Genomic DNA, 53,383 nt, shown 5'->3' with positions numbered 1-53,383 from the left:
GGCGGCACCGACTACCTCACCTTCTCCATCAGCCTGCCCACCAGCGCCGACAACACCTTCCAGAACAAGACCAGCACCCTGAGCCTGGTCTTCACCGGCACCCAGCGCGCCGCCACCAACCGCTGACGCCCGCAGGCCTCGACGAGATCACCGGAGATCCCGCCATGACCGCCGTCCTCCCCGCCCCGCGGGCAGCGCAGCCCCTGCTCCTGCCCGCGGGCGGAGCGGTCCACCCCGCTCCGGCCCGCCGCCGGCGGCGCCCCGTCCGCGCGGCGCTGCGCTTCACCGCCCGCTGGTCGCTGCGGATGGCGGTGAGCACCGCCGTCCTGGCCGTCCTCGGCCTCGCCGTCGGCCCGCACGTCCTGGACTACCGGACGGCGATCATGGCCACCGACAGCATGGCCCCGAGCATCGACCGCGGAGACGTCGTCGTCAGCACGCCCATCGCCCTGGCCGACGTCCGCGAGGGCATGGTCATCACCTACCGGATCCCCGTCGGCGACCGCCGCGTCGTCACCCACCGGGTCGTGGAGGTCGAGCGCGGCCCCGGCGGCACCGTGACGGTGCGGACGCAGGGCGACGCCAACCGGATGCCCGATCCGTGGACCGCCCAGCTCCGCGGCGACACCGCCTACGCGATGCAGGCCGTCGTCCCCGGCGTCGGCGACCTGGCCGGCGTCCTGAACAGCCCGCCGGTGCGCACCCTGCTCGTGCAGATGGCGCCGGTGTTCCTCTCGGTGGTCTTGCTGATCGCCATCTGGCGGCCCACCCGCCACCTCGACGCCGAGGACGCCCCGGCCGCGACCCGCGCCGGCTGACCGACCCTCCCCGACCCCGTGCTCCGGCGGCTCCCGGCCTCCGGAGCACGGCGCTGTCTCCCCCCGCGCGCGGCCGCGGGGAACGCGCGCCGATCTTGCGGATCCCTTGCGGATCGCGGGCGGAGGGCCTGCGGTTGGCGGCTCAGAGTCGTCTGTGTCGCCGGGACACCCCGCCCCGGCCCCGCCCAAGGAGACACGGACATGAGCAAGGTCGCCCCCCGCAAGGCCCGCACCGCCCGCAAGGTCATCGGTTCCCTCGGCGTCCTCGGCGCCGCCGCCGCCGTCGCCGGCCTCGGCACCTTCGGCACCTTCACCGACAGCACCACCCCGATCAGCACCGCCGTCACCTCCGGCACCGTCAACATCGACCTGGCCACCGCCGGCGCCGCCATCCCCGCCACCACGGGCAACTTCATCCCCGGCGACTCCATGACCCGCGCGGTCACCCTGACCAACAGCGGCAGCTCCGCGCTCTCCTCGGTCACCCTCGGCGTCACCGCCACCACCTCGAGCGTGCTGAACACCGACACCGTCAACGGCCTGCAGCTGAACGTGAAGTCCTGCACCGTCCCGTGGACCCAGGGCGGCACCGCCCAGGCCCCCACCTACACCTGCTCGGGCACCACCGCCGACCTCGGCTCCGGCCCCGTCGTCTCCAACCGCGTGCTCAACGGCCTCAACAGCCTCACCGCCGGCGGCACCGACTACCTCACCTTCTCCATCAGCCTGCCCACCAGCGCCGACAACACCTTCCAGAACAAGACCAGCACCCTGAGCCTGGTCTTCACCGGCACCCAGCGCGCCGCCACCAACCGCTGACCCGTCCGGTCCCCCCGCCGACGCCCTCTCTGGAGACCCTGATGACCGCCATGCTCGCCAGCCGCCCGGCCGCAGCGCTCGCGCTGCGCCCGGCTGCGGAGGCCGCGGCCCCGGCCGCGGCCCCGGCCGCCGGCCGGACCGGCCTCCTCCGCGCCGCGCTCCGCGTCACCGTCCGCTGGGCCACCCGGCTGCTCGTCGCGGTGGCGGTCCTGGCCTTCCTCGGCCTGGCCGTCGGCCCGCACGTCTTCGGCTACCGGACGGCGACGATGCTCACCGCGAGCATGGCCCCGGGGATCGAGCCGGGCGACGTCGTGGTCACCACGCCGCTGGCCGTCGAGGACGTCCGCGAGGGCATGGTCATCAGCTACCACATCCCGATCGACGACCACCGCGTCGTCACCCACCGGGTCGTCTCGGTGGAGCACGGCGCCGACGGCAGCGTGGCGGTCCAGACCGCCGGCGACGCCAACGACGCGATCGACCCCTGGACCGCCGTCCTGAGCGGCGACACCGCCTACCAGGTGCGCGCTGTCGTCCCGGGCATCGGCAACGTGATCACCGCCCTGCGCGACCCGCTGGTCAGCAAGGCCCTCGTCTACGGCGCCCCGGCCCTGCTCGCCGCCTGGCTGCTGCTGACGATCTGGCGGCCGGTCGAGGACGAGGACGACGCCGACGCCGACGCCGACGCCACCGACGACGACGCGGACGCGGAGGCCTCGCGATGACCGGCGCCCGCCGCGCGCTGGTCGTCGACGCCGACGCCGGCCACCGGAGCCGCCTGGCCGAGCTCCTGCAGCTCGGCGGCTGGGAGGTGCACGAGGCGGGCGACGTCCGCGAGGCCCTGGCGCTGGCCCGGCGGCTGGAGCTGGACCTGGTGGTGACCGACCTGCCCGAGCACTCCGGGGACGGCCCGGCGCTGCTGCGCCGCCTCCGCCTCGTGGGCTCCCGGGCCCGGCTGCTCGCCGTCGCCGGCAGCACCGGTCCGGAGGAGCGCGCCGCCGCGCTCGCCGCCGGGGCCATCGCCTGCCTGCCCAAGCCCGTCGGCGCCGACGTCCTCCTGCTGTTCCTGCTGGACCGGGTCACCGCCCCGGCGGCGACCACCGGCGGCACGCCCGACCCCGAGGTGGGCGCCGACGTGATGGACCGGCTGCAGGACCTCTACGCCGGCGCCCTGGCCGACCGGGTGACCGCCATCGCGGCAGGCGCCCGGGCAGGGGACGTGGCGGCACTCGCCCAGGCCTCCACCACCCTGGCCGGGACCAGCGCCCAGCTGGGCCACCAGGCCGTCGCGGACGTCTGCCAGGCGATCGCCCGCGACGCCCGCCGCGGCGTCCTCGCCCACCACCTGGTGCGCGAGCTCCGCTCGGTCGCCGGCGCCTGAGCCGGCGCTCCACGCCCTTGCGCTGATCTTGCGGTTGCCGTGCGGATCCCCTGCGCTGCGGGCGGCAGAGTCGTCCCTGTCGCCAGTGGTCCGCCCCCCGGGGCACCGGCGGCAGGAGGAGAACAGATGCCCCCCGAGCACCGCCCCGACGTCCCCCGCCGAACCGAGGAGGAGATCGCGAGATGAACCGCACCCGCCGCGCCTTGCTGGTCCTCGGCACCTCGGTCGTCGCGGTCGTCGCCGCCGCTCTGCCGGCACAGGCCCAGTTCAGCGCCAGCCGAGCACTGCCCGCGACGAGCGTCACCAGCCTGACCGTCGCGCCGCCGACCCAGGTCCGGGTCGACACCTCGTGCATCACCACGACGACCACGATCAAGCGCACGTACGAGCGGAACCCCTACACCGGAGCGACGTGGCAGGTGGCCTACTCGCAGTCGTCGAGCACGGCGTCGAGCAGGACCAACGTGGAGAGCGACACGACGACGACCGCCTCCGGTCCGGGGGTCAACCAGTACACGACGACGCAGACGATCAAGGACACCGAGATGTTCGCGACCCTGCGGTGGTCGCCCAGCACCACCACCCGCGGCGTCAGCGGCTACCGCATGACCGCCTTCCTCAACAACGGCTGGTCGGTCGACATGGGCGACGCCGCCGCCACCGACACCTCGATGACCGGCCAGTACGACGCCAGCGTGGTCAACTACGCCGCCCAGCTGTCGATGGTCACCCTGACCTCCTACGGGTGGACGGCCACCTCGGCGCTCAGCAACCCCGTCCGCTGCTGACCCGGACGCTGCTGACCGGGACGCTGCTGACCGGGAACGCGGAGGGGCCCGGACCTGGGATCAGGTCCGGGCCCCTCCGCGTTCCCGGCTCCGCCGGCCGGCGGCCGCTCAGGCGACGAGTCGGTACCCGACCCCGCGCACGGTCTTGATCTCCGGCGAGCTCAGCCCCGCCGCCTGCAGCTTGCGGCGCAGGTTGGACATGTGCGCCTCGACCAGGCGGACGCTGCCCTCCCAGTCGGTCTGCCAGACCTCGCGCAGCAGCGTCTCGCGCTGCAGCACCCGGCCCGGCCGGGAGACGAGGGCGGCGAGCAGGTCGAACTCGGTGCGGGTCAGGTCGACGACCGAGCCGTCCACGCGCACCTCGCGGCTGTCCTCGTCCAGCTCCAGCTCGGCGAGCCGGCGGACGGTGTCCTCGACGGGCGCGGCCGGGGCCGCCGCGACGCGCGGACGGCGCAGCATGACCTGCACGCGGGCCACGAGCTCGCGGGGCGAGAAGGGCTTGGCCATGTAGCCGTCGGCGCCGACGGCCAGGCCGATGAGCAGGTCGACCTCCTCGGCACGCGCGGTGAGCATGAGCACGTAGCACTCGCTCTCCGCGCGGATCTGCCGGCAGACCTCGGTGCCGTCGGCATCGGGCAGCCCCAGGTCCAGGACGACGACGTCGGGCACCGACCGCCGGATCTCGGCCAGCGCCTCGGCACCGGACCCGACCGCCCGGACGTCCAGCCCGGCCCGGCCGAGCACGGTCACGACGAGCTCGCGGATCTCCTCGGTGTCCTCGACGACCAGCACGGAGTTACCCGACACGACTCTTCCTCCCGTCCCCGTGGACGAACGCCCGGCGACGGCGGTCCCGTCACCTGACCGGGTGATCGGCCCCGCGGGGACGGGGCTTGACCGGGGGCGGGCGGCCCTCCCCCCGGAGGGTGAGTCGCGGGGCTCAGACGACCCGGCGGGTGCCCGGCGGCAGGACTCCGCCGGCCAGGAGCGCCGCGGTGGCGTCCTGCAGCGCGGTCAGCGCCGCCCGCTGCGCGTTGGGCCCGGTGGAGACGCGGGCGACGCCGAGCTCCTGCAGCTCCCGGACCGGCGGCGTGGCCCCGGGGACGGCGAGCAGGCTCAGCCGCCCCGGGCCGAGGCCGTCGACCAGCGCCGCGATCTCCTCCCGGTCCACCACCCCGGGCACGAAGACGACGGGGGCGCCCGCGGCCAGGAAGGCGCGGCCGCGGCGGAGCGCCTCGTCGAGCAGCGCACCCCGGTCGGCGTCGGGCGCGGCGAGCAGGAAGACGTCGGTGCGGGCGTTGAGCACCAGGTCGATGCCGGCGTCGCGGCCGGCCCGGAGCGCGGCCTCGACGGCGGCCACCGCCTCGTCGAGCGGGCGCATGCCGTCCTCGAGGTTGGCGCCGACGACGCCGGCCGCGATCGCCCGGCGGGTGGTCTCCCCGGGATCGCCGTAGCCGGCCTCGAGGTCGGCGCTGACCGGCAGGTCGACGGCCGCGGCGATCCGCCCGACGACGTCCAGGTGCAGGTCCAGCGGGATCCGCTCGCCGTCCTCGTAGCCGGCGGCCGCGGCGATGGCGTGGCTGGCGGTGGCCAGAGCGCCGGTGCCCGGCGTGCCGGCCACCACCCGCGCGCTCGCGACGTCCCACACGTTGGCCAGCACCAGCACCTCGGGGGCGGTGTGCAGGTCGAGCAGGGTCCGGGCGCGGTCGGCGAGAGCGGGCATGCCGGCCAACCTACGGTCCGCCGGACGGGGAAACGGGTTCACCCCGCGGAGGCAGGCCGCGCGGTACGACTCAAGACCGGGGTGCTGCCCGTCGATCTCCGGTAGTGCCCGACGAGGGGCGCCACCGGGGCCCGAAGCCCCGCCCAGCAGGAGGACCGCGATGATCGGTCTCACCCGTCGCACGGGGGAACGCTGCTCCGTGCACCCCGACGACATCCAGCGGGTCGAGGCCTGCCCCGACACCGTCGTCTTCCTGCTCGACGGCACCCACTACTGCGTCCGGGAGACCGTCGACCAGGTCATCCGGCGGATCCGCGACGCCCGCGCCGGCGACCTCGCCACCTGCTACGCCCTGGACCGCGGTGAGGACGTCACGCCGCACGCGCAGGTGGTCGCCGAGCTCTACTCCGGCGGGGAGACCCACTCGTTCCCGGTGAGCTGGCGCCACTGACCTGCGTTTGACGGGTGACATCGAACGGTGTCACATGGAGCCGTGGGTGCTCCCGACACCGCGGTCGACGCGGTCCTGGCGATGGACGGCCTCAGCCTCATCGCGACGGCCGGCTTCTTCGTGCCCGCCGCGGTCCTCGTCGCCGTGGTGACCGGCGCGGTCGTCCGCGACCGCCGGCTGCGCGCCCGGGAGAACGCCGAGCTCGACGGCGCGCACGAGCGGCTGGACTGAGCCGCGCTCAGCCCTCGTCGGCGGCGGCTGGGGGTGGGACGGCGAGGCCGGCCTCCAGGGCCGCCTGCACCCGCGCGGCCATCTCGGTGCGGAAGCTGGCCAGCACCGCCTGCGCCGCGGCCGGCTGCAGCCGGGCGACCAGCTCCCGGATCCGGTCGAGCTGCTCCGGCGGGGCGCCGGCCTCCAGGAACCGCTCCCAGCCGGACTCGAGGAACATCGAGACGTAGATGTCGGCGATCGCGCGCACGTGCTCGGCCACCCGGGCCTGCGCGGCGATCAGCGCCGAGGGCGGCACCCCGATCTCCACGACCTGCAGCCCGGCGGTCAGCAGCGAGGGGTCCAGCACGCGCAGCAGGCCGTCGTCCAGCCGCTCCACCAGCCCGAGCGCGACCAGCTCGTCGACGACCTGCGGATCCGGGGCCACCCCGGCGCGGGCGGCCAGCGCCTCCGCCGAGAGCACCTCGGACTCCGGGGGCAGCCAGGGCGAGAGCAGCGCGCGGTGCAGCGCCAGCGTGGCCGAGCTGCCGGCCTCCGGCGCGTGCGTGAGCGTGCGCTCGATCATCCCCAGCGAGTAGCCCTCGGCGAGCATCTCCCGGACCAGGAGCAGGCGGGCGACGTGCTGGCGGCCGTAGTAGCCGGTGCGGCCGACCAGGCGCGGGGGCGGGAGCAGCCCGCGGGCGGCGTAGGCCCGCACGTTGCGCACGGTCATCCCGACGCGTGCGGCGAGCTCGTCGACCGTCAGCTCACGGTCGACGTCGTCCTCCGGGGCGCCCGGTGCCGCGACGGTCAGCTCGCCCACTCCCTCTCCCACTCGAGGACAACGGTACCGCTGCGTCCGATGTACCAGTTGGCGATGTCACGTAGATGGGTGTTCCATGACGGGCGTGTCGTCGTCTCTGGGATCCGTGCTCGCCGCCGACAGCCGTCCCGCCGGAGGGGCCGCCCTCGGGGAGGTGCTCCTGGCCACGGCCATCGGCTTCGGCCTGACCGCCGTCCTCCTCGGGCTGGTGTATCTGCACCGCACCCGGCGCACCACCGTGCTCACCCGCGTCGGCACGCGGCTGGGCAACGCCACCGGCGTGCCGCCGTGGGTGGCCCTGCCGACGATCCTCACCACGATCTCGCTGCTGGTCGCGCTGCTGGGCATGCTCTGGGACATCGCCCTGCACATCGGCGTCGGCCGCGACGAGGGGCCGCTGGCCAACCCCGCGCACTACCTGATCCTCTTCGGGCTGTTCGGCGTCTTCGCCGGCGGCGTGCTCGCCTGCGCCATGCCGCTGGACGAGGAGCCCGGCCCCGCGTCGGTGCGGTTCGTCAAGGGCTGGCACGTGCCGGTCGGCGGCATCCTGCTGGGCGCGGCCGGCTTCTACGCGCTGCTCGGCTTCCCCCTGGACGACGTCTGGCACCGGATCTTCGGCCAGGACGTCACGCTCTGGGGCCCCACCCACCTGATGCTCATCGGCGGCGCCGGCCTGTCGATCATCGGCCTGCTGGTGCTGGAGATGGAGGGCCACGGCGGCGCCTCCACCGACGACGGCGCGCGCAAGGTCGGCCGCATCGGCCGGTTCCTCCGCCAGGGCTCGGCGATGGGCGGCCTGCTGCTGGGCCTGTCGGTGTTCCAGGGCGAGTACGACTTCGACGTCCCGCAGTTCCGGCTGGTGCTCGAGCCGCTGATGATCGCCGGTGCCGCCGGCGTCGCCCTCGTCGCCGCCCGGATGTGGATGGGCAAGGGCGGCGCGCTCATGGCCACCGCCTTCTTCCTCGTCGTCCGCGGCGTCATCGCGCTGGTCGTGGGCCCCGTGCTCGGCGAGATCTCCCCGTCGTTCCCGCTGTACCTGGGCTCGGCGATCGTGGTCGAGGTGCTCGCCCTGGCGTGGCCGCTGGCCCGCCGTCCCCTGGCCTTCGGCGCCGTCGCCGGCCTGCTCGTCGGCACCGTTGGGACGGCGACGGAGTGGCTGTGGACCCAGGGCACCCAGACCCTGTCGTGGAACCGCGACATCCTCGTCGAGGGCGCGCTCATGGGGCTGGTCGGCGGGATCGCCGGCGGCCTGATCGGCGCACTGCTCGCGCTCGGCCTGCGCCGGCGGCTGCCGCGCCGGGCCGTCGCCCGCGGCGTGCTGGTGGCCTGCCTGCTGGCCATCGCCGGCGGCGTCGCCAACGGCCTGGTGGCCACCGTGCCCGACGACCTCGAGGCGACGCTGAGCATCACCGACGCCACGACCGATCCGCGCACCATCGACGTGACCGTGCAGCTGACCCCGACCGACGCCGTCGACGACCCGGCGTGGGTGCAGATCACCTCCTGGCAGGGGCAGGGCCTGGTGGTCACCGAGCTCGAGCGGATCGGCGAGGGGCGCTACCGCACCACCGAGCCGGTGCCGGCGCACGGCACGTGGAAGACGCTGCTGCGCATCCACGACGGCCGGGTGCTGACCGCCGTGCCGATCTACCTGCCGGAGGACCCGGCCATCCCGGCCGAGGAGATCGCCGCCGACGACGGCGTCACCCGCCAGGCCATCCCCGAGATCGAGATCCTGCAGCGCGAGCGCAAGGACGCCGAGGGCTGGCTGTGGACCGCCTCGAACCTCGTGGTGCTCGCCTGCACGATCGGCATCATCGCCGTGATCTCCTGGGGCGTGGGGCGGTACTCCCGGCGGGGCAGCGAGCGCGAGCGCTTCCCCGACGCCCCCGTCGAGGGCTCGGCGTCGACGCCCACCGGCGCCGGCCAGGCCTGACCCGATCCACCCGAACCGCTCCCGGAGGACGTCCGTGCCCATCCGCCGTGCCCGTGCCGCGCTCGCGCCCGCCGCGCTGGCCGCCCTCGTGGGGCTGGCCGGCTGCGCCGGCACCGCCCCCGCCGAGGCAGGGGGCGACGCGGGCGACACGTCCGCGTCGACCTCGGCGAGCTCTTCCGCCGAGGGCTCGGCACCGGCGACCAGCGCGCCGGCCGGCACCGCGCTGACCGTCGACGTCGCCGGCGGGACGGCCACCGGGGACACCGGCCGGGTGCCGGTGGCCCTCGGCGAGCAGGTGACGCTCACGGTGACCAGCGACGCCCCCGACGAGCTGCACCTGCACGGCTACGACCTGACGGCGGCCGTCGGCCCGGACGCCCCGGTCACGCTGACCTTTCGCGCGGACATCCCCGGCGTCTTCGAGTGCGAGCTGCACGAGGCGGGGACGGTGCTGCTGTCGCTCCAGGTCGGGTGATCGTCCTCGCGCACGGCGTCGGCTCGCGCACCGACCTGCCGATCCCGCTGGGCCTGGCGCTCTACGGCGCCGGCGCGGCGATCCTGATCAGCTTCGTCGTCCTGCTGCTGTTCTGGCGGCGGCCGAGGCTCGGCGACGAGCGCTCGGGCCGCCCGCTGCCCGCGGCGGTGCAGCGCGCCGCCGACAGCAGCGGCGTCCGCCGGGCGCTGCAGGCGGTCGCGCTGGCGGCGGCGGTGCTCGTGGTCGCCGCCGCCCTGGCCGGGCCGGAGGAGACCGCCCGCAACCTCGCCCCCTGGGCCGTCTACGTGACGTTCTGGGTGGGCCTGGTGCCGGCCAGCCTCCTGCTCGGGCCGTTCTGGCGGGTGGTCAACCCGCTGCGCCTGCTCACCCGGCTGCTGCGCCCGCTGGCCGGCCCGCCCCGCGGTGCCGGACGGCTGCCCGCGCTCGGCCTGTGGCCGGCCGCGGTCTCGCTCGCCGTCTTCGTCTGGCTGGAGCTGGTGCCCTCCGGCCGCGCCGACCCGGACGTCGTCGCCGGGTTCCTCGTCGGCTACGCCGTCGTGCACGTCGCGGCCGGGCTGTGGTTCGGCGAGGAGTGGTTCGCCGCCGGTGACGGCTTCGAGGTCTACAGCACTCTCCTCGGCCGGCTGTCCGCGGTCGGCCGGCGGGACGACGGCCGGGTGGTGCTGCGCGCGCCGTGGGACAACGCCATGACGACGCCGGCCGTCCCGGGGCTGGCCGCGATGGTCATGGTGCTGCTGGGCTCGACGGCGTTCGACGGGCTGTCGCGCACGGCGTGGTGGCAGGCCGGGCCGGGCGCGGCGGACGACGTCGTCTCCGGCACGGCCGGGCTGCTGGGCAGCATCGCGCTGGTCACGCTGCTGTACGTGGCCGGCACCCGGCTGTCGGGACGGATCAGCCGGCTCCCCCTGGGCCCGCAGCCCCGGCTGTTCGCCGCCACCGTCGTGCCGATCGCGCTGGGCTACACGATCGCCCACTACTTCAGCCTGTTCGTGCTCGACGGGCAGACCACCTGGATCCTGGCGAGCAACCCGTTCGGGCTGCCCGGGGTCGACCTTTTCGGCACCTACGGCAACGTCGTCGACCTGCGCGCGGTCTCCCCCGACGCGATCGCCTACGTGCAGGTGGGCGGGGTCGTCGCCGGGCACGTGCTGGGCGTGACCCTCGCCCACGAGCAGGCGCTGCGCATCGCCCCGCGGGCGCCCGCGTCCGACCAGCTGCCGCTGGTCCTGGTGATGGTGCTGTTCACCGTCGGCGGGCTGGGGCTGCTCTTCGGCTTCTGAGCGCCGGCCCCGGACTCGTGCGGCGGCCGTCGGCGGCCCGGCCTCAGAAGGAGACGGGCAGCTCCTCGACGCCGTAGACGAAGGAGAGCCGCCGCCAGGCGAGCTGGTCCTCAGGGACGGCGAGGGCCAGGTCCGGGAAGCGCTGGAACAGGCGCGGGAGGACGATGCGCAGCTCCAGACGGGCGAGCTCCGCGCCGACGCAGCGGTGCATGCCGTGGCCGAAGGCCAGGTGCCCGCCGCCCCCGGTGGACCGGGTGGGGTCGAAACGGTCCGGCTCCCGCCCGGCCCAGGCCGGGTCGCGATCGGCGCCGCTGAGGGAGACCGCGACGACGTCGTCCTTGCGGACCGGGCAGCCGAACAGCTCGTGGTCGACCTTGGCGAAGCGCGGGAACGCCACCTGGACGACCGTGAGGTAGCGCAGCAGCTCCTCCACCACGCGCTCCACGTCGGCGCGGGAGCCCTCCCGGACCAGCGCGGCGTGCGCGGGGTCGCGCAGCAGCACCGCGGTGCCCAGGGAGATGGTGCTGGCGGTGGTCTCGTAGCCGCCGGTCACGATGCCGTCGACCAGGCCGGCGAGCTCGTTGTCGGAGATGGCGTCGCCCTCGGCGGCGAGGATGCGGCCGATGAGGCCGGGGCCCGGCTCCCGGCGCTGGCGGGCCACCACGTCGAGCAGCATGGTCTTCTGCTCGGAGACCGCGCCGAGCGTCGCGGCGGTGCCGCCCGTGGCGTCGAAGCGCTGCGTGCCGAGCCGGAGGAACTCGTGGTGGTCGGCCTCGTCGAGCCCGAGCAGCTCGCAGATCACGTCCATGGGCACCCGGGCCGAGATGTGCGCGGCCAAGTCCGCCGGGGATCCCGCCGCGGCGAGGTCGTCGAGCCGCTGCGCGACGATCTCCTCGACCCGCGGTTCCAGTCCGGCGAGCCGGGCCTTGGTGAACTCCGGGGCGATGAGCTTGCGCAGCCGGGTGTGGTGGGGTGGGTCGGCCTGACCCAGCCCGCCGACGTCGGCGGCCGATCCCTCGCTGGAGTCGCGGAACAGGTGCCGCATGTCGTTGCTGTAGCTCTGACCGTCCGCGAGGACGGCACGGGCCTCCTCGTAGCCGGTGACGAGGTGGACGCCGAACCCGAAGGGCATGTCCAGCGTCTGCACGGGGCAGCGGGCGCGCACCTCGGCGAGCTCCGGCACGGGATCGGTGCCGTTGCGCAGCAGCGGCAGCCGCGCGGGCTCGGGCAGGAAGGTCAGCTCCGAGAGGTCCAGACCCTTGCGGCGGATCCGCCACTGCACCAGGCGGCCCAGCAGGGAGGCGACCAGGGCCCGGGGACCACCCCGGCGCCGCGGGGAGCCGGACGCCGCCGCGCGGGTGGCGTGCTCCGGCCGGGAAGGGGAGAGATCGGTCGCGGACATGATTCCTCGTCTTCGGCTTGCAGGAGCGCGTGGGGTGGGCGACCATCCGCCGTCCCCTCACGCCATGTCCTGCCTACCACCCGGGGCCGGAGGAGCGGGGAAGTCGGCGCCCCACTGTCCCCCTCCGGCTCCCGGGACGCTCCCGTCAGCCCCAGACCTCCTCGGCGGTCTCCACGATGAGCGCCAGCTTGGCGATCTGCTCGTCCCTGGTCAGCGCGTTGCCCTCCACGGTGGAGGAGAACCCGCACTGCCCCGACAGCGCCAGCTGCTCGAGCGGGACGAACCGCGCGGCCTCGTCGATCCGCCGCTTGAGGTCGTCCTTGCTCTCCAGTTGCGGCCGCTTCGTCGTCACCAGGCCCAGGACGACCCGCTTCCCCGGCGGCACGAAGCGCAGCGGCTCGAACCCGCCGGACCGGGCGTCGTCGTACTCCAGGAAGAAGCCGTCGACGTCGAGGCCGCCGAACAGCGCCTCGGCGACGAAGTCGTAGCCACCCTCGGCGACCCACGAGGAGCGGAAGTTCCCCCGGCACATGTGCGTGGTCACCGTCAGGCCCGCCGGCCGGTCGGCCAGCGCCGCGTTGATCTGGCGGATGTAGCGCTCGTGCAGGTGCTCGGCGTCGCGCCCCTGGGCGGCGAGCTCGGCGCGCTGGGCCGGGTCGTTGAGGTAGGCCAGGCTCGTGTCGTCGAACTGCAGGTAGGTGCAACCCTGCGCCGCGATGCCCTGGACCTGCTGGCGGTAGGCCGCCGACAGCGCGTCCCAGAACGAGTCCTCGTCGGGGTACACCGCCGGATCGATCGCCGCCGCCCCGCCGCGGTAGTGGACCATCGACGGCGAGGGGATCGTGAGCTTCGCCGTCTGCCCCTCCCCCACCACCGACTGCAGGAACGCGAAGTCGCGCCCGAAGATCGGCTCGCCGATCTCCAGCGGGCCGTCGACGTGCAGCCCGGCGGGCGTGAAGTCGAGCGTGCCGTCGGCGTTCTTGAAGTGGACGACGATGCTCTCGTCGACGACCTTGGTGATGCCGCCGATCGCGTAGATGAAGTCCATGTGCCACGACGCCCGGCGGAACTCGCCGTCGGTGGCCGTGCGCAGCCCGACGTCGGCCTGCATGCGCACGACCTCGCGGATCGCGTCGTCCTCGATGCCGCGCAGCTCGTCGTCGTCGATCGCCCCCTCGGCGCGCCTGGCCCTGGCGTCGAGCAGCTTCTGGGGGCGCAGCAGGCTGCCGACGTGGTCGGCGCGGAACGGCGGTCCGGAGATGTCGCTCATGCCACCAGCCTGGCGGACCCGGCTCCCCGGCGACACCCGTCCGGCCGCGGCACCCCGGGGTCGACGACCCGCCGCAGGTGCCGGACACGACCCGGGCCGCCCTCCCGGAGGAGGGCGGCCCGGTCATCGGGTGGAGCTCACAGAACTCGAACCGCAGGCTCCCGGGCGGCCCGATCGTCGTGTGCGCGGTCGCGGCAGCCCACCGCCGTGCCGCGCGCCCGGTGACCTGCCCGGCGGCGCCTCAGCCCCCCGGACGGAACACGGCACGGACGCAGCCGTCCTCCTTGTCCTTGAACATCCGGTAGCCCTTCGGCCCGTCGTCGAGCGGCAGCACGTGGGTGGCGAGGTGCTCGGTCCGCAGCTCGTCCCGGCTCATGCGTTCGAGGATCTCCGGGACGTAGCGGTGCCCGTGCTGCTGGGCACCGCGCAGGGTCAGCGCCTTGTTCATCACCGCGCCCAGGGGGAACTTGTCCACGAGGCCGGCGAAGACGCCGAGGGTGAACACCGTTCCGCCCTTGCGGCAGGCATAGATCGCCTCGCGCACCGCCGTGGGCCGGTCGGTCTGCAGCCGCATCTGCTGCTTGACCTGGTCGTAGAGGTACTGGGGGCCCGGGTGGTGGGCCTCCATGCCGACCGCCTCGATGCAGACGTCCGGTCCCCGGCCGCCGGTCATCTCGCGCAGCTCGGCGGGGACGTCGGCCTCCTCGTAGTCGAGCGTCTCGGCCCCGATGTGCGTGCGCACCTGCTCGAGCCGGTTGTCGTACCGGTCGATCACGACGACTCGCTCGGCGCCCATCAGCATGGCCGCGCGGGCCGCCATCTGCCCGACTCCCCCGGCACCCCACACCGCGACGACGTCCCCTGCCTGGACCCCGGCCTGGTCCGCCCCGGTCCAGCCGGTGGGTGCGGCGTCGGAGGCGAACAGCGCCCGCTCGTCGGAGACGCCGTCGGGGATGGCGAACGCCCCGTTGTCCGCGTAGGGCACCCGGATGTAGGGAGCGTGGCTGCCCGCCCAGCCGCCCATCGCGTGGGAGTACCCGAAGCAGCCCCCGATCGACTGGCCCCACAGCGCCTCGGTGATCCCCGGGTTGGGGTTGCCGTTGTCGCACAGCGACCACAGGCCCTGCCGGCAGTACCAGCACTGCCCGCAGCCGATGAACGACACCACCACCACGCGATCGCCCACCCGGTGCTTGGTGACCCCCGGCCCCACCTCGGCGACCGTGCCCATGAACTCGTGCCCGAGCACGTCGCCGGCGCGCATCGCGGGGATGTAGCCGCCCAGCAGGTGCAGGTCCGAGCCGCAGGTCACCGACAGGCCGACCTCGAGGATGATGTCGTGGTCGTTGAGGATCTTCGGCTCCGGGACGTCCTCCACGCCGACCTCGTTGACGCCCCGCCAGGTCACCGCCTTCACCGCACACCCGCCCTGGGCGCGACCTTGGTCCACGCCTCCAGGAGCACGCCGCCGGGGGTCGGCGTCCGCTTGCCGTGCGGTGCCGGGTCCACCGCGAGCACCTCACCGACCTCGATGAGCTGCTTGGCACGGCGCAGCGCGGACCGCAGGTCCGCCTGCGGATCGCTGCCGCTCAGCCGGCTGAGAGCGCCGCCGGAGGGCTGGTTGCGCAGTCGGGCCGCCAGTTCCGTCCCCTTGTCGCCGGCCGCCGGGCGGACGCGGACCTCGATCCGGTCGCCGTACTCGGCCAGCGGCACGGGCAGCCGCGCGGTGTCGATGTCGGTCGGCTCGCCCAGCACGGTCACCGCCAGCCACCCGGACGCCGGCCCGCCGACGCCGGCCGGTCGGGCGGCGGACGGGTCGATGGCCGACCGCACCTGGCGGACGACGGTCCCGCCGGCGCGGGCGGCGAGGGACGCGACGCTGCCGAAGGCGGAGGTCACGCCGGACCTCCCGCGGCGGCCGGCTGCGGTGCTCGCGCGAATTCCTGCACGATCCGCCCGCAGAAGGCCGGCAGGTCGTCGGGCGACCGGCTGGTGGTGATGTTGCCGTCGGTGACGACCTCCTCGTCGACCACCTCGGCCCCGGCGTTGCGCAGGTCCGTCCGGATGCTCGGGAACGAGGTCAGCCGCCGTCCTCGCGCGACGTCGGCCTCGACGAGGTTCCACGGCCCGTGGCAGATGCTCGCCACCGGCTTGCCGGACTCGACGAAGTTCCGCACGAACTCGACCGCCGCCGGCTGCATGCGCAGCTGGTCCGGATTCACCGTGCCGCCCGGGAGCAGCAGCGCGTCGTACTCGTCCACCGAGGCCGCGCCGACCAGCCGGTCGACGCCGAAGGTGCCGGCGTCCTCGAGGTCGTTGTTGCGTGCCTGGATCTCGCCGTCGTGGATCGACAGCACCTCGGTCCGCGCGCCCGCGTCGTCCAGGGCCCGGCGGGGCTGCTCGAGCTCGACGCGCTCCACCCCGTCGGCCGCCAGGATCGCGACCCGTCGTCCGTTCAGCTCGCCTGCCATGTCAGGCACCCGCCATCGCCGGGTGGAGGACGACCTTGGTCCAGCCCTCGTCCCGCTTGTCGAAGTGCTCGTAGGCCTCCGGCGCCCGGTCGAGGGGCAGCTCGTGGCTGACGATGAACGACGGCTCGGCCTTGCCCCCCGCGATGAGGTCGCGCAGCTGCCGGTTGTACTTCTTGACCGGCGCCTGGCCGGTGCCGAGGTGCTGGCCCTTGAACCAGAACATGCCGTAGTCGAAGGCCAGCTTGCCCTGCTTGGCCAGCTCGTCGTTGGCTCCCGGGTCCTGAGGCACGAAGACGCCGACGTTGCCTATCTTCCCGGTGAAGCGCACCGAGGCGACCAGCCGGTTCATCGTCAGGTTCGCCTGCTCCTGCCCGTCGGGCTCGTGCGCCTGGTAGCCGACGCACTCGCAGCCGTTGTCCGCGCCCAGGCCCATCGTCTGGTCGAGGACGGCCTGCACCGGGTCGACCTTCGAGTCGTCGATGGCGATCGCGCCGATCGACTCGGCGAGCCGCAGCCGGTCGGGGTGCCGGTCGACCACCATGACCTTGCCGGCCCCGCGGATGGTGGCGGAGAGGGCGGCCATGAGCCCGACCGGGCCGGCGCCGTAGATGACCGTCTGGTCGCCGGGCTTCACGCCGGCCATCTCCGTGGCGTGGTAGCCGGTCGGGAAGATGTCGGCGAGCATCACGTAGTCGGTCTGGCGCTCCTCGGCGTCCTCCCCCAGCCGCAGGCAGTTGAAGTCACCCCACGGGACCCGCAGCAGCTCCGCTTGACCACCGGCCCAGGGCCCCATGTCGGCGAAGCCGTACGCGGCGCCGGCCATCTTGGGCTCCGGCTGCGCGGTCAGGCAGTAGTTCGTGAGCTGCTGCTCGCAGTTCTTGCAGTGCCCGCAGGAGATGTTGAACGGCAGGACGACCCAGTCGCCCACCCGGACCTTGTCGACGCCGTCGCCGACCTCGACCACCTCACCGAGGTTCTCGTGCCCGAACCAGCGGCCGGTCTCGAAGTCGGTGCGGCCCTCGTACATGTGCAGGTCCGAGCCGCAGATGTTCGCCGACGTGACCCGCACCAGGACGTCGGTCGGCCGCTCGATCCGCGCGTCCGGGACGTCCTTGACGCTGACCTGGCGGGGTCCGTCGTACACGACTGCCTTCACGCTGCCTCCTCGTTCCGCTGGTCCCCGCCCCCACTGGAGTCGGGACCCCGATTCCAGTCCGCGCGCGGCGGCGTCGGGTATCGGCAGACATGCCCATACCGGTCGGGCCCTCGGGGTCGGGGGCGTCGTCCGTGAGCTCCGGCTCGCAGAGCTGCAGGCGGTGGACGGCGCCCCTCCCGGAACACCCCCGCCGGCTCCGGTTCCGAGCGGGGAGCAGGCCCCGTGCGGCCGGGCGCCGACGAGGGACTCGACTGACCGCGACGGCCCCGCAGTCGATCGACTGCGGGGCCGTCGCTCGTCCGGCGCGGGCGGCCCTCAGTGCACCGGCCGCTGCCCGTCGGAACCCACGTGCGCCAGCGACCTGGCCACACTCCGGGCTCCGGCGTAGACCGCTCCCGCCGCGGCCACCCACGGGCCACCGATGATGATCGGGTCCAGCACCTGGTGCTTGAGGTCCGTGCGGTGCTGCCCGATCCGGGACCGCAGGCCGTGGTGGGTGAACTCGGCCTCCACCCCGGTCTGGGTGATGGGGTTGTCCGGGCGCAGCGTCAGGAACGACTTCAGGTGGTGCTCCCAGGCGTCCACCCGGTCGCCCAGCATCAGCAACAGCCAGTGCGCCGCGCGGCCCTCGCCGTAGCGGTAGGCGTAGCGGCGGATGGCACCCGCGACCCCCGACAGCGGCTGCGCGGTGCCGAAGACCGGGGTGAGCATCGCGTGCTCGACCGAGCGCTCCCTCGGAGACGTCTCCGGCTGCCGCTCCGGGAACTCCCAGTGCGCGCCGGTGAAGTCCTCCTGGAACTGCAGCTTCGGTACCGACGGGCGGTCCTCGGGGTCGAGGTCGACGCCCCAGCCGGGGATGCGCTTCCTCAGCTCGTCGGGCGACTCGGCGATCGGGGGCTTGTGCGGCGTGTACGTCATCGGGGTCTCCTGTCGCTCACGCCGCGGTCGGGACCACGAGGGGCTTGATGCAGCCGTCGAGCTTGGCCGAGAACATGTGGTACCCCTCGGCGATGTGCTCGAGCGGTACCCGGTGGGTGGCCAGCTCGCTCGGCTTGAGGTAGCCGTTGCGCACGTGCTCGAACAGCCGGGGCCACTGCCGTTTCACCGGGCACTGGTTGGTGTGGATCGTCAGTCCCTTGTTCATCGCGTCGCCGAACTTGACGGCGCTGAACAGCGGGCCGTAGGCGCCCATCACCGAGATGGTCGCGCCCTTGCGGACGGAGTCGATCGCCCAGTTGAGCGCGACCGGGGAGCCGCCCTGCAGCTTGAGCTTGGAGGAGGTGACGTGCTGGATGAGGTTGCCGTCCGCCTCGGCGCCCACGCAGTCGATGGCGACGTCCGCGCCGAGGTGGTGGGTGGCCTTCTTCATCTCCAGGACGATGTCGCCGTACTCGGTGAAGTTGTAGGTCTCGGCATGGGCGAAGGTGCGCGCCTTCTCCAGCCGGTAGTCCAGGTGGTCGATGACGATGACCCGGCCGGCACCCATCAGCCAGGCCGACCTCGCCGCCACCAGTCCCACGGGCCCGGCGCCGAAGACGATGACCACGTCACCCTCGACGATGTCGCCGAGCTGCGCTCCGAAGTAACCGGTCGCCGTCATGTCGGTCAGCAGGACCGCGTCCTCGTCGGACATCCAGTCCGGGATCCTGGCCGGGCCGACGTCGGCGAACGGCACCCGCACGTACTCCGCCTGGCCGCCGTCGTAGCCGCCGGTGGTGTGCGAGTAGCCGTAGATGCCGCCGACGGCGGTGGCGTTCGGGTTCACGTTGTGGCAGTTGGAGTACAGGCCGCGGGCGCAGTACCAGCAGGTGCCGCAGAAGATGTTGAACGGCACCATGACCCGGTCGCCGACCTGCAGGTTCTGCACCGACGACCCGACCTCGTCGACCACCCCGATGATCTCGTGGCCGAAGGTGTGGCCGATCCGGGTGTCCGGCATGAGGCCGTGGTAGAGGTGCAGGTCGGAGCCGCAGATGGCGGCGAGGGTGACCCGGACGATGGCGTCGTTGGGGTGCTCGATCGCCGGCCGGTCCTTCTCCTCCACCCTGACCTTGTAGGGACCTCGGTACACCATCGCTCGCATCGGATCCCCTCCTGGGGCGCGGGCCCCGGAGCTCGTGAGGCCCCAGGGGGCGCCCAGCGGCCGGCGCTGCTCACCGGCCCCCCGACTCTGCGCCGGGGGTCGCGCACTCGTAATGGGCAGATCTACCGATACGAGCCAGGTGTGTCTCCTCGGCGGGCACGGGTACGCCGCCTCGCGCCGAGGAGCCGGCGGGAGGACTCCGCCGCGCCCGACGGAGCTCGCGCCGCCCGCGGAGTCGCCGTCAGCCGGCACCACCGAGCAGCAGGGGGACGACATGCCCGCCAGGCGCAGGCTCCAGGGCCAGAGGATCGCCGTGCTCGCGGCCGACGGCTTCGAGAAGGTCGAGTTGGTGGTCCCCTTGCGAGCCCTGAGAGGCGCCGGCGCCCGGGTCGACGTCGTGTCGCTGCGGCGCGGGCGCATCCGGGGGGTGAACCTGCACCTGCCGGCCAGCCGCGTCCGTGTCGACACGACGGTTGGCGAGGCCGACCCCGGCGACTACGACGGGCTGCTGCTGCCGGGTGGGTTCATCAACCCCGACCTCCTCCGCCAGTCCGCTCCGGCCCGGGAGTTCGTGCGCGCGTTCGCTGCGGATGACAAGCCCATCGCGAGCCTCTGTCATGGACCGTGGGTGCTCGCCTCGGCGGGCCTCCTCGACGGGCGGACCCTCACCTCCTGGCCGGGTATCCGCGACGACCTGGTGAACGCCGGCGCCACCTGGCTCGATCAGGGGCTCGTCCGGGACCGGAATCTCACCACGAGCAGAGGCCCCCAGGACATGGCCGCGTTCGTCGAGGGAATGCTCGACACCTTCGCGTCGAAAGGGCGGGCACCGGCGACGGCAGCGGTGCATCGTGACTCCGATCGGCAGCGCGAAGCACCCGTCGGCTGGGCCGTCTCCGCGCTGCGATGGGTACCGAGACCGCCGGCCACCGCCGCCGTGGCCATCGGCCTGGCCGCTGTCGCCCAACGTGCCCTGCGCGGTCCTGCTGCGCGGAGCGGGAGGTCCCGGGCGGCAGCTCGCACCGGGTGAGCCGCCGCCCTGGTGGCTCGTGCGGGCGCATGAGGTGACGTCGCACGTACATCTCCACGCAGGCATGTTCCCGGGTCACCGTGCTCGGCGTCGGATGCCCCCGGCCTCGACCACCTCTGCGCCCCCGTCCTGCTGAGCCCACCGGGCGGCCTGCGCGGCCTCACCCTCCTCGACCTCAGGGTCCTGGACCTTCTCATCGAGAGGGACCGGCATCCGGCTCCGTCCTGGATGCTGCACGTGGAAGCCGACACGGTGGCCGAGTCCTTCGGAGGAGGCCTGGTCGCCCTGCGGACGGACAGCCTCACTGTTGCCACGGTGCGGGCCCGCACCCGGGGCTGCATTCCGTCGAGGGCGATGACTCCGTTCGGAGTCGATCCGCCGCAGGGCTACGACGTCCGCCGGAGGAGCAGGACGGTCGCGAGCCAGACGGTGCTCACACGGGGAGCGGCGTCCCGGTGCTGCCGAGGGCGGGCTCGGGAGCCTCGATGGCGGTGCCGGGATCCCGCGCCGCTCGCATCAGGAAGTCGACCAGCTTGCCGACGGATCGCCCAGCGGGCGCCCGCCACACGAGCTCCAGCTCCCAGCGCAGGTCGGGGTCGAGGCGCCGTGTCTCGACCCCGCCGATCCTCATGCGGTCGGCGACCTCGACCATGCCGGCGGCGATGCCGGCACCGGCCGCGACCGCGCGCAGCACCGCCTCGGGGCAGTCGAGCAGGTCTGGTTCGACGACGACCTGTCCAGAGCCTGCACCGTCGGGGAGGAAGTGGTCCACCGTGCGGCCCCACACGCCGGCGAAAGGCTCCCGCGGCCACATCACCAGCACCTCGCCGGCGAGAGCAGCCACCGGCACCCTGGTCAGGTCGGCGGCCGGGTGACCCCGGGGTACGACCACCCCGAACAGCACCGGGCCCAGGACGACCCCGTCGAGATCGCGGTCGGCCGGTTCCCGGCCCCAGACGATCGCCGCGTCGGCACGGGCCTGCCGGACGGCCTCCAGCGCGTCGTCCCCCCGGCAGGAACTCACCGACACCTCGACCCCGTCGATGCCCATTCCCAGGCTCCTCAACGGGCCGCGCAGGATCACGTCGGCCATGTTGGCCACCCGAAGGGTCAGCCGCCGGCGGCCGGTCGCGGCGGCGCGCACGTCCGCGCGGGCCCGCTCCACCTCGGCGAGGACCACCCGGGCGCCCTCGACGAGCGCCTCCCCCGCGGACGTCAGCTCCACCCGCTGCGGCGTGCGCTCGAAGAGGGGCACCCGCAGTTCCCGCTCCAGCGCTCGGATCTGCTGCGACAGAGAAGGTGCGGCCATGTGCAGCCGCTTGGCCGCACGGCTGAAGCGCCCCTCCTCGGCCACCGCCAGGAAGTACCTGAGCTGGCGCAACTCCACGAACCACGCTACTGCTCCACGCGACTTGCGCGCGCAGCGGCAGATAGCCGGGACCTTCGACCACCGCGATTTCTCGTCACGGGGATTCCGACTGGAACGGTCGTCCTGCGGTACGTATGGGCACGGTCCGGCCTCGGAAGCGGCGAGAAGAGCCGTCCTGCTTCGCCGTCGCCGCGACCCGGGAGAGCAGATGGCCCACGCGCACGCGCCCCTCCTCGAACTCGCCGAGGTCGCTGCCTCCAGCGGCCCCCTCCCGGAACGCTCGCAGGGGATGCTCGAGGCGCTCCGCCGCCTCGTGCCCTTCGACGCCGCGTGGGTTGCCCTCGCCGACCCGATGCGCAGCAGCTACACCTCCGTGGGGAGCAGCGCCCTCGACGAGGACACCGTGCGGTACCTGAGCGGACCCCAGATGGCCCACGACATCGAGGTGACGGGGACCGACCACGCCCGCCCTCCACTGAGTCCGTCCGACCTGCCCTACCCGGCCGCCGACCTGCCGACGTGGGCCGAGTGCCTCGTGCCCGCCGGCGTCCACGAGGCCATGGCCGTCGCGCTGTTCGACCGGGGCCGGCGCCACATCGGGTTCCTCGCTCTCTACTACGGGAGCACCGAGCGGCAGTCCCCGATCGCACGGCGCCGGTTGCACCAGCTCACCCCCGTCCTGGCGCACGGGCTCGACCCGTTGCGCTCGCTGGCCGCTGCGGCCCGGCTGGTGCGCGGGGCGACGGCCGGTGCGGTGTTGTGCCGGGACCGCGGCTCCCTGTCGCTGCCCGGCCTGGACGGCGACGCGCTGCTGTCCGAGACGTCCCCCGTCGTCACCATCGCCCGGTCCTGCATCGAGGACGGCCAGGTCTTCACGTCCTTCCTCTGGCCGCGGGGCGGACGCCACGCCCCGGACGGGCACGTCAGGGTGACCGTCCTGGCCGGTACCGACGAGGCACCGGCGAGCGTGCTGGGAACGGTGGTCCTGTCGCCCGTGACCGACCTGCGCGGGCTGACCCCGCGCGAGCTGGAGGTGCTCGGGCTGCTGATCGACGGCTGCTCCAACCAGGAGATCGCCCGCGCGCTGGTGGTGGCTCCGCGGACGGTCGCGGCCCACCTGGAGCACATCCTCGCCAAGCTCGACGCGCCCACGAGGACGCTCGCCGCGGTGCGGGCCGAGCGCGAGGGCCTCTACGTGCCCACGGCCGGCTTGTCCTGCCGCACGTCCATGGGCCGTTCTGCCGATTGAGGCCACCCGTCGGCGTCGGTTCCATGAGCGGACGGGGCGCGCACGAGTTTCGGCGCCGGGCCGGTGCGGACGCGCTCATCCGTCACTCCAGGGGGAGGCCATGGTCGGGTACGAGCCGCCGGTCCAGGTGGCCCGGTCGCAGGCCCTGCCCGCATGAGCACGCTGCGGCTCCGGCACTTCGTCCGCACGAGCCTGTGGCTGCTGCCGATCGGCTGTCTGGTCCTCGGCCTCGGCCTCGCCGTCGCGACCCTCGCCGTGGACCGGGCGACGGAGTACCGGCTGGTCCCGCAGAGCCTGACCGGGACGCCCTCCGACGCCCAGACGATCCTGTCGTCATTCGCCACCGCCATGGTGTCGATGACCACCCTGGTCCTGACGGTCACTTTGGTGGCGGTCCAGCTGGCGATGGGCCAGTTCTCGCCCCGCATCGTGGGGGCGCTGCTCAACGACCGGTGGAGCCAGCTGGCGATCGGGCTCTTCGGCGCCAGCTTCCTGGTCGCCGTGCTCACCCTCCGCGAGATCCGCGGCTCCGACACGGGCACGGTCCCCGGGCTGTCGATGCTGCTGGCCTACGTCCTGATGCTGGCCAGCGTCGTCGTGCTCGTCCTGTTCGTGCACCACGCCGGTCAGGGGTTGCGGGTCGCCGGGCTGATCGACCTCGTGGGCGACCGGAGTCGCGCGTTCATCGTCCGCGAGCACGGGAACTCGCCGGTCACCACCGGCGGCAGGGACGAGATCGTCGCCACGCGCCCCGGCAACCTGGTCCGTGTCGACCGCCGCGCCCTGGTACTCGCGGCCCGGCAGGCGGACTGCGTGCTGGAGCTGGTCCCGGTCGTCGGGGACTTCGTCGTCGGCGGCGCGCCGCTGTTCCGGGTGCATCCGGGCACCCCGTCGACGGCGAGCCCGGACGGGGACGCAGCCGGTCGACTCCTGTCCGCCGAACTGACCCGCCATGTCCTGCTCGGCGGGGAGCGCGGGCACACCGACGACCTGGCCTACGGGTTCCGCAAGCTCGTCGACATCGCCGTGCGGTCGATCGCCCAGCCGTTCAACGACCCCACGACGACGGTCCAGGCACTCCACCGGCTCCACGACCTGCTGCGCCAGATCGCCGCCCGTCCCCTGCCCTGCGGTGAGCACCGCGACGACGACGGCGCGGTGCGCCTGCTCGAGCGGACCGTCAGCTGGGACGGCTACGTCCGGCTGGCCTTCGACGAGATCCGCCTGGCCGGCGCGTCGGAGCCGCAGGTGACCCGGAAGCTGTGCGCCGCCCTGGGCGATCTCAAGTCCGTGGCACCGACCGACCGGCAGGAGCCCCTGGACCGCCAACTCCGGCTGCTGGAGGCCGCCGTCCGACGGGCCCACGAGGACGAGGACGACGTCGTCGCAGCGCTCATCCCGGACACCGAGGGCATCGGCTCGGGGGCCGACGTCACGGTCGCGCCACCGGCCCGGTCGGCTGCCGGGTCGCACCGGACCGGATCGCACTGACGGGGATCGACCGCGGGGGCGCCTGACGCCTGGCCGTGTACCTGTCCCGCTGGAGGGTGTCCCGGAGCGGGGCACGAGGAGATGGGTCCCGCAACGGCCGAGCCCCTCCGGCGCATGGTGACCCGCGCCCCACCTAGGCCTGCTCGGCGCCCCAGCGTGCGAGCGCGACGATCGCCTCGCGCAAGGCCAGCCCGCGAGCGGTCAGCGCGTAGGCCCGGGTGTTGTGCCGGAGCGGCAGACGGGTCAGGACGCCGGCGGCTTCGAGCTCGCGCAGGCGGGTCGCGAGCATGTTCGTCGGCACTCCGAGGTCGCGCTGCAGATCGCCGTAGCGTTGCGGCCCGTCGAGCAGCCGCTCCACGATGAGCAGAGCCCACCGGGCTCCGACGACGTCGAGGGCCGCGGCGAGGTCGCTCACGCGGTCGGATCGGCGTCCGGCTTCATCCAGAACGGCGAGTAGTGGTAGCCGTCGAGGTCGTCGAACTGGCGCTGGTACATGAAGGGATAGTCGTCGGTGTCGCCGATCCGCCCGCCGGCGGCGCCGGCGCGCTCGACGAGCTCGTCGACCGCCTCGCGGCTGCCCAGGTCGAACGAGACCGTGACCTTCGAGGGCGTGCGGGGCCCGCCGACCAGCTCCTCGACGCCGCCGACGCTCGCGTACATCTCGCGGCTGCCGAGCATGACGTACTGCTCGGGTGCGATCGCGAAGCATGACACGTTGTGATCGGACATCTCGGCGTTGAGGGTCCAGCCGAGGGCGGTGTAGAAGGCGGTCGCGCGCTCGACGTCCTCGACCGGGCAGGTGATGAAGAGGCTCATGCGGCGACACTTGCAAAATGCAAGTTCGGCGTCAAGTGCCGACCGCGCCCTCCCCTTTTCACTCGCGGCTGGGCTGCACCGGCACGAGATCGCGCAGGACGACGAGCGGATGAGCGTGCCGTGCTGCCCGGGGCAGTCGGTCCACCTGCGACCGGAGACGACTCAGGCCGCCCTCCCGGAGGAGGACGGCCTGAGTCGGACGGGTGGAGCTGAGGGGACTCGAACCCCTGACCCCCACACTGCCAGTGTGGTGCGCTACCAGCTGCGCCACAGCCCCGTTCCCGGCCCGAAGTGGTGCGTTCGAGCCGTGGAGAACTCTACAACGCGGCCGCGCGGCACCGGCGCAGGGGGTGGCACCGGGGTGTCACTGCTGCTTCATCTGGGCGATGCGCAGGTGGTTGCCGAAGGGGTCGCGCAGGCCGAAGTCGATGCCGTAGGGCTGGTCGACCGGCTCCTCGGTGATCTCCACGCCCTTGGCCTTGAGCTCGGCGTGGGTCTTGTAGGCGTCGTCGCAGGCGAAGAACAGGTGCCCGCCCGCCACGCCCTTGGTGACCGCCTCCCGCACCTGGACGGCGGTCTCCTCGCTCATCGACGGCGGCCCCGGCTTCTCGAGCAGCACGGCGCGGTCGGGCTGGCCCGGCAGGGTCACGGTGAGCCAGCGCATCGGCCCGAACTGCATGTCGGACTGGACCTCGAACCCGAGCTTGCCGACGTAGAAGTCGAGCGCCTGGTCCTGGTCGAGCACGTAGAGGCTGGTGATGGTGATCGCGTTCAGCATGGGGACGACGCTAGGGAGCGTCACTCCCCCGGCGCTTCTCCGAAACTGCTCGGTCGGGCCCACCGCATGACGAAGCAGGACGGCGCCGGGGGCAGGGGGCCGCGACGCCGGTAGGCGCTCGGCGGCTCACCGACGATGTCGCGGAAGACGCGGCTGAACGTCCCCAGGCTGGTGAAGCCGACGTCCATGCAGACGTCGGTCACGCTGCGGTCGGTCGACCGGAGCAGGAACATCGCCCGCTCCACGCGGCGCCGCTGCAGGTACCGGTTGGGCGTCTCCCCGAAGGTGGCCCGGAAGGTGCGGATGAAGTGCGCCTCGGAGACCAGCGCGATCCGCGCCAGCGTGGGGACGTCGAGCGGCTCGGCGTAGCGCCGGTCCATCGCGTCGCGGGCGCGCAGCAGCCGCCGGTTGGCGTCCTCGGTCGCGCTGCCCACGGCCGCATCCCAGCACGCGGGGTCAGCCGACCTCCACGCCCCGCTCCGCCAGCCACTCGACCGGGTCGACCCGCTCGCCGTTCAGCCCGCCCTGGTGCACCTCGAAGTGCAGGTGCGGGCCGGTGGACTGGCCGCGGTTGCCGAGCAGGGCGATCGTGTCGCCGGCCTGCACGTAGTCGCCGACCTCGACCAGGATCTCGTCCATGTGGCCGTAGACGGTGACGTCGCCGTTGTCGTGGAGGATGTAGACCGCCAGGCCGAACCCGCTGGCCGAGCCCGCTCGCAGGACCACGCCGTCGACCGCCGCGTACTCCGGCGTCCGCATCGGGGCGGCGAGGTCGATGCCGTAGTGGAAGGTGCCCCAGCGGGCGCCGAAGCCGCTGGTGAACCGGGCGCCGTCGACGGGCAGCACCGCGCGCGGTCGGGCGGCCTCCGCCGCGGCCGCAGCGGCGGCCGCCTCGGCCTCGGCCCGCGCCGCCCGGGTGGCGGCGACCTCCTGGAGGCGGGCCTGCGCCTCGGCCTCGGTGATGGAGGCCATCGGCATGACCTCGGCGAGCTGCTCGTCGGAGAGCAGCTGCTGCTGGGCCTCCAGCACCGTCGTCGCCTCCGCCGCGGCCGGGGTGTCCGGCACGCCGACCAGGGCGGCGACGACCCCACCGGCCACCAGCGCCCCCAGCAGCATCGACGGCCGCCGGTCCCAGGTGCTGCGGCGTCGGGCGGCCGGGCCGACCGCGCGGTGCGACCCGGTGGTGGGGCCGGCGGGGGTGGTGCTGCTGCGCATGTACCTGCTGCTCCGTGGGGAAGAGCCCTGACGGGCCGGATCGCTGGTTCCTCGATCCAAACACTCCGTGACTCATCCGTGACCTGGAGTACGGCGCGTCGGCGGCGACACGCCGACTGTGATGTCACACACGCCTCAGCTGTCACAGTCGGGTCACGGTGTGGTCAGATCGGGGACACGGACGGGTGACGGGGAGTTTCACTTCCGGACGGGGCGGGCACAGGAGCCTCTCCGGCGTGAGCAGGCGCGCCGGTCCGACGCTCCACCTGGCCGGGCCGGCGCTCCCCCGCCGTCCACCGGGAACCCGCCTCCGCCACCGCGGAGCCGGTGTCCTCGTGCCCGGATGATCAACCCCGTTGATCACTGCTGCGCCCAGCCGGGCGCAGCCCCTCCTCCCCTCCGGAGGCCGTCGGCCCGACCGGCCGCGCCCGGGAGCGGAGCGCACCACAGGAAGGAACGGATGCCGCATGTCGACGCCGGGAGTCACCGGAGCACCTCGGACCCTGCCGGTCCCCGACCCGCTCCCCCTGACGCCGGTCGTCGCGCGCGTCCGTCCGCTCAGTCAGAAGACGCTCCGTCACCACGGCCGGCGGCTGGAGGTCCCGACCTACGACCGGGACGCCCTCACCCCCGCGGTCGTGCACTTCAGCGTCGGCGGCTTCCACCGCGCCCACCAGCTCACCTACTTCGACGACCTCGCACAGCTGGGCATCACCACTGGCTGGGGCGTCGTCGGCGTGGGGCTGCGGCACCGGCTGCTGCAGGAGGCGCTGGCCCCGCAGGACTACCTCTACACCGTCGTCGAGCGCAGCCCCGACGGTGAGCGGGCCCGGGTGGTCGGCGTGATGACCGACTACCTCTTCGCGCCCGATTCCCCCGCCGCGGTGCTCGACCGGCTCACCGACCCGAACACGCGGATGGTCACGATGACCATCACCGACGCCGGCTACCGGCTGGACCCGCACAGCGGCGTCTTCGACCTCGACGACCCCGACGTCCGGCACGACCTCGCCCACCCCGAGACCCCGTGCACCCCCTTCGGCTACCTGGTCGAGGCCCTCGACCGCCGCCGGCGGGCCGGCACGGCGCCGTTCACCGTCGTCTCCTGCGACAACCTGCACCGCAACGGCGACGCCGCGCGGGCCGCGGTCGTCGGCCTGGCGCGCCAGCGCGACGAGGTGCTCGCCCGCTGGATCGCCGACCGCGTCTCCTTCCCGTGCAGCATGGTCGACCGGATCACCCCGCACACCACGCCCGGGGAGCGCGAGGAGGTCGCCCGCCGCTACGGCGTCGACGACCGCTGGCCGGTGATCACCGAGCCGTTCTCCCAGTGGTTCATCGAGGACGACTTCTGCAACGGCCGCCCGCCGCTGGAGGCCGTCGGCGTCCGGTTCGTCCCGGACGTCGCCCACTACGAGCTGATGAAGACCCGCCTGCTCAACGCGACCCACTCGGCGCTGGGCTACCTGGGCTCGCTGGCCGGGCACGCGCGGATCGACGAGCTCGTCGGCGAGCCGCTGTTCGCGCGTTACGCCGCCCGGCTGATGGACGCCGAGGTCACCCCGCTGCTGCCGCAGCCCCTCGGGGTCGACCTGACCGAGTACAAGCGCACGCTGCTGCAGCGCTTCGCCAACCCCGCCATCGGCGACCGGCTCTCCCGCCTGTGCCGCCGCGGCTCGACCAAGATGCCGCACCACGTGCTGCCCTCGCTGCGCCCGTGGGTGGCCGACGGCGGGTCCGCGCCGCTGCTCACGCTCGCCGTCGCCGGCTGGTTCCGCTACCTGCAGGGCGCCGACGAGGCCGGCCGGCCGCTGCCCGTCGAGGACGAGCGGGCCGACGAGCTGATTGCGCTGGCCGGGCGGGGCGGCCTGGACCCCCGGCCGCTGCTGTCGCTGCGCCCGGTCTTCGGCGACCTCGGCGAGCAGCCGGCGTTCGTCGCCGAGCTGGCCGAGACCCTGGAACGCCTCGACCGGGACGGCGTCCGGGCCACCGTTGCGGCCGCGCTGGGGCGGTCCGGGACCATGTCCCGGTGACCGCACCCTCCCCGACTCCCTCCGCACCGCCCGCAGCCCTCCCCGAACCGGTCGTCGCCGGCCTCACCGCGCTGCTCTGCGACGCCGACGGCAACCTGTTCCCCTCCGAGGAGCCGGCCTTCGTCGCCTCGGCCGAGGTGACCAACCGCTTCCTCGCCGAGCTGGGCTCGCCGCAGCGGTTCACCGCGGAGGAGCTGCGGCTGGCCACCACCGGCATGAACTTCCGGAGCACCGCCCGGCGGCTGGCCGCCGAGGCCGGCCGGCCGGAGGTCGACGTCGAGCCGTGGGTCGCCGAGGAGCGGCGCGCGGTCACCGCCCACCTGGGCACCGCCCTGCGGCCGCACCCGGAGACCACCGCCGCCCTCACCGCGCTGGCCGCGCACCTGCGGCTGGCCGTGGTGAGCTCCAGCGCGCTGACCCGGCTGGCCGCCTGCTTCACCGCCACCGGCCTGGACGACCTGCTCCCCGCCCCGGTGCGCTACAGCGCCGAGGACTCGCTGCCGGTGCCCACCAGCAAGCCCGACCCGGCCGTGTACCGCCACGCCTGCGACCGGCTGGGCATCGCGCCGGCCACCGGCCTGGCCGTCGAGGACTCCGTGCCCGGCGTGCTGTCCGCCGTCCGGGCCGGCTGCCCCAGCGTGGGCAACCTGCTGTTCGTCGCCGAGGCCGAGCGCGCCGAGCGGGCGACCGCGCTGCGCGAGGCCGGTGCCCTGGCCGTCGTCTCCTCCTGGGCGGAGCTGGCCACCCTGCTGCTGCCGGTCCTGTCCCGCCGGCACGGCGCATCCCCGACCGACGGAGGGACCCGATGAAGATCGTCTACACCAGCTTCCGCGGCCTGTTCTCCGACAGCCCGCGGGCCATCTTCGAGGCGCTGCGCGAGCGCGGCGACGACGTCACGCACACCTGGCTCACCTCGCCGGCCGGCGAGCACGCCTTCCCGGCCGACGTCGAGACCGTGCCGTTCGGCAGCCCGGCCAGCATCGCCGCGCTGGAGGCCGCCGACGTCGTCGTCTCCAACGACCACATCCCGCTGGACTGGGAGAAGCGCCCCGAGGCCACCTACATCCAGACCTGGCACGGCACGCCGCTCAAGCGGATCCACAACGACGTCCGCTGGGCGCCGGAGGGCCGGCTGGCCTACCTCGAGCACGACATCGCCCGCTGGGACCACCTGCTGTCGCCCAACCCGGTCAGCACCCCGCGCTTCCGCAAGGCCTTCGGCTTCGACGGCCCGGTGCACGAGACCGGCTATCCGCGCAACGACCTGCTGAACAGCCCGCAGCGCGACCAGGTGCGCGCCGCCCTGCGCGCCGAGCTGGGCATCGCCGAGGGCACCCGCGTCGTCCTCTACACGCCCACCTGGCGCGACGACCTCGTCTTCGAGGGGCAGGGGCCGGACTTCGCCTTCCCCGTCGACCTGGCCGACTTCGCCGACCGGCTGGGCGGGGACTCGGTGCTGCTGCTGCGGCTGCACAACATGGTGTCCAGCCGCCTGGAGCCGATCGACGGGATGCCGGTGCGCGACGTGTCGGCCCACCCCGACATCCGCGACCTCTACCTGGCCGCCGACTGCCTGGTCACCGACTACTCGTCGACGATGTTCGACTTCGCCATCACCGGCAAGCCGATCCTCTTCTTCACCTACGACCTGGCCGACTACCGCGACCGGCTGCGCGGCTTCTACTTCGACCTGGAGGACGTCGCGCCCGGGCCGATGCTGTCCACCAGCGAGGAGCTGGTCACCGCGCTCGGCGACCTCGACGCCGTGGCCGCCGCGCACGCCGAGCGCTACCGGGAGTTCCGGGAGACGTTCTGCTCCCTGGAGGACGGGCACGCCACCCAGCGGGTGCTCGACCTGTTCTTCCCCGCCGCGGGCTGACCACGCCGGGAGCCCTGCCGGTCAGCGCGCCGGCAGGGGCTCCCCGGCCGGGGTACCGGCCGACCGGGGGCCGGTCTCCCGGAAGCGGCGCACCGCCGCGATCCCGCCGACCACCGAGCCGGCGCCCACCGAGACGAGCACCGCCACGGCGGCGCGGGCCAGCAGGTCGGGGCCGCCGGACAGCACGTTCGCGCTCCAGAGCACGTCGACGTCGGGCAGGCCCTGCACCAGCAGCAGCCAGCCCAGGACGACGGCGAACAGGCCCGTCATCGCGCCCTTGCCGCGCCAGGCCGCCCGCGCACCGAGCACCGCCACCAGCACCGCGGTGAGGCCGGGCAGCAGCGCCGACAGGATCGCGCCCGTGTGCGAGCCGACCCCCGCGGCCGGCTCCGGGGTGGAGAGCGCGTGGTACAGCGCCGCGGCCCCGCCGAGCACCAGGAGCGCCCCCAGCGGCCGGGGGCCACGGGCCAGCAGCCCCGCGGCGGCGGTCGCCAGGGCGAGGGCCAGGTGCACCGGCCACACGACCGCCGGCGAGGGCGGCGGGGTCCAGGTGAGCTCGCCGCGCACCTCGATCGGCGTGCCGCCGTGCACCATCGGCACGGTCCACTCGCTGACCACGTGCTCGTGCGTGGGGTCGGCGGCGACCGCCGGCGGCAGCGAGCCCTCGCTCATCCAGTGCGTGCGGTGGTCGTGCCAGGTGTAGGCCGGCTCGGTCGACACCTGCACCCACTCGGGCTCGGCGGTGACGTCGGCGTCCTCGGGGACGTCGGTGCGGCCGTAGCGGTCGAGGTTGAGGTAGGTGGCCGGGCTGCGGCTGTTGCGCCAGACGCCGTCCGGTCCGATCCGCAGGTAGGGCTCGTCGGAGTACCCCGGCACCTCGACGTCGACGTCGGTGGTGTTCACCACCTCGAACTCGTCGCCGAACTGGAGCACCCGCACGCCGACCCCGGGCACCTCCGGCGTCACCGACAGGACGCGGCCGTCGAAGTCGCTGCCGGCCACCTCCCCGCCGACGTGCGCCGACGCCGGGCCGGCCACGGCCAGCGTGGCCAGCAGGGCCGCCAGGACGACGGCCAGCCGGGCGAGCGGGCGGCTCACGACTGGGCGGCGACCAGCGCGAGGTCGCCGGCGATGTCGTCGGCGGAGTTGCCGGCGAAGGCCACGTGGGCGAGGTCGTCGGCGCCGTACAGCAGCAGCAGCGACGAGTGCAGCCGGCCGTCGTCCTCGGCCAGCGGCACCCCGGCGGACAGCTGCGCCCGGTCGATGGCGCCCTGGTCACCGGTCAGCCCGGTGAAGGTGACCGGGGTGTCCTGGTCGAACCGGTGGAGGTACTCGGCCAGCACCGCGGGGGTGTCGGTGGCCGGGTCGGTGGTGACGAAGACGACCTGCACCTGCGCGGCCACCTGCGGGTCCATGCGGCGCAGCGCCAGCCGGACGTCGGACATCGTGGACGGGCAGATGTCGGGACACGACGTGTAGCCGAAGAACAGCAGCGTGAGCCGCCCCGCCGTCTCGGCGGCGAAGTCGTAGGGCGCACCGGTGGTGTCGGTGAGCGTGAACGACGGCCGCTGGTACGGATCCGGCAGGTCGACGCCCGCGTACGTGTCGTCGGGGCTCTCGTCGAGCGAGGCCGGGCCGTCCGCGGAGTGGTCGTGCCCGGAGCTGCTGGACGCCGCGGCGTCCGCGGTCCTCCCGGCGTCGCCGTCGGCGGTGCACCCGCCGAGCACCAGGCCCGCGGCGAGCAGCAGGACGGGCAGGCGGCGGACGGAGGACCTCACGAGGACACGGTACGTCGCCCGGCGCGGACACCCAGGACCACCGCGGCCAGCCCGGTCAGGAGCGCGAGGATCGCCAGGAACAGCGCCACGGCGCCGGGGTCCTCGGCTGCGTCGCCGTGCGCGGCGGCGGTGTCCGTGCCCGCGTGGCCGTCGGTGGTGCTGCCGTCGTGGCCGTCCCCGGTAGCGGTGCCGCTCAGCGTCAGCACCGGCGCGGGGTACTCGGGCTCGGCCTGGCCGGTGACGGTGGGCTCGATCCAGGCCGCCTCGGTGCCGTCGCTGTAGGTCTGCACGGCGGGCAGCACCAGCTCGTCGGCCTCGGGGAACGGTCCGCCGGAGAGCGAGAACTCCTGGAACTCCCCGGGGCGGATGCCGCCGCCGGCGTCGGCCCGCCACTCGACCGTCGACACGTACGACGTGACCTCCTGGCCGGCCACCTCGACCGGCTCGTCCAGGTCCATGACCGTGAGGGTCGCCGTCCAGCCGGGCACCGGCTGGCTGCGCAGCGAGGCCAGCGGCGTCTCCGCCGGGAACCGGATCGCCACGGAGACCGTGCTGGCCGTGTCGCTCTCGTTGGGCACCCGGAAGGTGAGCTTGCCGTAGCCGCCCGCGGCGGCGTCCGCGGAGGACACCGTGACGTGCGCCGCGGCGGTGCCGGCCGCCAGAGCGAACGACGCGGCGAGGGCGGCCAGCGCCGCGAGCAGGACGACGCCCAGGCGGGCGAGCGGTCGGGGCAGGGCGAGGGACACGGGGTTCCTGTTCTGGAGGGGGTGGGAGGAGTGCAGGCCGGCGGTCAGCGGACCGGGAACTGGGTGCTGGCCACGCCGGCGGTGAAGTCGTCGAGCCGGACCGAGACCGAGAGGGTCCAGGTGCCGGCGCCGGGCACGGAGACGCCGTCGCCGACGTAGTGGCCCGGGCCGGCGGGCTCGAGCTCCAGCTCCAGCGGCCCGATCTCCTGCTCCGGCTCGGTCAGCGTGACGCGGATGTCCTCGGGCTGGGCGAGCTGCCCCGCGGTGTCGAAGAGGTAGACGTGCAGCGTGTTCGCGCCCGGCCGGGCCGGGTCCAGCGACACCTGGACGTTGCCCGCCTCGCCCGCGGTGGACTCCAGCGGCAGGGTGACGTCGACCGGCTGGGCCGCGGTGGCCCGGGCCGGCGGCGAGCCGACCAGCACCGCCGAGAGCGCGAGGACGACGGCGCCGAGGCCGAGCTCGACGAGCACCGACCGGCGCAGCGCCGACCGCTCGGCGCCGGCGCCGCGGGCCTGCTCCTCGGCACGGGCCGCGGCGGCGGCGCGCACCTCCTCGGGCGCCTCGCCGTCGGCCGCGGTGGCCGGTCCGCCGGTCGCGGCGAAGGCGTGCGCGGTCACCCGGCGCCGGCCGGCCGGCCGGCGGTGGACGCCCAGGTGCTGCTGCACCCAGACCCGCGAGATGCCGGCGGCGGCCAGCAGCAGGGCGATGACGGCGAGCTTGGCCAGCAGCACCCGCCCGTAGGTGGTGGAGACCAGCGCGGCGGGCGAGCCGACCTCGCGCACCGACTGGACGACGCCCGTGACGACCAGCGCGGTGACGGCGGCGGCGGCGATGCGGGAGAACGGCGGCAGCGCCGCCGCCAGCTCGCCGGCGGGGGCGTCGGACCGCAGCACCCCGCCCAGCAGCGCGGCCAGCCCGCCCAGCCACACCACCATCGCGGCCACGTGCACCGTGGTGGCGGCGACCGCGAGGGCCGGCCAGGGCCCGGCCACGGGGTGGCCGACCGCCGAGGTGGTGAGGACCAGCGCCGCGGCCAGGACCCCGCCGACGGCCAGCCGCTGCTGCCCCGGCTCCGCCCCGCGGCGCAGCACCGGCACGAGGACGACGGCCAGCGCGGCGGCGAGGCCGCAGCGCAGCAGCAGGGCGAGGCCGAGCTCGGAGTCGGCGGTGGCGCGCAGGAGGGCCGGGTCGAACGCCGAGCCGATCCCCGCGGCCGCGGCGTAGGGCCCCTGCAGCAGGAAGGACACGACGGCGCCGCCCAGGACCGCGCCCAGCCCGGCGGCGGTCATCCGGCGCAGCCGCGCCGAGCGCCACCCGGCCGGCCAGCACAGCGCGACCACGGCCGGCACCCCGACGGCCAGCGCCAGGCCGGCGAAGCCGATCCAGCGGGCCACCGGCAGGGCCGCGGCGACGACGGGGTCGGTCGGGTCCTCCGCGGACGCGGCGACGTCCGCGGCGACCAGGCCGGCGTCGCCCACGGCGAAGGAGAACGCGCCGGCGATCGGGTGCGAGTCGGCGGAGATGACCCGGTAGGTGACCAGGTAGCCGTCCTCGGGCAGGCCGTCCCGCAGCGGGATGGTGAGGGTCGCGCCGTCGACCGCGGCGGTGCCGGTGTCCACCCGCTCCCCTCCGCTGTCGAGGACGCGGGCGTACCCGGCGCCCAGCGACACGGCCTCGGAGAACTCGAGGGTCACCTCGCCGGGCACCTGGGCCAACGAGGCGCCCTCACCCGGATCGGTGGACACCAGCTCCGCGTGCGCGGCGGCCGGCCCGGCGGTGACCACCCCGGCGGCCAGCCAGCCGGCGAGCAGGAGGGCCAGCAGCAGGGCGGCCGGCAGCCGGCGGGTCACGCGGTCACCCGGTCGCGGCGCACCGCGAGCACCGTGCGCCGGCGCCCGCGCCAGGCCAGCGCGGTCACCAGGACCACGCCGGCGAGCAGCGCGAGGTGCGCGGTCGCCCGGTCGGCGTGCACGTGCCCGGCGCGCAGGTCGGCGACGGTGAGGACGGTGAGCAGCACGCCGAAGGTGCCGAGGAAGGGCAGCGCTCCGGCGGCCAGGCGGGGCGCCGCGGAGACGGCGAGGAAGGCGGCGGCGACGGCGAGGTTCCAGGCACCGGTCTCGTGCGCCATGTGCACCGGGGCGCTCATCGCGGCCACCCCCGAGGCCAGCGACGGCCAGGCCGCGCCGGCCTGCACCAGGGCCACGGCCAGCAGCGCCAGCCGCAGCGCGCCGTCGGTCAGCCGGGCCCGCGCCGCGGCGGCGGTACCGGGGAGCTCGCGCGGCAGCGCCGCGAGCACGGCGGCGGTCAGGTCGGGCACCGGCGGCGCCGGGGCCAGCCGGGCACGCCGGGTGACCCGCTCGGCGTCGGCCACCCAGGCCGCGCACGACGGGCAGCCGGCCAGGTGGGCGTCGAGGTCGGCGACGGGCATCCCCGGCGACTCGCCGTCCAGCCGCGCGGAGGCCGCCTCACGGAATCCGGGACACTGCATGGAGGAGTAGTCGTTCCAGGGACCCGTCCGGTTCCCGGCCGGGGCCGAACTCCTGGCACGGACACTCCTGCGACGAGGGCGAGGACATGGACGACCTGGAGCGGACGGCCGCCGCGGCCGTCGACGGCGACCCGCTCGCGGCGGCGGCGCTGGTCCGGGCCACCCAGTCCGACGTGTGGCGGCTGTGCGCGGCCCTCGGCGACCCGGCCTCGGCCGACGACCTCACGCAGGAGACCTATCTGCGCGCCTTCGGGTCGCTGCACCGGTTCGAGGGACGGTCGTCGCTGCGGACGTGGCTGCTGGCCATCGCCCGCCGGGTGTGTGCCGACGCCGTCCGGTCCCGCCGGCGGCGCCGGCTGACGCTGGTCCGCGAGGACGCCGAGCTGGAGGCGCTGGGCCGGACCGGCGCGCCGGACGGCGACCCGGTCGGCGAGGGCGCCGCGGTCACCGACCTGCTGGCCCGCCTGGCCGCCGACCGCCGCGAGGCCTTCGTGCTCACCCAGCTGCTGGGCCTGCCCTACGCCGAGGCGGCCGAGGTCGCCGGCTGCCCGGTCGGCACGATCCGCTCCCGCGTGGCGCGGGCCCGGGCCGACCTCGTGGCGTTCCTCGGCGAGGACGCCGTCCGCCGGGCCGAGTGAACGGCCTGCCACGCCAATCTGAACAGCAGGTGAACGACCGGTACCACCCGGGCGACGTCCCGGTGAACCGACCTAAGCTCCCCGACGGCCCTCGCCCGGACGGACCGGTGCGGCGACCGCCCCTCCCCCCGATCCGGAGCAACGCGTGCCCTTCAGCCTGACGCCCAAGGACTCGAGCTTCTACCCGCTGTTCACCGCCTCGGCGGAGAACCTGGTGGCCGCCACCGACGTCCTGAGCGACTTCATCCACGACCACGCCCGCCGCGAGGAGCTCGCGATCCAGCTGCGCGAGCTGGAGCACATCGGCGACCAGTCGACGCACGCCATCTTCCGGCAGCTGAACTCCAGCTTCGTGACGCCGTTCGACCGCGAGGACATCTACAACCTCGCCTCGGACCTCGACGACGTCATGGACTTCGTCGAGGCCGCCGCGGACCTGGTCATCCTCACCGGCCTGGGCACCCTGCCGGCGGAGATGAGCCAGCAGACGGCACTGCTGCAGCGCGCCGCCCAGACCACCGCCGAGGCGATGCCGCGGCTGCGGACGATGAAGGACCTCTCCGAGTACTGGATCGAGGTCAACCGCATCGAGAACGAGGCGGACAAGCTCTACCGCCGGCTGCTCTCGCGGCTCTACAGCGGCGAGTTCGACGCGCTGGAGATCCTCAAGCTCAAGGAGGTGGCCGACCAGCTCGAGGAGGCCGCCGACGCCTTCGAGCACGTGGCCAACGTCGTCGAGACGATCACGGTCAAGGAGTCCTAGGCCCGGATGGACCTCTTCTGATGGACGCGGCCTTCATCGCCCTCGTCGTCATCGTCCTGGTCGCCCTGGCCTTCGACTACACCAACGGGTTCCACGACGCCGCGAACGCGATCGCCGTCGCGGTCTCGACCAAGGCGCTCACCCCGCGGGTGGCCCTGGCCCTCGCCGCGGTGATGAACCTGATCGGCGCGCTGCTGTCGACCGAGGTGGCCAAGACCGTCGGCGACGGCATCATCGAGGCCCCCAGTGGCGACGAGGGCCTCCAGATCGTGTTCGCCGCGCTCATCGGGGCGATCGTGTGGAACCTGATCACCTGGTGGTTCGGGCTGCCCTCGTCGTCCTCGCACGCCCTCATCGGCGGCCTGGTCGGCGCGGCGCTCGCCGCGGCGCACACGGTGCAGTGGGACGGCGTGCTCAACAAGGTCGTCATCCCGATGGTGGTCTCGCCGCTGGTCGGCTTCGGCCTGGGCTACCTGTTCATGCTGGCCATCCTGTGGACCTTCCGGGGCGCCAACGTGACCCGGGCCAACCGCGGCTTCCGCTACGCCCAGATCGTCAGCTCGGCGACGATGGCGCTGGGCCACGGCCTGCAGGACGCGCAGAAGACCATGGGCGTCATCACCCTGGCGCTGGTCACCGCCGGGGAGATCGACACCTTCGAGGTGCCGCTGTGGGTGGTCCTCGCCGCTGCGCTGGCGCTCAGCGCCGGCACCTACGCCGGCGGCTTCCGCATCATGCGCACGCTCGGCCGGCGGATCATCCAGCTGACCCCGGCCGGCGGGTTCGCCGCGCAGACCGTGGCCTCCGGCGTCATGGTGACCACCGCGACGGTCTTCGCCGTGCCGGTCTCCACGACGCACATCACCACCACCTCGATCATGGGCGTCGGATCCACCCGGCGGCTGTCGGCGGTCCGCTGGGGCGTCGCCGGCAACATCGTGGTGGCCTGGGTGGTCACGCTCCCGGCCGCCGGTGCGGTCGCCGCGCTGGCCTACTTCGCCACCGCTCTCGTCGTCGGCTGACCGGCGTGACCGGCGGCGCTCCGGGGCCGCCGGCCCCGCCGGACCCGGTCCGGCTCGGGACGGCGCGCGGTCGCTGGCTGCTGCTGGCCACCGTGCTCGCGTCCGGGATGGCGTTCCTCGACGCCACCGCGGTCACCGTCGCGCTGCCGGCCATCGGCCGGGACCTCGGGGCCGGCCTGTCGGGCCTGCAGTGGACCGTCACCGGCTACACGCTCGCCCTGGCCGCGCTGATCCTGCTCGGCGGTGCCCTGGGCGACCGCTACGGCCGCCGCCGGGTGTTCCTCGTCGGCGTCGGCTGGTTCGCCGCCGCCTCCCTGCTGTGCGGGCTGGCCGCGAGCCCAGGCCAGCTGGTGGCCGCGCGCGTGGTGCAGGGCGTGGGCGGGGCGCTGCTGACGCCGGGCAGCCTGGCGCTGCTGCAGGCCTCCTTCCGGCCGGGCGACCGCGCCGTGGCGATCGGCCGCTGGTCGGCGCTGGGCGGCATCGCCGGGCTGGCCGGCCCCTTCCTCGGCGGGCTGCTCGTCGACGCGGTGAGCTGGCGGCTGGTCTTCCTGCTCAACGTGCCGGTGGCCCTCGCCGTCCTCGCCGTGGCCGGCCGGCACGTGCCGGAGAGCCGCGACCCGGATCGGTCGGGGCGCTTCGACGTCCCCGGGGCCGTGCTGGGCGCGGTCGCGCTGGGCGCGCTGACCCAGGCGCTGATCGTCGCCGGGGAGCGGCCGGACGCCGCCGCGGTCGTCCTGCCGGCGGTCGTGGGCCTCCTCGCCGGGGTGGCGTTCGTCGTGCGCGAGCGGCGGGCGGCCGCGCCGATGCTCCCGCCACGGCTGTTCGCCGACCGCACCTTCACCGGCGCCAACCTGGCCACCTTCGCCGTCTACGGGGCGCTGGGCGGGCTGTCGCTGCTGCTCGTGCTGCAGCTGCAGGTGGTGCTCGGGTACGACGCCACCGCGGCGGGCGCGGCGATGCTGCCCTCGATCGCCGTCATCACGCTGCTGTCCGCCCGGTTCGCGGCGCTGGCCGGCCGCACCGGCCCCCGGCTGCCGATGACGGCGGGCCCGCTGGTGGCCGGGGCCGGGATGCTCCTGCTCGCCGGGGTGGACGGCCGCGAGCCCTACGTGCTGGACGTGCTGCCCGGATCGCTGCTGCAGGGCCTGGGCATGGCGATCACCGTCGCGCCGCTGACGGCCACCGTGCTGGCCGCCGCACCCGACGCGCTCGCCGGGGTGGCCAGCGGCGTGAACAACGCGGTCGCCCGGGCCGCGCAGCTGCTGGCGGTCGCCGCGCTGCCGGTCGTCGTCGGCCTCACGGGGGACGACTACGCCGATCCCGCCGCGCTGGCCGGCTCCTACCGGACCGGCGCGCTGGTCTGTGCCGCGCTGTTCGCGCTCGGCGCGCTGACCTCCTGGTTGACCGTGCGCAGCGACGTCCTCCGGGTGTGATCCCATCCACTGGACCCGGATGTGGTCAATTCCGATCGATCTGGTAGACATAGACCTCGTGGCGGCGACGGCGGTGCTCCTGGTGGGGCGGATCCACGTCGACCTGCTGCGCGTCTGCACCGCCTGCTGTCCGGGCTGCTGACCTCCCGCGCCTGAGCGCGCGCCCCCCGTCAGACCTCCCGTGCTGCTGCGCGCCCTCCTGCGCGCCCGCGGATCCCAGACTCGGAGCCCAGCCCCGTGAAGACCCTCATCCTGCTCGCCCTCGCCGGCCTGGGCGCCCAGCTCGTGGACGGCAGCCTCGGCATGGCCTACGGCGTCACCTCGACGACGCTGCTCCTGGCCATCGGCACCAACCCGGCCGCCGCCTCGGCGACCATCCACCTCGCCGAGATCGGCACGACGCTCGCGTCGGGCCTCTCGCACTGGAAGTTCGGCAACGTCGACTGGCGGGTCGTCGCCAAGGTCGGCGTCCCCGGCGCGATCGGCGCGTTCGCCGGCGCCACCGTGCTGTCCAACCTCTCCACCGAGGTCGCCGCCCCGGTGATGAGCCTGATCCTGCTGGCCCTCGGCATCTACCTGCTGGTCCGCTTCACCCTCCGCGGCATCGACCGGCGCAACCTCGGCAAGCCGGTGCGCAAGCGGTTCCTCGGTCCGCTGGGCCTGGTCGCCGGCTTCGTCGACGCCACCGGTGGCGGCGGCTGGGGCCCGGTCGGCACCCCGGCGCTGCTGGCCAGCGGCCGCATGGAGCCGCGCAAGGTGATCGGCTCGATCGACACCTCCGAGTTCCTCGTCGCGCTGGCCGCCAGCCTCGGCTTCCTCGTCGCCCTCGGCTCGCAGGGCATCGACTTCGCCTGGGTCGCCGCCCTGCTGATCGGCGGGCTGATCGCCGCGCCGATCGCCGCCTGGCTGGTCCGCCACGTCCCGCCGCGGCTGCTCGGCTCGCTGGTCGGCGGCATCATCGTGCTGACCAACACCCGCACCCTGCTGCGCAGCGACTGGCTCGACGCGCCCGACGCCGTCCGCTACCCGATCTACGTGGCGATCTACCTGGTGTGGGCCGCGGCGGTGGCCTGGTCGTTCGTCCAGTACCGCAAGGACCGCGCCCTGGAGTCCGCCGACGCGCTCGCCGCGGAGGCCGCCCGCCTGGCCGAGGCCGAGCGGACGGTGCCGCCGGCCGACGCCGCGGACGCCGCCGACCTGGGTCGCTCGCTGGCCGGGCGTCCCAGCGCTCCGCAGGACTGAGGAAGGTCCCCGTCCGAGCCGGACGGGGTCGACGGGGAGGCCCCGTCCGGTGACCGCCGGGCGGGGCCTCCCGCGTCTCACCGGCCGGCCAGCAGCCGCTCCTCCAGCTCGGCGGGCAGGCCCGGCTCGGGCAGCCCGTGGGGCGGCGGGAGGCGGTGGACGTCGCTGCGCAGCCACGCCCAGGTGTCGGCCACCGACTCGCGCAGGGGGCGGCTGGGCAGCCCCAGCTCGCGGGCGCGGGTGGTGTCGACGTCCCACGCGGGGACGGCGAGGTCCCGCGGCAGCCACAGCGGCAGGTGCAGCCACGGCTCGACGCCGGCGGCCAGCAGCTCCGCCTCCGGCACGGCGACGAACTCCGCGTCGGCGCCGGTGACCTCCCGGCAGGTCGCCAGCAGCCCGCCGAGCGTGGTCATGCCGGCCGGCCCGGTGGCGTTGACCGCGCCGCCCTGACCGCGCTCGGCCATCGCGACCAGCCAGCCGGCCAGGTCACGGGCGTCGACGAGGGCGATCGGCTGGTCGAGGGCGTCGGGCACCACGACCCTGCCGCCGCGGGCGATCCGCTCCAGCCACCAGCCCAGCCGGTGCACGTTGTCGTGCGGGCCCACGATCAGGCCGGCCCGGGCGGTGAGGAACCGGTCGCCGAACGCCGCGCCGAGCACGCGCTCGGCGGCCGCCTTGACCGGCCCGTACTCGTCGTCGTCGGTGGTCCAGACGGGCTCGTCCTCCCCGCGCAGCGGGCCCGGCGGCCAGTTCCGGTAGGCGTTGAGGCTGCTCACGAAGGCGTAGCCGCGCACAGGCTCCTCCGCCAGCGCCGCCGCGGCCGCCGCGGCCGCCGCCCGGCTCTGGCAGGAGGTGTCGACGACGAGCTCCGGCCGCCGGCCGGCCAGCGCGGCCGGCAGCGCGGCAGGGTCCTCCCGGTCGCCGTGCAGGGCCAGCACGCCGCCCGGCGGCTCGCCGCTGCGGCCGCGGGTGAAGGTGGCGACCTCGTGGCCGCGGTCCAGGGCCGCCGTCGCCACGTGCCGGCCGAGGAAGGCGGTACCGCCGAGGACGAGCAGTCGCATGACCGACAGCCCAGCGGCTCCGCTCCCCCGGCGTCCACCCGGTTCGCCGACGGCGCAACGCCCGCCGCCCCGGGGACGGTCAGCCGGCAGGGCTCCAGCGGCCGGTGACCAGGTCGGTCCAGATCCGGCGGATGGCGAGGGAGTTGCGGTCGGCGCGGGCGTGCGCGTTGAGGTGCTGGGCCAGCGGGTACTCCGCGGGCAGCGCCTCGAGCAGGTCGCGGTCCTCGTCCTCCACGACGTCGTCGAACGCCAGGATCTCCGCGGCCGGGCGGTCGGCCTCGGTGTCGGTGCGCAGCACGGTCTGGGTGATGGTGCAGCGCTCGTCGTCCACCGGGGTGATCGCCTTGACCATCAGGTGGCGCAGCCCGTCGGGGTAGTCGATGAGCATGTGCCCGAGGAAGGGCAGCAGCAGCGTGCTGGTGGTGCGGCGCACCGTCGTCCCGATCTCGCCGGGGCGGGCCTCCACGGGTACCTCTCCCGTCGCGCGCAGGCCGCCGGGCACCCGGACGACGGTGGTCTCCGTGAGCTCCGGGCGGTCGGGGTTGCCGAAGGTGTTGCGGTGCACGAAGGCCACGTGGCCCGGGTCGAAGTTGTTCTCCAGCAGGTGCATGGCCGTGCAGTGGAAGTCCCACGTCCGCTCGGGCACCACCCGCCAGGCCGGGTCGTCGAACTCGGGGATCCCGGGGATGCCGGTGATCGGCCCGCCCTCGGCCTCGGTGGCCAGGCAGATCCACACCATGCCGTAGCGCTCCTGCGCGGCGACCATGGTCAGCCCGCTCTTCGTGGGATGCGGGGAGTCGGGGAACTGCGGGATCCGCTGGGTGCGGCCCTGCGCGTCCCACTCCCAGCCGTGGTAGGGGCAGACCAGGTGGCAGTCGGTGATCCAGCCGCGGGACAGCGGCGCGTCGCGGTGCGCGCAGCGGTCCAGCGCGGCCGACACCGGCGCGCCGGGCTCCGGCCGCCACAGCACCAGGCCCGTGCCCAGCACCCGCCGGGCCACCGGGGCGTCGGTGACGTCGGCGGAGAACCCGACGCAGTACCAGAACCGGCGGAACACCGGGTGCTCGCTGAGGACGAGGTGCTCGGGCCCGGCGTGCCGGGTCACCCGGACGCCGTCCTCGGTGGCAGCGGGCATCCCGGAGAGGGTCGTCATCGTGGTGGTGCTCCTCCGCCGGCCCGGCGGAGGCGGGGTCCCCCGCCCGCGGCCCGCCGCGCCTGGGAGCGATCCCAGCCGACGCGCGTTCCGGGGCGGTTGCGGGCGGGTGTCGCTCCGGCGTCCGGTCAGACGGCGGGCAGCACCGGCACCTGCGGCAGCGGGGTGGCCCGCGCGGCGGCCAGCACCATGGACGGCGACCGGGGCAGGCCGCGGCGGGTGCACAGCCGCAGCGCCCGCGCGCCGGTGACGACGTCGGTCTCCGGCGGCACCACCAGCAGGTCGGCGCGGCGGTTGCCGCCGGCCCAGCTCAGGCAGACCACCCCGGGGTCCATGCTGCGGAACCCCCCGGTGCGCACGGTGCGGCCGCCGACGACCACCTTGCGGGGAGCGGGCAGCCAGGCGTCGAGGGCGTAGGTGAACCGCTCGACGCGCAGGTCGCGCCGGTCGAGCGCGGCGATCAGCTCGGGCACCTCCACGGCGAGGTCGCGGCTGCGCGGGAACCAGGCGCCGTCGAAGGTCGACGTCCCGTCCCCGGCGTCGCTGCGGATGCTCACCCGGACGTCGATCCCCCCGCGGTGGCCCTCGGAGAGCAGTTCGGTTCGGGTGGTCCTCATCAGCGTCAGCCCCGCCTTCCGTCGTCCGCGGGCCCCGACCGACAGGAGCCCACGCCGAAGGTACGAGGCGGCATCGCCGCAGCCCCGCGCGTTGCGGGCGGGCGGGTCGGACCGTTCCGGCCGGTCATCACGACCCGTCATCGACCGGCCACGCAACCCCCCGCCGACCGGGGCCGGAGACGACGACGGGGCCGCCGCCTGGTGGCGACGACCCCGGCGGCCCCGCTGCAGCGGGGTCCTCCGTCAGGCCGGCTTGGGCTTGCGGTTCTTGGCCTTGCCGCGCTCGGTCTGGTCGAGCACCACCTTGCGGATGCGGACAGCCCCGGGGGTGACCTCGACGCACTCGTCCTCGGCGCAGAACTCCAGCGCCTGCTCCAGGTTGAGGATGCGCGGCGGGATCAGCCGCTCGAGTTCCTCGGAGGTGGACTTGCGCATGTTGGTGAGCTTCTTCTCCTTGGTGATGTTCACGTCCATGTCGTCCGGACGGGAGTTCTCACCGACGATCATGCCCTCGTAGACGTCCGTCCCCGGCTCGACCATGAGCTGACCCCGCTCCTGCAGGGAGAACATCGAGTAGGTGGTGGCCACGCCCTGGCGGTCGGCGACCAGCGAGCCGGTCGGGCGGGCGCGCATGTCGCCCAGCCACGGCTCGTAGCCCTCGAGGTTGTGGTTCAGGACGCCGGTGCCGCGGGTCTCGGTGAGGAACTCGGTGCGGAACCCGATCAGGCCGCGGGACGGGACGATGTACTCCATCCGCGCCCAGCCGGTGTCGTGGTGCACCAGGTTCTCCAGCCGCCCGCGGCGGTTGGCCAGCGCCTGGGTGAGCGTGCCGACGTACTCGCCGGGGGTGTCGATCGTGACGCGCTCGACCGGCTCGTGCAGCTTGCCGTCGATGGTCTTGGTGACCACGGTCGGCCGGCCGACGGTGAGCTCGAACTCCTCGCGGCGCAGCTGCTCGACGAGGATGGCCAGCGCCAGCTCCCCGCGGCCCTGCATCTCCCAGGTGTCGGGACGGTCGGTGGGCAGCATGCGCACCGAGACGTTGCCGACCAGCTCCTGGTCGAGGCGGTTCTTGATCAGCCGGGCGGTCAGCTTCTTGCCGGAGCGGCCCGACAGCGGCGAGGTGTTGATCCCGATGGTGATCGAGATCGACGGCTCGTCGACGGTCAGCGGCGGCAGCGGGCGCGGGTCGTTCGGGTCGGCGAGGGTGTCGCCGATCATGATGTCCTCGATGCCGGCGATGGCGACGAGGTCGCCGGGGCCGGCGCTGTCGGCCGGGGTGCGGGTGAGCCCCTCGGTCATGAGCAGCTCGGTGATCTTGACGTTCTTGATGGTGCCGTCGATCTTGCACCAGGCGACCTGCTGGCCGCGCTTCATCTCGCCGGAGTGGATCCGCAGCAGCGCCAGGCGGCCCAGGAACGGGGAGGCGTCGAGGTTGGTGACCTGGGCCCGCAGCGGCTCCTCGGCGTCGTAGCTGGGCGCCGGGATGGTCTCCAGCAGCGTCTTCACCAGCGGCGCGAGGTCCGGGCTGTCGGGCACGGTGCCGTTCTCGGGGCGGTTGAGCGACGCCTGGCCGGTGCGGCCGTTGCAGTAGACGATCGGGAACTCGAGGGCGTCGGCGTCCATGCCGGCGTCCTCCATGAGCTCCATGAACAGCTCGTAGCACTCGTCGACGACCTCGGCGATGCGCGCGTCGCCGCGGTCGGTCTTGTTGACCGCGAGGATGACCGGCATCCCCTTGCCCAGCGCCTTGCGCAGCACGAAGCGGGTCTGCGGGAGCGGGCCCTCGGAGGCGTCCACGAGCAGGACGACGCCGTCGACCATCGACAGGCCGCGCTCGACCTCGCCGCCGAAGTCGGCGTGGCCCGGGGTGTCGACGATGTTGACGACGACGGGGTTGCCGTTCTCGTCGGCCAGCCGGATCGCGGTGTTCTTCGCGAGGATGGTGATCCCGCGCTCGCGCTCGAGGTCCATCGAGTCCATCACGCGGTCCTGCGTGGTGTCGGCGTCGGTGCCCTCGCCCTTGGCCCGCCCGAGGGCGCCGGCCTGGCGGAGGAGGGCGTCGACCAGGGTGGTCTTGCCGTGGTCGACGTGGGCGATGATCGCCACGTTGCGCAGGTCGCTGCGGGTGGGCATGCGGAGAGGCACCTCAGGAAGTCCGGGATCGCACCGCGCGGTCGCGCGCGGGCACCAGGTCCAACAACCCTCCGGGCTGCGACCTTCCCCGCAACTCTAGGCGCTCAGCGCAGCGCGGTCTGCGTCTCCGGCCGGTCGGCCAGCGCGAACGTCACCCCTGCGGCGGTGATCGTGACCAGACTCACCGCCAGCCAGGCCGCCATCCCCACCCCGAGCGCCAGCACGTGGGCCAGGACGAACGCCCCGACGTAGAGCCCGCCGAGGCCCAGGGCCACCGCCCAGCCGCGCCGCTGCACCCACAGCCGGGCCGCGGCGAGCCCGCCCGCGACGAAGACGGCGCCGCCCAGCGCGCGGATGCCGGTGCCCTGCGCGATGCCGAAGCCGGCCGCCAGCCCGGTGGCGACCAGGGCGGCCGAGGGGAAGCGGGTGCGGGCGCGGGTCAGCAGCGAGGTTGCCATGGCCGCCAGTCTGCCCCGGGACGGACGAGGGGCCCCGGACGGCGTCCGGGGCCCCTCGTACGCCCCCTGCAGGGGGTCCTTGCTCAGGCGGTGCGGAGCACGGCCTCGATCTCGAGCTCGACGCTGATCTTGTCGCCGACGACCACGCCGCCGCCGTCCATCGGCATGTCGATGTCGACGCCGAACGCCTTGCGGGAGATCTCGGTCTTGGCGCTGAAGCCGGCGCGGGTGCCGCCGTAGGCGTCCGGGCCGAAGCCGTTGAGCTCCAGCTCCAGGGTGACCGGCTTGGTGATGCCCTTGATGGTGAGGTCGCCCTCGACGGTCCAGTCGCCGCCGTCGGTGCTGACGCGGGTGGAGCGGAAGGTCATGACCGTGTGGTTGCCGACGTCGAAGAAGTCCGCGGAGCGGATGTGCGCGTCGCGCTGCTCCTGGCGGGTGTCGATCGAGTCCATGTCGATCGTGGCGGTGACGGTGGACCGGGTCGGGTCCTCGGCGGTGGTGATCTCGCCGGAGAACTCGCGGAAGTACCCGCGGACCTTGCTGACCATCATGTGGCGGACGGAGAAGCCCACGGTGGAGTGGGTGGGGTCGATGTCCCAGGTGCCGGCGACGTAGCCGGGGATCTGGACGGCGGCGGGCGAGCTCATGGTGACTCCTGTGTGGTTGAGCGTTTGACCTTCGTGCTGACCGTAGCGTAGTTGAGAGCTTGACTATTCCGCCAGTACCATCGGGAGCATGTCCTCCAGTGCCGCGCCGTCCGCGCAGCCCCCGGCTCCCGAGACCCCCCGCTGGCTGGACGCCGAGGAGCAGGCGGCCTGGCGCGCGTGGCTGTTCAGCGCCCAGCTGCTGCAGGACCGGCTCGACCGCGAGCTGACCCACGCCACCGGCATCTCGCACGCCTACTACGAGATCCTCGTCGCCCTCTCCGAGACGCCCGGCCGGGCCATGCGCATGAGCGAGCTGGCCGACCGCTGCCTGTCCTCCCGCAGCCGGCTCTCGCACGCGGTGTCGCGGCTGGAGGAGCGGGGCTGGGTGCGCCGCCAGGTCTGCGCCGAGGACGGCCGCGGCCAGCTCGCCGTCCTCACCGACGACGGCTTCGCGGCGCTCGCCGCGGCCGCGCCGGTCCACGTGGAGGGCGTCCGGCGGCACCTGTTCGACCAGTTGAGCCCCGAGCAGGTCGCCGCGATGCGCGACTTCGGCGAGACCCTGCTGGAGCACCTGCGGCGTCCCTGACGGCTCCGCGCCCACGGACCGTGCACGCGGCGTGGTGCGGGCGGCACGACCGGCACGGTCCGTGCACGCACGGTGGTCACGCGTGGGGCCGGGAACTCACCGGCCCGCTCCCCCGTCCAGCAGGCGTGCGCGCGCGGACGCTCCTCCTCTCCCTGGCCGGCGTCCTGTGCGCCTGCACGAGCACGGTGCCCGGGCAGGCCACGCCGCCCGGAGCCGGCGGCGCTGCGGGCCCCGGCGAGCTGGAGTTCACCCGCGACGGCGGCTGCGGGGAGGTGACGATCTGGGCGGCCACGGAGGAGGCCGACCGCGCCTTCCGGGTCACCGTCGACGTCTCCGACCGCTCCACCGTCGCCCCGACCACGTACGACGTCGACCTCCGCGACCCGACGGTGATCGCCCAGCTGCTCACCGGGTCGAACCTGACCGACAACTTCTGCACCGACGTCATCGACTCCGCCAGCCAGCCCACCGACGTCGCCGAGGTCACCACCGGCACCGGCGAGCTGGTCGTCGACCCGCCGGAGGGCGGCGAGGACTGCGTGCACGCCGAGCTGACGCTCACCGGGGTGGTGGCCTCCGACGGCACCCGCATCGGCGACATCACCATGGAGACCGACTTCGCCGGCTGCCACGTCGGGGGCTGACGGCCGGCCTCAGCCGAGCAGGGTCGGGTCCGCCCGCAGCTCGGCCCGCACGCTCGACTCCCACAGCCCCGGAAAGCCGCTGCCGTCACCGGCCCGCTTGCGGGCCAGCCACGCCTCGGGCACCGCGCTCGCCCCGCGGCCGCCGGCCGCGCGCACCATCCAGGCGCTGCGGCAGCGCTGCTCGAGCGACACCGCTCGCAGGTGCACCGCCGCCACCGTCGGGCCCAGGACGAAGACGCCGTGCCCGGCCAGCAGGGCCAGCTCGGCGTCCCCCATCGCCTCGACCGCGCGCCGGGCCGCGCCGGCGTCGTTGACCCCGCCCTCGTACTCGTCGACCAGCACCAGTTCCCCGCCGCCGCCCAGGCCGGAGCTCTGGTCGTAGACCGGCGGCACCTCGCGCAGGCCGGCCCAGGCCAGGCCGAAGCGCGGGTGGTTGTGCACGGCGACCCGCACGTCCGGGCGCAGCCGGTGCAGCTCCAGGTGCAGCGGAATGCCCAGCGGCACCGGCCAGTCGCCCTCGAGGACGTTGCCGTCGAGGTCGATGCGCAGCACGTCGCGGGCGCGGAACTCCTGCCAGGTCAGCAGCCACGGGTTGCACAGCAGCGTGCCGTCGCCCAGGGCGTAGGTGATGTGGCCGGCCAGGTGGTCGTCGTAGCCCTCCCGCCACAGCGTCCGCGCCAGCAGCACGATCTCCTCGGCCGGGGTGAGCTCCGGGACCAGCTTGTCGGCGGTGGGCACGAACGTCACGGCGGACCTCCTCGTCGGCGGGTGCCTGCGAGTCAGCCGGGCGGCCGCCGGGGGTGTCAAGGGCGGTGCTCGGTCCGCGGGAGGACGCGCGGGTCATCCCGCGGGTGGACGACGGCGCGCGGCGCCCTGCCTAGGGTCTGAGGAGATGGACTCCCCGCTCGAGCGCCTGGCCGCGTGGCTGCGCGCGCACCCCCTCGGCGTCGACGTCGGCATCGCCGGGCTGGTCTGGTTCGTCACCGTGCTGCTGCTCGCCGCCGGCTACTGGCCGGCCGAGGGCGCCAGCGTGGTCGTCGGCACCCTGCTGACCGTGCCGCTGATCTGGCGGCGCCGCGCTCCGGTGCCCGCGGCGGCCGCGGTCGTCGTCGCCGGGCTGGTCGAGCTGGTCACGGTGCCCCAGTTCCTCGCGGCCAACGTCGCCGCGCTGGTCATGGTGCACGCGCTGGCCGCCTACGCCCCGCGCTGGGCCAGCCGCGCGGGGCTGGTCACCGGCCTGGTCGGCGCCCTGCTGGCCGCCGTCCGCTACTACGACGTCGGCGGCTCCGGGGAGACCACCGTCCTCACCGCCGGCTCGATCGGCGTGGCCGTCGTGGCCGCGTGGGCGCTGGGCGACCTGCGCCGGGCCCGGCTGCAGCAGTTCGCCACCCTCGAGGACCGCGCCCGGCTGCTGGAGATCGAGCGGGACCAGGAGATGCGGCTGGCGGCCACCGCCGAGCGCGCCCGCATCGCGCGGGAGATGCACGACGTCGTCGCCCACTCCCTGTCGGTCGTCATCGCCCAGGCCGACGGCGGCCGGTACGCCGGCCGCACCGACCCGGCCGCGGCCACCGGCGCGCTGGAGGCGATCGCGGCCACCGGCCGGCAGGCGCTCACCGACATGCGCGCACTCCTCGGCGTGCTCCGCGAGGGCCCGGGCGAGGAGTACGCCCCGCAGCCGGACGTCGCGGCGATCCCCGCGCTCGTCGAGGACGTGCGGGCCAGCGGCCTGGACGTCGACCTGCTGGTCGAGGGCGAGCCGCGACCGCTGCCGGCCGGCCCGCAGCTGGCCGCCTACCGGATCGTGCAGGAGTCGCTGACCAACGTGCTCAAGCACGCCGGCCCGGCCAGCCGCGCGTGGGTGCGGCTGCACTGGCGCCCCGACGCCCTGGAGCTGTCGGTGCTGGACGACGGCCGCGGCGCCTCGGCCGCGCTGGTCGGCGCCGGCGCACCCGACGGCGGGCAGGGGTTGGTCGGCATGCACGAGCGGGCGCGGCTGCACGGCGGGCAGCTGTCGGCCGGGCCGCGCGGCGGCGGCGGGTTCGGCGTCCACGCCGTCCTCCCCTACCGGGGCAAGCGGTGATCCGGGTGGTGCTGGTCGACGACCAGCAGATGGTGCGCGCGGGCTTCCGCATGGTCATCGACTCCCAGCCCGACCTCACCGTGGTCGGCGAGGCCGGCACCGGCGACGAGGCGGTGCGGGTGCTGCGCCAGGTCGACGCCGACGTCGTCCTCATGGACGTCCGGATGCCCGGCACCGACGGCATCGAGGCCACCCGGCAGGTCACCGCGATGCCCGAGCCGCCGCGGGTGGTCGTGCTGACCACCTTCGACCTCGACGAGTACGTCGTCGCCGCGATCGGCGCCGGGGCCAGCGGCTTCCTGCTCAAGGACGCCCCGCCCGAGGAGATGCTCGCCGCGGTGCGCACCGTGCACGCCGGCGACTCGGTGATCGCGGCCAGCTCCACCCGGCGGCTGCTGCAGCACGTCGCGCCGATGCTGCGCGGCGCCCCGCCCGCCCCCGGCGGCACCGAGCCCTTGGAGCTGGGCGAGCTGACCCCGCGCGAGCGGGAGGTGCTCGTGCAGATGGCCTACGGGGCCACCAACGCCGAGATCGCCGCGCACTTCTTCGTCAGCGAGGCCACGGTGAAGACGCACGTCGGTCGGGTGCTGGCCAAGACCGGGTCGCGGGACCGCGTGCAGGCCGTCGTCCTGGCGTTCCGGACCGGGCTTGTGCAGCCGGCCGACCTGCTGCGCGACGCGGCGGGTACGACCCCGGGCTGACCTGCGGATCATCCCCCGCTCCGACGCGGGACGACGGCTCCGGACGGGAGCGTGAGGAGGTACCGCTCACCGAGCCCCGGAGGCCTCCTTGTCCGCACCCGTCCCCGTCATGACCGTCCCCGGCGAGCCGCCGTCCAGCGGCGCCGCCGTGCGCGCCACCGGCCTGACCAAGACCTACGGTCGCGGGGAGACCGCGGTGCACGCCCTGGCCGGTGTCGACGTCGCCTTCGACCGCGGCGCGTTCACCGCGATCATGGGGCCCTCGGGCTCCGGCAAGTCGACGCTCATGCACTGCCTGGCCGGGCTGGACGCCCCCACCGGCGGCCGGGTGCACCTCGGCGACACCGAGCTGACCAGCCTGCGCGACGACCAGCTGACCCGGCTGCGGCGCGAGCGGATCGGCTTCGTGTTCCAGTCGTTCAACCTGCTCCCGGTGCTCGACGCCCGGGAGAACATCGTCCTGCCGATGCAGCTGGCCGGCCGCCGGCCCGATCCCGCGTGGTTCGACGCGGTGATCGCCCGGCTGGGCCTGCGCGAGCGCCTGCGCCACCGCCCCTCGGAGCTGTCCGGCGGGCAGCAGCAGCGGGTCGCCGTCGCCCGGGCGCTGCTCCCCCGGCCCGACGTCGTCTTCGCCGACGAGCCCACCGGCAACCTCGACTCGCGCTCCGGCGCCGAGGTGCTGGACCTGCTGCGCAGCAGCGTGCGGGAGACCGGCCAGACCGTCGTCATGGTCACCCATGACCCGACGGCGGCGGCCTACGCCGACCGCGTGCTGCTGCTCGCCGACGGGCGGGTGGCCGGCGAGATCGCCGAGCCGACCGCCGCGGCCGTCGTGGACGCGCTCCGCGGACTGGGGGCCTGACCCCGTGCGACAGGTCACCCTGGCCGGCCTCCGGGCGCACGCCGCCCGGCTGGTCGCCTCGACGCTGGCGATCGTCATCGCGGTCGGCTTCGTCGTGGCCACCATCGTCCTCAGCGACACCTCCCGCGACACGCTGCTCGAGGCGGCCGGCGCGCCGTACGTCGCCACCGACCTGGTCGTCACCTCCGACGACGGCGAGTACCTCGACCCGGACGCGGTGGCCGGCCTGCCGGGGGTCGCGGCGGTGGCCCCCAGCCTCGAGACGTCGGTGCAGGCGGCGCTGCCCGGCCGCACCGGCACCCAGTACCTGATGGTCACCTCGGTCGCCGCGGACCCCGAGCTGCGCTGGCAGCAGCTGGCCGACGGCGCGCTGCCCGACCGGACCGGCGAGGTCGCGGTCAGCGAGCGGACCGACGCCGAGGTCGGCGACCGACTGCCGGTGACCGCCTACCTGCCCGACGGCGGCGAGACGACCGCCGAGGTCACCGTGGTGGGCGTCGTCGACCTCCGCGGCGACCCCACCGCGGGGCTCTTCGGGCGGGCCTTCGTCACCGACGAGCAGGCCCTCGCCTGGGGCGCCGGCGGCGCGACCGAGCTGCGGGTGGCCGCGGCCCCGGGCACCGACCCCGGGCAGCTGGCCGCCACCGTGCGCGACGCCCTGACCGGGGCGGTCACCGTGCGCACCGGGGAGGAGCAGGCCGAGCGGCTCGCCGCCGAGCTGACCGGCGACACCCTGGTGCTGACCACGATCCTGCTGGTGTTCGGCACCGTGGCCCTGCTGGTCGCCGGGCTGGTCATCGCCAACACCTTCGCCGTGCTGCTCGCCCAGCGGACCCGCGACCTTGCGCTGCTGCGCTGCGTCGGGGCCACCGCCCGGCAGGTGCGGCGCAGCGTGCTCGCCGAGGCCGCGCTCACCGGCCTGGCCGCCTCGGCCCTCGGCGTGGGCGCCGGCATCGGGCTGGCCGCGATCGTCTCCGGGCTGGTCGGCGAGGACTCGCCGGTGCCGCTGTCGGGCATCTCGGTGTCGCTGCTCGCCGTCCTCCTGGGGCTGGGCATCGGCACGCTGACCACCGTGGTGGCCGCGCTGGCCCCGGCGCGGGCGGCCACCCGCGTGGCACCGCTGGCCGCGCTGCGGCCGATGGACCCCGCCCCCCTGCGCTCGCGCGGCGGCATCGCGCGGCTGGTCGCCGGGCTGGTGCTCGTCGTCCCCGGCGTGGCGCTGATGCTCCTCGGCGTGGCCCTCGGCGACGTCCTGGTGGCGCTGCCCGGCGGGGCGGCCAGCTTCCTCGGCGTCGTCCTGCTCGCCCAGCGGGCGGTGCCCCCGGTCGTCGCGTTGGCCGGCCGGCTGGCCGGTCGCGGAG

Annotated in this window: 56 protein-coding genes and 1 tRNA gene (1 of these 57 running past the window's edge); 27 read left to right on the top strand and 30 right to left on the bottom strand. The window is 74.6% G+C overall.

Annotated features, from left to right (window positions below; all coding sequences use genetic code 11):
• Positions 1-164: 164 nt before the first annotated feature.
• The 5 genes from ACI79R_RS16745 to ACI79R_RS16725 all read left to right on the top strand — a co-directional run bounded on the left by ACI79R_RS16745 (position 165) and on the right by ACI79R_RS16725 (position 3,806).
• The gene (locus tag ACI79R_RS16745) at positions 165-818 is read left to right on the top strand and encodes a signal peptidase I (protein WP_456574778.1); all 654 of its coding nucleotides are present in this window, start codon (positions 165-167) and stop codon (positions 816-818) included.
• Between the two features lie 201 nt (positions 819-1,019).
• The gene (locus tag ACI79R_RS16740) at positions 1,020-1,637 is read left to right on the top strand and encodes a TasA family protein (protein ID WP_456574777.1); all 618 of its coding nucleotides are present in this window, start codon (positions 1,020-1,022) and stop codon (positions 1,635-1,637) included.
• Positions 1,638-1,678: 41 nt separating this feature from the next.
• Positions 1,679-2,362: a signal peptidase I gene (locus ACI79R_RS16735; protein ID WP_456574776.1), complete on the top strand. Its 684-nt coding sequence runs from the start codon at positions 1,679-1,681 to the stop codon at positions 2,360-2,362.
• Complete coding sequence (locus ACI79R_RS16730) at positions 2,359-3,018, top strand: response regulator (RefSeq protein WP_456574775.1); 660 nt, start codon at positions 2,359-2,361, stop codon at positions 3,016-3,018. The genes ACI79R_RS16735 and ACI79R_RS16730 overlap by 4 nt, the downstream gene beginning before the upstream one ends.
• A 182-nt stretch (positions 3,019-3,200) precedes the next feature.
• Positions 3,201-3,806 (top strand): hypothetical protein, encoded by a 606-nt coding sequence (locus ACI79R_RS16725; RefSeq protein WP_456574774.1) that lies wholly within the window; start codon positions 3,201-3,203, stop codon positions 3,804-3,806.
• A gap of 108 nt (positions 3,807-3,914) precedes the next feature.
• On the opposite strand, the gene ACI79R_RS16720 is transcribed toward ACI79R_RS16725, so the two are convergent.
• Positions 3,915-4,613 carry a response regulator gene (locus tag ACI79R_RS16720; RefSeq protein ID WP_456574773.1) on the bottom strand — a complete coding sequence of 233 codons (699 nt, stop codon included), beginning with the start codon at positions 4,611-4,613 and terminating at the stop codon, positions 3,915-3,917.
• Positions 4,614-4,746: 133 nt separating this feature from the next.
• Positions 4,747-5,529 carry an isocitrate lyase/PEP mutase family protein gene (locus tag ACI79R_RS16715; protein WP_456574772.1) on the bottom strand — a complete coding sequence of 261 codons (783 nt, stop codon included), beginning with the start codon at positions 5,527-5,529 and terminating at the stop codon, positions 4,747-4,749.
• Positions 5,530-5,689: 160 nt separating this feature from the next.
• Between ACI79R_RS16715 and ACI79R_RS16710 the strand changes: the two genes are divergently transcribed.
• Together ACI79R_RS16710 and ACI79R_RS16705 are read left to right on the top strand one after the other, a co-directional pair.
• Positions 5,690-5,980: a flagellar FlbD family protein gene (locus tag ACI79R_RS16710; protein WP_456574771.1), complete on the top strand. Its 291-nt coding sequence runs from the start codon at positions 5,690-5,692 to the stop codon at positions 5,978-5,980.
• 42 nt (positions 5,981-6,022) lie between these two features.
• Complete coding sequence (locus ACI79R_RS16705; RefSeq protein WP_456574770.1) at positions 6,023-6,211, top strand: hypothetical protein; 189 nt, start codon at positions 6,023-6,025, stop codon at positions 6,209-6,211.
• Between the two features lie 7 nt (positions 6,212-6,218).
• Here ACI79R_RS16705 and ACI79R_RS16700 read toward each other — a convergent pair whose 3' ends face one another.
• The gene (locus ACI79R_RS16700) at positions 6,219-7,010 is read right to left on the bottom strand and encodes a MerR family transcriptional regulator (protein ID WP_456574769.1); all 792 of its coding nucleotides are present in this window, start codon (positions 7,008-7,010) and stop codon (positions 6,219-6,221) included.
• A gap of 85 nt (positions 7,011-7,095) precedes the next feature.
• Here ACI79R_RS16700 and ACI79R_RS16695 point away from each other — a divergent pair, with 85 nt between their 5' ends.
• The 3 genes from ACI79R_RS16695 to ACI79R_RS16685 are packed head-to-tail and all read left to right on the top strand — an operon-like array spanning position 7,096 to position 10,722.
• Positions 7,096-8,946: a hypothetical protein gene (locus ACI79R_RS16695; protein WP_456574768.1), complete on the top strand. Its 1,851-nt coding sequence runs from the start codon at positions 7,096-7,098 to the stop codon at positions 8,944-8,946.
• Positions 8,947-8,980: 34 nt separating this feature from the next.
• Positions 8,981-9,421 (top strand): hypothetical protein, encoded by a 441-nt coding sequence (locus ACI79R_RS16690; RefSeq protein ID WP_456574767.1) that lies wholly within the window; start codon positions 8,981-8,983, stop codon positions 9,419-9,421.
• The gene (locus tag ACI79R_RS16685; RefSeq protein ID WP_456574766.1) at positions 9,418-10,722 is read left to right on the top strand and encodes a hypothetical protein; all 1,305 of its coding nucleotides are present in this window, start codon (positions 9,418-9,420) and stop codon (positions 10,720-10,722) included. The genes ACI79R_RS16690 and ACI79R_RS16685 overlap by 4 nt, the downstream gene beginning before the upstream one ends.
• Before the next feature lie 43 nt (positions 10,723-10,765).
• Here the strand turns inward: ACI79R_RS16685 and ACI79R_RS16680 are convergent, their stop codons facing one another.
• From ACI79R_RS16680 to ACI79R_RS16645, 8 genes are all read right to left on the bottom strand, one after another.
• A complete protein-coding gene (locus ACI79R_RS16680; RefSeq protein ID WP_456574765.1) occupies positions 10,766-12,124 on the bottom strand; it encodes a cytochrome P450 in 1,359 nt (452 codons plus the stop codon).
• Positions 12,125-12,269: 145 nt separating this feature from the next.
• Positions 12,270-13,394: a 5-methyltetrahydropteroyltriglutamate--homocysteine S-methyltransferase gene (locus ACI79R_RS16675; RefSeq protein WP_456574764.1), complete on the bottom strand. Its 1,125-nt coding sequence runs from the start codon at positions 13,392-13,394 to the stop codon at positions 12,270-12,272.
• Positions 13,395-13,635: 241 nt separating this feature from the next.
• Positions 13,636-14,802 carry a zinc-dependent alcohol dehydrogenase gene (locus ACI79R_RS16670; protein WP_456574763.1) on the bottom strand — a complete coding sequence of 389 codons (1,167 nt, stop codon included), beginning with the start codon at positions 14,800-14,802 and terminating at the stop codon, positions 13,636-13,638.
• A 5-nt stretch (positions 14,803-14,807) separates the two neighbouring features.
• The gene (locus ACI79R_RS16665; RefSeq protein ID WP_456574762.1) at positions 14,808-15,293 is read right to left on the bottom strand and encodes a hypothetical protein; all 486 of its coding nucleotides are present in this window, start codon (positions 15,291-15,293) and stop codon (positions 14,808-14,810) included.
• A complete protein-coding gene (locus tag ACI79R_RS16660) occupies positions 15,290-15,865 on the bottom strand; it encodes a type 1 glutamine amidotransferase domain-containing protein (RefSeq protein ID WP_456574761.1) in 576 nt (191 codons plus the stop codon). Before ACI79R_RS16660 ends, ACI79R_RS16665 begins: the two co-directional genes overlap by 4 nt.
• A 1-nt stretch (position 15,866) precedes the next feature.
• Complete coding sequence (locus tag ACI79R_RS16655) at positions 15,867-17,021, bottom strand: glutathione-independent formaldehyde dehydrogenase (protein WP_456574760.1); 1,155 nt, start codon at positions 17,019-17,021, stop codon at positions 15,867-15,869.
• 315 nt (positions 17,022-17,336) lie between these two features.
• Positions 17,337-17,939 (bottom strand): hypothetical protein, encoded by a 603-nt coding sequence (locus ACI79R_RS16650; protein ID WP_456574759.1) that lies wholly within the window; start codon positions 17,937-17,939, stop codon positions 17,337-17,339.
• Between the two features lie 16 nt (positions 17,940-17,955).
• Entirely contained in the window at positions 17,956-19,104 is a 1,149-nt protein-coding gene (locus ACI79R_RS16645) for a zinc-dependent alcohol dehydrogenase (RefSeq protein WP_456574758.1), read from the bottom strand.
• Positions 19,105-19,417: 313 nt separating this feature from the next.
• Between ACI79R_RS16645 and ACI79R_RS16640 the strand changes: the two genes are divergently transcribed.
• On the top strand, positions 19,418-20,134 hold the full coding sequence (locus ACI79R_RS16640; protein WP_456574757.1) for a type 1 glutamine amidotransferase domain-containing protein: 717 nt from the start codon (positions 19,418-19,420) through the stop codon (positions 20,132-20,134).
• Between the two features lie 433 nt (positions 20,135-20,567).
• Here ACI79R_RS16640 and ACI79R_RS16635 read toward each other — a convergent pair whose 3' ends face one another.
• Positions 20,568-21,521: a LysR family transcriptional regulator gene (locus tag ACI79R_RS16635; protein WP_456574756.1), complete on the bottom strand. Its 954-nt coding sequence runs from the start codon at positions 21,519-21,521 to the stop codon at positions 20,568-20,570.
• Positions 21,522-21,711: 190 nt separating this feature from the next.
• Between ACI79R_RS16635 and ACI79R_RS16630 the strand changes: the two genes are divergently transcribed.
• Together ACI79R_RS16630 and ACI79R_RS16625 are read left to right on the top strand one after the other, a co-directional pair.
• The gene (locus ACI79R_RS16630) at positions 21,712-22,752 is read left to right on the top strand and encodes a response regulator transcription factor (RefSeq protein WP_456574755.1); all 1,041 of its coding nucleotides are present in this window, start codon (positions 21,712-21,714) and stop codon (positions 22,750-22,752) included.
• Positions 22,753-22,905: 153 nt separating this feature from the next.
• Positions 22,906-24,243: a DUF2254 domain-containing protein gene (locus ACI79R_RS16625; protein ID WP_456574754.1), complete on the top strand. Its 1,338-nt coding sequence runs from the start codon at positions 22,906-22,908 to the stop codon at positions 24,241-24,243.
• A gap of 133 nt (positions 24,244-24,376) precedes the next feature.
• On the opposite strand, the gene ACI79R_RS16620 is transcribed toward ACI79R_RS16625, so the two are convergent.
• The 6 genes from ACI79R_RS16620 to ACI79R_RS16595 all read right to left on the bottom strand — a co-directional run bounded on the left by ACI79R_RS16620 (position 24,377) and on the right by ACI79R_RS16595 (position 27,052).
• Positions 24,377-24,658, bottom strand: a complete 282-nt coding sequence (locus ACI79R_RS16620; protein WP_456574753.1) for a winged helix-turn-helix transcriptional regulator — start codon at positions 24,656-24,658, stop codon at positions 24,377-24,379.
• Positions 24,655-25,059: a VOC family protein gene (locus ACI79R_RS16615; protein WP_456574752.1), complete on the bottom strand. Its 405-nt coding sequence runs from the start codon at positions 25,057-25,059 to the stop codon at positions 24,655-24,657. The genes ACI79R_RS16620 and ACI79R_RS16615 overlap by 4 nt, the downstream gene beginning before the upstream one ends.
• A 204-nt stretch (positions 25,060-25,263) precedes the next feature.
• Positions 25,264-25,336 (bottom strand) — tRNA-Ala (locus ACI79R_RS16610).
• An 87-nt stretch (positions 25,337-25,423) separates the two neighbouring features.
• Entirely contained in the window at positions 25,424-25,837 is a 414-nt protein-coding gene (locus ACI79R_RS16605; protein WP_456574751.1) for a VOC family protein, read from the bottom strand.
• Between the two features lie 20 nt (positions 25,838-25,857).
• Positions 25,858-26,271, bottom strand: a complete 414-nt coding sequence (locus tag ACI79R_RS16600; RefSeq protein WP_456574750.1) for a helix-turn-helix domain-containing protein — start codon at positions 26,269-26,271, stop codon at positions 25,858-25,860.
• A gap of 22 nt (positions 26,272-26,293) precedes the next feature.
• Positions 26,294-27,052, bottom strand: coding sequence for a M23 family metallopeptidase (locus tag ACI79R_RS16595; RefSeq protein WP_456574749.1), 759 nt, complete (start codon positions 27,050-27,052; stop codon positions 26,294-26,296).
• Positions 27,053-27,690: 638 nt separating this feature from the next.
• Between ACI79R_RS16595 and ACI79R_RS16590 the strand changes: the two genes are divergently transcribed.
• The 3 genes from ACI79R_RS16590 to ACI79R_RS16580 are packed head-to-tail and all read left to right on the top strand — an operon-like array spanning position 27,691 to position 30,964.
• Positions 27,691-29,085, top strand: coding sequence for a mannitol dehydrogenase family protein (locus ACI79R_RS16590; RefSeq protein ID WP_456574748.1), 1,395 nt, complete (start codon positions 27,691-27,693; stop codon positions 29,083-29,085).
• Positions 29,082-29,894, top strand: a complete 813-nt coding sequence (locus ACI79R_RS16585; RefSeq protein WP_456574747.1) for an HAD family hydrolase — start codon at positions 29,082-29,084, stop codon at positions 29,892-29,894. The genes ACI79R_RS16590 and ACI79R_RS16585 overlap by 4 nt, the downstream gene beginning before the upstream one ends.
• Positions 29,891-30,964 carry a CDP-glycerol glycerophosphotransferase family protein gene (locus tag ACI79R_RS16580; RefSeq protein ID WP_456574746.1) on the top strand — a complete coding sequence of 358 codons (1,074 nt, stop codon included), beginning with the start codon at positions 29,891-29,893 and terminating at the stop codon, positions 30,962-30,964. The genes ACI79R_RS16585 and ACI79R_RS16580 overlap by 4 nt, the downstream gene beginning before the upstream one ends.
• A 21-nt stretch (positions 30,965-30,985) precedes the next feature.
• Here the strand turns inward: ACI79R_RS16580 and ACI79R_RS16575 are convergent, their stop codons facing one another.
• From ACI79R_RS16575 to ACI79R_RS16555, 5 genes are read right to left on the bottom strand one after another with little or no spacing between them, the layout of a single operon-like run.
• Entirely contained in the window at positions 30,986-32,062 is a 1,077-nt protein-coding gene (locus ACI79R_RS16575; protein WP_456574745.1) for a hypothetical protein, read from the bottom strand.
• Positions 32,059-32,742: an SCO family protein gene (locus ACI79R_RS16570; RefSeq protein WP_456574744.1), complete on the bottom strand. Its 684-nt coding sequence runs from the start codon at positions 32,740-32,742 to the stop codon at positions 32,059-32,061. Before ACI79R_RS16570 ends, ACI79R_RS16575 begins: the two co-directional genes overlap by 4 nt.
• On the bottom strand, positions 32,739-33,488 hold the full coding sequence (locus ACI79R_RS16565; protein WP_456574743.1) for a YcnI family protein: 750 nt from the start codon (positions 33,486-33,488) through the stop codon (positions 32,739-32,741). The genes ACI79R_RS16570 and ACI79R_RS16565 overlap by 4 nt, the downstream gene beginning before the upstream one ends.
• A gap of 44 nt (positions 33,489-33,532) precedes the next feature.
• Positions 33,533-35,338, bottom strand: a complete 1,806-nt coding sequence (locus tag ACI79R_RS16560; protein WP_456574742.1) for a copper resistance CopC/CopD family protein — start codon at positions 35,336-35,338, stop codon at positions 33,533-33,535.
• Complete coding sequence (locus ACI79R_RS16555; RefSeq protein ID WP_456574741.1) at positions 35,335-35,976, bottom strand: zf-HC2 domain-containing protein; 642 nt, start codon at positions 35,974-35,976, stop codon at positions 35,335-35,337. The genes ACI79R_RS16560 and ACI79R_RS16555 overlap by 4 nt, the downstream gene beginning before the upstream one ends.
• Before the next feature lie 86 nt (positions 35,977-36,062).
• Between ACI79R_RS16555 and ACI79R_RS16550 the strand changes: the two genes are divergently transcribed.
• The 5 genes from ACI79R_RS16550 (at position 36,063) to ACI79R_RS16530 (ending at position 41,074) form a co-directional block, all read left to right on the top strand.
• On the top strand, positions 36,063-36,614 hold the full coding sequence (locus ACI79R_RS16550) for a sigma-70 family RNA polymerase sigma factor (protein WP_456574740.1): 552 nt from the start codon (positions 36,063-36,065) through the stop codon (positions 36,612-36,614).
• A gap of 145 nt (positions 36,615-36,759) precedes the next feature.
• On the top strand, positions 36,760-37,377 hold the full coding sequence (locus tag ACI79R_RS16545; RefSeq protein ID WP_456574739.1) for a DUF47 domain-containing protein: 618 nt from the start codon (positions 36,760-36,762) through the stop codon (positions 37,375-37,377).
• A gap of 20 nt (positions 37,378-37,397) precedes the next feature.
• Positions 37,398-38,399, top strand: coding sequence for an anion permease (locus ACI79R_RS16540; protein ID WP_456574738.1), 1,002 nt, complete (start codon positions 37,398-37,400; stop codon positions 38,397-38,399).
• A 5-nt stretch (positions 38,400-38,404) separates the two neighbouring features.
• On the top strand, positions 38,405-39,832 hold the full coding sequence (locus ACI79R_RS16535; protein WP_456574737.1) for an MFS transporter: 1,428 nt from the start codon (positions 38,405-38,407) through the stop codon (positions 39,830-39,832).
• A 237-nt stretch (positions 39,833-40,069) separates the two neighbouring features.
• Positions 40,070-41,074, top strand: a complete 1,005-nt coding sequence (locus ACI79R_RS16530; RefSeq protein ID WP_456574736.1) for a sulfite exporter TauE/SafE family protein — start codon at positions 40,070-40,072, stop codon at positions 41,072-41,074.
• 77 nt (positions 41,075-41,151) lie between these two features.
• Here the strand turns inward: ACI79R_RS16530 and ACI79R_RS16525 are convergent, their stop codons facing one another.
• From ACI79R_RS16525 to ACI79R_RS16500, 6 genes are all read right to left on the bottom strand, one after another.
• Positions 41,152-42,135, bottom strand: a complete 984-nt coding sequence (locus ACI79R_RS16525; RefSeq protein ID WP_456574735.1) for an NAD-dependent epimerase/dehydratase family protein — start codon at positions 42,133-42,135, stop codon at positions 41,152-41,154.
• Positions 42,136-42,214: 79 nt separating this feature from the next.
• Positions 42,215-43,288, bottom strand: coding sequence for a Rieske 2Fe-2S domain-containing protein (locus ACI79R_RS16520; protein ID WP_456574734.1), 1,074 nt, complete (start codon positions 43,286-43,288; stop codon positions 42,215-42,217).
• 128 nt (positions 43,289-43,416) lie between these two features.
• A complete protein-coding gene (locus ACI79R_RS16515) occupies positions 43,417-43,905 on the bottom strand; it encodes a DUF5994 family protein (RefSeq protein WP_456574733.1) in 489 nt (162 codons plus the stop codon).
• Positions 43,906-44,148: 243 nt separating this feature from the next.
• A complete protein-coding gene (gene typA / locus ACI79R_RS16510) occupies positions 44,149-46,041 on the bottom strand; it encodes a translational GTPase TypA (protein WP_456574732.1) in 1,893 nt (630 codons plus the stop codon).
• A 104-nt stretch (positions 46,042-46,145) separates the two neighbouring features.
• On the bottom strand, positions 46,146-46,499 hold the full coding sequence (locus tag ACI79R_RS16505) for a hypothetical protein (RefSeq protein ID WP_456574731.1): 354 nt from the start codon (positions 46,497-46,499) through the stop codon (positions 46,146-46,148).
• An 83-nt stretch (positions 46,500-46,582) separates the two neighbouring features.
• Entirely contained in the window at positions 46,583-47,146 is a 564-nt protein-coding gene (locus ACI79R_RS16500) for a YceI family protein (RefSeq protein ID WP_456574730.1), read from the bottom strand.
• Positions 47,147-47,234: 88 nt separating this feature from the next.
• On the opposite strand from ACI79R_RS16500, the gene ACI79R_RS16495 reads away from it, so the two are divergent.
• Complete coding sequence (locus tag ACI79R_RS16495) at positions 47,235-47,732, top strand: MarR family winged helix-turn-helix transcriptional regulator (protein ID WP_456574729.1); 498 nt, start codon at positions 47,235-47,237, stop codon at positions 47,730-47,732.
• A gap of 125 nt (positions 47,733-47,857) precedes the next feature.
• Positions 47,858-48,376, top strand: coding sequence for a hypothetical protein (locus tag ACI79R_RS16490; RefSeq protein WP_456574728.1), 519 nt, complete (start codon positions 47,858-47,860; stop codon positions 48,374-48,376).
• A 9-nt stretch (positions 48,377-48,385) separates the two neighbouring features.
• On the opposite strand, the gene ACI79R_RS16485 is transcribed toward ACI79R_RS16490, so the two are convergent.
• Positions 48,386-49,123, bottom strand: a complete 738-nt coding sequence (locus ACI79R_RS16485; RefSeq protein WP_456574727.1) for a class II aldolase/adducin family protein — start codon at positions 49,121-49,123, stop codon at positions 48,386-48,388.
• Between the two features lie 145 nt (positions 49,124-49,268).
• Between ACI79R_RS16485 and ACI79R_RS16480 the strand changes: the two genes are divergently transcribed.
• From ACI79R_RS16480 to ACI79R_RS16465, 4 genes are all read left to right on the top strand, one after another.
• The gene (locus tag ACI79R_RS16480) at positions 49,269-50,459 is read left to right on the top strand and encodes a sensor histidine kinase (protein WP_456574726.1); all 1,191 of its coding nucleotides are present in this window, start codon (positions 49,269-49,271) and stop codon (positions 50,457-50,459) included.
• Positions 50,456-51,160, top strand: a complete 705-nt coding sequence (locus ACI79R_RS16475; RefSeq protein ID WP_456574725.1) for a response regulator — start codon at positions 50,456-50,458, stop codon at positions 51,158-51,160. Before ACI79R_RS16480 ends, ACI79R_RS16475 begins: the two co-directional genes overlap by 4 nt.
• An 88-nt stretch (positions 51,161-51,248) precedes the next feature.
• Entirely contained in the window at positions 51,249-52,022 is a 774-nt protein-coding gene (locus ACI79R_RS16470; RefSeq protein WP_456574724.1) for an ABC transporter ATP-binding protein, read from the top strand.
• A gap of 4 nt (positions 52,023-52,026) precedes the next feature.
• Positions 52,027-53,383, top strand: partial view of an ABC transporter permease gene (locus ACI79R_RS16465; RefSeq protein ID WP_456574723.1) — the 5' portion only. Its footprint extends 1,091 nt past the window's final position; 1,357 of the gene's 2,448 nt are visible here — the first part of the coding sequence; the start codon lies at positions 52,027-52,029; its stop codon lies beyond the right edge, outside the window.

This window comes from Blastococcus sp. SYSU D00820 (assembly GCF_054050695.1).
This window is presented reverse-complemented; position numbering and strand designations above follow the sequence as displayed.

Coding starts and splice junctions, on each gene's coding strand:
- ACI79R_RS16745 (WP_456574778.1), top strand. CDS start 165: ATGACCGCCGTCCTCCCCGCCCCGCGGGCAGCGCAGCCCCTGCTCCTG.
- ACI79R_RS16740 (WP_456574777.1), top strand. CDS start 1,020: ATGAGCAAGGTCGCCCCCCGCAAGGCCCGCACCGCCCGCAAGGTCATC.
- ACI79R_RS16735 (WP_456574776.1), top strand. CDS start 1,679: ATGACCGCCATGCTCGCCAGCCGCCCGGCCGCAGCGCTCGCGCTGCGC.
- ACI79R_RS16730 (WP_456574775.1), top strand. CDS start 2,359: ATGACCGGCGCCCGCCGCGCGCTGGTCGTCGACGCCGACGCCGGCCAC.
- ACI79R_RS16725 (WP_456574774.1), top strand. CDS start 3,201: ATGAACCGCACCCGCCGCGCCTTGCTGGTCCTCGGCACCTCGGTCGTC.
- ACI79R_RS16715 (WP_456574772.1), bottom strand. CDS start 5,529: ATGCCCGCTCTCGCCGACCGCGCCCGGACCCTGCTCGACCTGCACACC.
- ACI79R_RS16710 (WP_456574771.1), top strand. CDS start 5,690: ATGATCGGTCTCACCCGTCGCACGGGGGAACGCTGCTCCGTGCACCCC.
- ACI79R_RS16680 (WP_456574765.1), bottom strand. CDS start 12,124: ATGTCCGCGACCGATCTCTCCCCTTCCCGGCCGGAGCACGCCACCCGC.
- ACI79R_RS16675 (WP_456574764.1), bottom strand. CDS start 13,394: ATGAGCGACATCTCCGGACCGCCGTTCCGCGCCGACCACGTCGGCAGC.
- ACI79R_RS16660 (WP_456574761.1), bottom strand. CDS start 15,865: ATGGCAGGCGAGCTGAACGGACGACGGGTCGCGATCCTGGCGGCCGAC.
- ACI79R_RS16650 (WP_456574759.1), bottom strand. CDS start 17,939: ATGACGTACACGCCGCACAAGCCCCCGATCGCCGAGTCGCCCGACGAG.
- ACI79R_RS16645 (WP_456574758.1), bottom strand. CDS start 19,104: ATGCGAGCGATGGTGTACCGAGGTCCCTACAAGGTCAGGGTGGAGGAG.
- ACI79R_RS16630 (WP_456574755.1), top strand. CDS start 21,712: ATGGCCCACGCGCACGCGCCCCTCCTCGAACTCGCCGAGGTCGCTGCC.
- ACI79R_RS16625 (WP_456574754.1), top strand. CDS start 22,906: ATGAGCACGCTGCGGCTCCGGCACTTCGTCCGCACGAGCCTGTGGCTG.
- ACI79R_RS16615 (WP_456574752.1), bottom strand. CDS start 25,059: ATGAGCCTCTTCATCACCTGCCCGGTCGAGGACGTCGAGCGCGCGACC.
- ACI79R_RS16605 (WP_456574751.1), bottom strand. CDS start 25,837: ATGCTGAACGCGATCACCATCACCAGCCTCTACGTGCTCGACCAGGAC.
- ACI79R_RS16595 (WP_456574749.1), bottom strand. CDS start 27,052: ATGCGCAGCAGCACCACCCCCGCCGGCCCCACCACCGGGTCGCACCGC.
- ACI79R_RS16580 (WP_456574746.1), top strand. CDS start 29,891: ATGAAGATCGTCTACACCAGCTTCCGCGGCCTGTTCTCCGACAGCCCG.
- ACI79R_RS16555 (WP_456574741.1), bottom strand. CDS start 35,976: ATGCAGTGTCCCGGATTCCGTGAGGCGGCCTCCGCGCGGCTGGACGGC.
- ACI79R_RS16550 (WP_456574740.1), top strand. CDS start 36,063: ATGGACGACCTGGAGCGGACGGCCGCCGCGGCCGTCGACGGCGACCCG.
- ACI79R_RS16540 (WP_456574738.1), top strand. CDS start 37,398: ATGGACGCGGCCTTCATCGCCCTCGTCGTCATCGTCCTGGTCGCCCTG.
- ACI79R_RS16525 (WP_456574735.1), bottom strand. CDS start 42,135: ATGCGACTGCTCGTCCTCGGCGGTACCGCCTTCCTCGGCCGGCACGTG.
- ACI79R_RS16520 (WP_456574734.1), bottom strand. CDS start 43,288: ATGACGACCCTCTCCGGGATGCCCGCTGCCACCGAGGACGGCGTCCGG.
- ACI79R_RS16515 (WP_456574733.1), bottom strand. CDS start 43,905: ATGAGGACCACCCGAACCGAACTGCTCTCCGAGGGCCACCGCGGGGGG.
- typA (WP_456574732.1), bottom strand. CDS start 46,041: ATGCCCACCCGCAGCGACCTGCGCAACGTGGCGATCATCGCCCACGTC.
- ACI79R_RS16505 (WP_456574731.1), bottom strand. CDS start 46,499: ATGGCAACCTCGCTGCTGACCCGCGCCCGCACCCGCTTCCCCTCGGCC.
- ACI79R_RS16500 (WP_456574730.1), bottom strand. CDS start 47,146: ATGAGCTCGCCCGCCGCCGTCCAGATCCCCGGCTACGTCGCCGGCACC.
- ACI79R_RS16495 (WP_456574729.1), top strand. CDS start 47,235: ATGTCCTCCAGTGCCGCGCCGTCCGCGCAGCCCCCGGCTCCCGAGACC.
- ACI79R_RS16480 (WP_456574726.1), top strand. CDS start 49,269: ATGGACTCCCCGCTCGAGCGCCTGGCCGCGTGGCTGCGCGCGCACCCC.